54 protein-coding genes, 1 pseudogene and 1 riboswitch (1 of these 56 running past the window's edge) are annotated in these 57,671 nt (G+C 41.9%); of the genes and pseudogenes, 13 read left to right on the top strand and 42 right to left on the bottom strand.

What is annotated here, in order from left to right:
* Both Q7A53_RS11490 and Q7A53_RS11485 read left to right on the top strand, forming a co-directional pair.
* On the top strand, positions 1 to 1,631 hold the 3' portion of the coding sequence (locus Q7A53_RS11490; RefSeq protein WP_411789310.1) for a TOMM precursor leader peptide-binding protein. 316 nt of this gene lie to the left of the window's left edge; the window shows 1,631 of its 1,947 coding nt (coding positions 317-1,947); the start codon falls outside the window, past its left edge; it ends in the stop codon at positions 1,629 to 1,631.
* Between the two features lie 19 nt (positions 1,632 to 1,650).
* Entirely contained in the window at positions 1,651 to 3,216 is a 1,566-nt protein-coding gene (locus Q7A53_RS11485) for a SagB family peptide dehydrogenase (RefSeq protein ID WP_411789309.1), read from the top strand.
* Between the two features lie 139 nt (positions 3,217 to 3,355).
* Here the strand turns inward: Q7A53_RS11485 and Q7A53_RS11480 are convergent, their stop codons facing one another.
* From Q7A53_RS11480 to hpaE, 9 genes are all read right to left on the bottom strand, one after another.
* Positions 3,356 to 4,618, bottom strand: coding sequence for a PucR family transcriptional regulator (locus Q7A53_RS11480; protein ID WP_411789308.1), 1,263 nt, complete (start codon positions 4,616 to 4,618; stop codon positions 3,356 to 3,358).
* Between the two features lie 148 nt (positions 4,619 to 4,766).
* Entirely contained in the window at positions 4,767 to 6,314 is a 1,548-nt protein-coding gene (gene pruA, locus Q7A53_RS11475) for an L-glutamate gamma-semialdehyde dehydrogenase (protein ID WP_411789307.1), read from the bottom strand.
* 30 nt (positions 6,315 to 6,344) lie between these two features.
* The gene (locus Q7A53_RS11470; RefSeq protein WP_411789317.1) at positions 6,345 to 7,262 is read right to left on the bottom strand and encodes a proline dehydrogenase family protein; all 918 of its coding nucleotides are present in this window, start codon (positions 7,260 to 7,262) and stop codon (positions 6,345 to 6,347) included.
* A 314-nt stretch (positions 7,263 to 7,576) separates the two neighbouring features.
* The gene (locus Q7A53_RS11465) at positions 7,577 to 8,368 is read right to left on the bottom strand and encodes an SDR family oxidoreductase (RefSeq protein WP_411789306.1); all 792 of its coding nucleotides are present in this window, start codon (positions 8,366 to 8,368) and stop codon (positions 7,577 to 7,579) included.
* 200 nt (positions 8,369 to 8,568) lie between these two features.
* Complete coding sequence (gene hpaI / locus Q7A53_RS11460; protein WP_411789305.1) at positions 8,569 to 9,489, bottom strand: 2,4-dihydroxyhept-2-ene-1,7-dioic acid aldolase; 921 nt, start codon at positions 9,487 to 9,489, stop codon at positions 8,569 to 8,571.
* A gap of 12 nt (positions 9,490 to 9,501) precedes the next feature.
* On the bottom strand, positions 9,502 to 9,984 hold the full coding sequence (locus Q7A53_RS11455; RefSeq protein WP_411789304.1) for a flavin reductase family protein: 483 nt from the start codon (positions 9,982 to 9,984) through the stop codon (positions 9,502 to 9,504).
* A 45-nt stretch (positions 9,985 to 10,029) separates the two neighbouring features.
* Positions 10,030 to 11,010 (bottom strand): 3,4-dihydroxyphenylacetate 2,3-dioxygenase, encoded by a 981-nt coding sequence (gene hpaD, locus Q7A53_RS11450; RefSeq protein WP_411789303.1) that lies wholly within the window; start codon positions 11,008 to 11,010, stop codon positions 10,030 to 10,032.
* Positions 11,011 to 11,022: 12 nt separating this feature from the next.
* Complete coding sequence (gene hpaB / locus Q7A53_RS11445) at positions 11,023 to 12,498, bottom strand: 4-hydroxyphenylacetate 3-monooxygenase, oxygenase component (protein WP_411789302.1); 1,476 nt, start codon at positions 12,496 to 12,498, stop codon at positions 11,023 to 11,025.
* A gap of 12 nt (positions 12,499 to 12,510) precedes the next feature.
* On the bottom strand, positions 12,511 to 14,034 hold the full coding sequence (gene hpaE, locus Q7A53_RS11440; RefSeq protein WP_411789301.1) for a 5-carboxymethyl-2-hydroxymuconate semialdehyde dehydrogenase: 1,524 nt from the start codon (positions 14,032 to 14,034) through the stop codon (positions 12,511 to 12,513).
* 174 nt (positions 14,035 to 14,208) lie between these two features.
* Here hpaE and Q7A53_RS11435 point away from each other — a divergent pair, with 174 nt between their 5' ends.
* Positions 14,209 to 15,117 carry a LysR family transcriptional regulator gene (locus Q7A53_RS11435; protein ID WP_411789300.1) on the top strand — a complete coding sequence of 303 codons (909 nt, stop codon included), beginning with the start codon at positions 14,209 to 14,211 and terminating at the stop codon, positions 15,115 to 15,117.
* Positions 15,118 to 15,199: 82 nt separating this feature from the next.
* Here Q7A53_RS11435 and Q7A53_RS11430 read toward each other — a convergent pair whose 3' ends face one another.
* The 8 genes from Q7A53_RS11430 to Q7A53_RS11395 all read right to left on the bottom strand — a co-directional run bounded on the left by Q7A53_RS11430 (position 15,200) and on the right by Q7A53_RS11395 (position 21,842).
* Positions 15,200 to 15,580 (bottom strand): 5-carboxymethyl-2-hydroxymuconate Delta-isomerase, encoded by a 381-nt coding sequence (locus Q7A53_RS11430; RefSeq protein WP_411789299.1) that lies wholly within the window; start codon positions 15,578 to 15,580, stop codon positions 15,200 to 15,202.
* 12 nt (positions 15,581 to 15,592) lie between these two features.
* On the bottom strand, positions 15,593 to 16,342 hold the full coding sequence (locus Q7A53_RS11425; protein ID WP_411789298.1) for a fumarylacetoacetate hydrolase family protein: 750 nt from the start codon (positions 16,340 to 16,342) through the stop codon (positions 15,593 to 15,595).
* Positions 16,339 to 17,103: a fumarylacetoacetate hydrolase family protein gene (locus tag Q7A53_RS11420; protein ID WP_411789297.1), complete on the bottom strand. Its 765-nt coding sequence runs from the start codon at positions 17,101 to 17,103 to the stop codon at positions 16,339 to 16,341. Before Q7A53_RS11420 ends, Q7A53_RS11425 begins: the two co-directional genes overlap by 4 nt.
* Positions 17,104 to 17,324: 221 nt before the next feature.
* Positions 17,325 to 17,708, bottom strand: a complete 384-nt coding sequence (locus Q7A53_RS11415) for a GNAT family N-acetyltransferase (RefSeq protein ID WP_411789316.1) — start codon at positions 17,706 to 17,708, stop codon at positions 17,325 to 17,327.
* A gap of 123 nt (positions 17,709 to 17,831) precedes the next feature.
* Positions 17,832 to 18,173 carry a hypothetical protein gene (locus Q7A53_RS11410; RefSeq protein WP_411789315.1) on the bottom strand — a complete coding sequence of 114 codons (342 nt, stop codon included), beginning with the start codon at positions 18,171 to 18,173 and terminating at the stop codon, positions 17,832 to 17,834.
* Between the two features lie 46 nt (positions 18,174 to 18,219).
* On the bottom strand, positions 18,220 to 19,617 hold the full coding sequence (locus tag Q7A53_RS11405) for a DUF2254 domain-containing protein (protein ID WP_411789296.1): 1,398 nt from the start codon (positions 19,615 to 19,617) through the stop codon (positions 18,220 to 18,222).
* Between the two features lie 328 nt (positions 19,618 to 19,945).
* Entirely contained in the window at positions 19,946 to 20,770 is an 825-nt protein-coding gene (locus Q7A53_RS11400; protein WP_411789295.1) for an undecaprenyl-diphosphate phosphatase, read from the bottom strand.
* Positions 20,771 to 21,053: 283 nt separating this feature from the next.
* Positions 21,054 to 21,842, bottom strand: a complete 789-nt coding sequence (locus Q7A53_RS11395) for a TerC family protein (protein ID WP_411789294.1) — start codon at positions 21,840 to 21,842, stop codon at positions 21,054 to 21,056.
* Between the two features lie 470 nt (positions 21,843 to 22,312).
* Here Q7A53_RS11395 and Q7A53_RS11390 point away from each other — a divergent pair.
* Positions 22,313 to 23,026, top strand: a pseudogene (locus tag Q7A53_RS11390) (AraC family transcriptional regulator); the annotation flags it as partial.
* Between the two features lie 35 nt (positions 23,027 to 23,061).
* Here Q7A53_RS11390 and Q7A53_RS11385 read toward each other — a convergent pair.
* A complete protein-coding gene (locus Q7A53_RS11385) occupies positions 23,062 to 23,367 on the bottom strand; it encodes an SdpI family protein (RefSeq protein ID WP_411789293.1) in 306 nt (101 codons plus the stop codon).
* A gap of 263 nt (positions 23,368 to 23,630) precedes the next feature.
* Positions 23,631 to 23,828: riboswitch (cobalamin riboswitch) on the top strand.
* A gap of 256 nt (positions 23,829 to 24,084) precedes the next feature.
* On the opposite strand from Q7A53_RS11385, the gene mmgD reads away from it, so the two are divergent.
* The 3 genes from mmgD (at position 24,085) to prpB (ending at position 27,659) form a co-directional block, all read left to right on the top strand.
* Entirely contained in the window at positions 24,085 to 25,200 is a 1,116-nt protein-coding gene (gene mmgD / locus Q7A53_RS11380; protein WP_411789292.1) for a citrate synthase, read from the top strand.
* A 73-nt stretch (positions 25,201 to 25,273) separates the two neighbouring features.
* Positions 25,274 to 26,716, top strand: a complete 1,443-nt coding sequence (locus Q7A53_RS11375) for a bifunctional 2-methylcitrate dehydratase/aconitate hydratase (protein ID WP_411789291.1) — start codon at positions 25,274 to 25,276, stop codon at positions 26,714 to 26,716.
* A 22-nt stretch (positions 26,717 to 26,738) separates the two neighbouring features.
* Positions 26,739 to 27,659 carry a methylisocitrate lyase gene (gene prpB, locus Q7A53_RS11370; RefSeq protein ID WP_411789290.1) on the top strand — a complete coding sequence of 307 codons (921 nt, stop codon included), beginning with the start codon at positions 26,739 to 26,741 and terminating at the stop codon, positions 27,657 to 27,659.
* A gap of 215 nt (positions 27,660 to 27,874) precedes the next feature.
* On the opposite strand, the gene Q7A53_RS11365 is transcribed toward prpB, so the two are convergent.
* Positions 27,875 to 28,333: a nucleoside deaminase gene (locus Q7A53_RS11365; protein ID WP_411789289.1), complete on the bottom strand. Its 459-nt coding sequence runs from the start codon at positions 28,331 to 28,333 to the stop codon at positions 27,875 to 27,877.
* 386 nt (positions 28,334 to 28,719) lie between these two features.
* Between Q7A53_RS11365 and Q7A53_RS11360 the strand changes: the two genes are divergently transcribed.
* Positions 28,720 to 29,487, top strand: coding sequence for an SDR family NAD(P)-dependent oxidoreductase (locus Q7A53_RS11360; RefSeq protein ID WP_411789288.1), 768 nt, complete (start codon positions 28,720 to 28,722; stop codon positions 29,485 to 29,487).
* Positions 29,488 to 29,536: 49 nt separating this feature from the next.
* On the opposite strand, the gene Q7A53_RS11355 is transcribed toward Q7A53_RS11360, so the two are convergent.
* The 6 genes from Q7A53_RS11355 to Q7A53_RS11330 all read right to left on the bottom strand — a co-directional run bounded on the left by Q7A53_RS11355 (position 29,537) and on the right by Q7A53_RS11330 (position 34,488).
* Positions 29,537 to 30,220: a RibD family protein gene (locus Q7A53_RS11355; protein ID WP_411789287.1), complete on the bottom strand. Its 684-nt coding sequence runs from the start codon at positions 30,218 to 30,220 to the stop codon at positions 29,537 to 29,539.
* Between the two features lie 102 nt (positions 30,221 to 30,322).
* Positions 30,323 to 30,538, bottom strand: a complete 216-nt coding sequence (locus Q7A53_RS11350; protein ID WP_411789286.1) for a hypothetical protein — start codon at positions 30,536 to 30,538, stop codon at positions 30,323 to 30,325.
* A gap of 50 nt (positions 30,539 to 30,588) precedes the next feature.
* Entirely contained in the window at positions 30,589 to 30,828 is a 240-nt protein-coding gene (locus Q7A53_RS11345) for a hypothetical protein (protein WP_411789285.1), read from the bottom strand.
* A 238-nt stretch (positions 30,829 to 31,066) separates the two neighbouring features.
* Positions 31,067 to 32,170, bottom strand: coding sequence for an NADH:flavin oxidoreductase (locus Q7A53_RS11340; RefSeq protein ID WP_411789284.1), 1,104 nt, complete (start codon positions 32,168 to 32,170; stop codon positions 31,067 to 31,069).
* 152 nt (positions 32,171 to 32,322) lie between these two features.
* Entirely contained in the window at positions 32,323 to 34,023 is a 1,701-nt protein-coding gene (locus Q7A53_RS11335; protein ID WP_411789283.1) for a M3 family oligoendopeptidase, read from the bottom strand.
* 57 nt (positions 34,024 to 34,080) lie between these two features.
* Complete coding sequence (locus tag Q7A53_RS11330) at positions 34,081 to 34,488, bottom strand: hypothetical protein (RefSeq protein ID WP_411789282.1); 408 nt, start codon at positions 34,486 to 34,488, stop codon at positions 34,081 to 34,083.
* A gap of 136 nt (positions 34,489 to 34,624) precedes the next feature.
* Between Q7A53_RS11330 and Q7A53_RS11325 the strand changes: the two genes are divergently transcribed.
* Positions 34,625 to 35,503 carry an AraC family transcriptional regulator gene (locus Q7A53_RS11325; RefSeq protein WP_411789281.1) on the top strand — a complete coding sequence of 293 codons (879 nt, stop codon included), beginning with the start codon at positions 34,625 to 34,627 and terminating at the stop codon, positions 35,501 to 35,503.
* A gap of 191 nt (positions 35,504 to 35,694) precedes the next feature.
* Here Q7A53_RS11325 and Q7A53_RS11320 read toward each other — a convergent pair whose 3' ends face one another.
* From Q7A53_RS11320 to Q7A53_RS11310, 3 genes are all read right to left on the bottom strand, one after another.
* Entirely contained in the window at positions 35,695 to 36,732 is a 1,038-nt protein-coding gene (locus Q7A53_RS11320) for an LCP family protein (RefSeq protein ID WP_411789280.1), read from the bottom strand.
* A gap of 268 nt (positions 36,733 to 37,000) precedes the next feature.
* Positions 37,001 to 38,035, bottom strand: a complete 1,035-nt coding sequence (locus Q7A53_RS11315) for an NAD-dependent epimerase/dehydratase family protein (protein ID WP_411789279.1) — start codon at positions 38,033 to 38,035, stop codon at positions 37,001 to 37,003.
* Positions 38,036 to 38,179: 144 nt separating this feature from the next.
* Positions 38,180 to 38,632 carry a GtrA family protein gene (locus Q7A53_RS11310; RefSeq protein WP_411789278.1) on the bottom strand — a complete coding sequence of 151 codons (453 nt, stop codon included), beginning with the start codon at positions 38,630 to 38,632 and terminating at the stop codon, positions 38,180 to 38,182.
* Between the two features lie 245 nt (positions 38,633 to 38,877).
* On the opposite strand from Q7A53_RS11310, the gene dcuS reads away from it, so the two are divergent.
* The 4 genes from dcuS to Q7A53_RS11290 all read left to right on the top strand — a co-directional run bounded on the left by dcuS (position 38,878) and on the right by Q7A53_RS11290 (position 43,617).
* Complete coding sequence (gene dcuS, locus Q7A53_RS11305) at positions 38,878 to 40,479, top strand: DcuS/MalK family sensor histidine kinase (RefSeq protein WP_411789277.1); 1,602 nt, start codon at positions 38,878 to 38,880, stop codon at positions 40,477 to 40,479.
* The gene (locus tag Q7A53_RS11300; RefSeq protein WP_411789276.1) at positions 40,472 to 41,188 is read left to right on the top strand and encodes a response regulator; all 717 of its coding nucleotides are present in this window, start codon (positions 40,472 to 40,474) and stop codon (positions 41,186 to 41,188) included. Before dcuS ends, Q7A53_RS11300 begins: the two co-directional genes overlap by 8 nt.
* Positions 41,189 to 41,349: 161 nt before the next feature.
* Positions 41,350 to 42,675: a 2-hydroxycarboxylate transporter family protein gene (locus Q7A53_RS11295; RefSeq protein WP_411789275.1), complete on the top strand. Its 1,326-nt coding sequence runs from the start codon at positions 41,350 to 41,352 to the stop codon at positions 42,673 to 42,675.
* Between the two features lie 27 nt (positions 42,676 to 42,702).
* Positions 42,703 to 43,617, top strand: coding sequence for an AEC family transporter (locus Q7A53_RS11290; protein ID WP_411789274.1), 915 nt, complete (start codon positions 42,703 to 42,705; stop codon positions 43,615 to 43,617).
* Positions 43,618 to 43,793: 176 nt separating this feature from the next.
* On the opposite strand, the gene Q7A53_RS11285 is transcribed toward Q7A53_RS11290, so the two are convergent.
* The 14 genes from Q7A53_RS11285 to Q7A53_RS11220 form a co-directional block, all read right to left on the bottom strand.
* The gene (locus Q7A53_RS11285) at positions 43,794 to 44,186 is read right to left on the bottom strand and encodes a DUF4181 domain-containing protein (protein ID WP_411789273.1); all 393 of its coding nucleotides are present in this window, start codon (positions 44,184 to 44,186) and stop codon (positions 43,794 to 43,796) included.
* A gap of 112 nt (positions 44,187 to 44,298) precedes the next feature.
* The gene (locus tag Q7A53_RS11280; protein WP_411789272.1) at positions 44,299 to 44,454 is read right to left on the bottom strand and encodes a DUF1540 domain-containing protein; all 156 of its coding nucleotides are present in this window, start codon (positions 44,452 to 44,454) and stop codon (positions 44,299 to 44,301) included.
* A 97-nt stretch (positions 44,455 to 44,551) separates the two neighbouring features.
* Positions 44,552 to 45,478: a hypothetical protein gene (locus Q7A53_RS11275; protein ID WP_411789271.1), complete on the bottom strand. Its 927-nt coding sequence runs from the start codon at positions 45,476 to 45,478 to the stop codon at positions 44,552 to 44,554.
* Positions 45,479 to 45,604: 126 nt separating this feature from the next.
* Complete coding sequence (locus Q7A53_RS11270) at positions 45,605 to 47,287, bottom strand: glycoside hydrolase family 13 protein (RefSeq protein ID WP_411789270.1); 1,683 nt, start codon at positions 47,285 to 47,287, stop codon at positions 45,605 to 45,607.
* 46 nt (positions 47,288 to 47,333) lie between these two features.
* A complete protein-coding gene (locus Q7A53_RS11265) occupies positions 47,334 to 48,158 on the bottom strand; it encodes a carbohydrate ABC transporter permease (protein ID WP_411789269.1) in 825 nt (274 codons plus the stop codon).
* 1 nt (position 48,159) lies between these two features.
* Complete coding sequence (locus Q7A53_RS11260) at positions 48,160 to 49,020, bottom strand: carbohydrate ABC transporter permease (RefSeq protein WP_411789268.1); 861 nt, start codon at positions 49,018 to 49,020, stop codon at positions 48,160 to 48,162.
* An 88-nt stretch (positions 49,021 to 49,108) separates the two neighbouring features.
* Positions 49,109 to 50,389, bottom strand: coding sequence for an ABC transporter substrate-binding protein (locus Q7A53_RS11255; protein WP_411789267.1), 1,281 nt, complete (start codon positions 50,387 to 50,389; stop codon positions 49,109 to 49,111).
* Between the two features lie 271 nt (positions 50,390 to 50,660).
* Positions 50,661 to 51,653, bottom strand: coding sequence for a LacI family DNA-binding transcriptional regulator (locus Q7A53_RS11250; RefSeq protein WP_411789266.1), 993 nt, complete (start codon positions 51,651 to 51,653; stop codon positions 50,661 to 50,663).
* A 271-nt stretch (positions 51,654 to 51,924) separates the two neighbouring features.
* Positions 51,925 to 52,062 carry a DUF3953 domain-containing protein gene (locus Q7A53_RS11245; RefSeq protein WP_411789314.1) on the bottom strand — a complete coding sequence of 46 codons (138 nt, stop codon included), beginning with the start codon at positions 52,060 to 52,062 and terminating at the stop codon, positions 51,925 to 51,927.
* 348 nt (positions 52,063 to 52,410) lie between these two features.
* On the bottom strand, positions 52,411 to 53,295 hold the full coding sequence (locus tag Q7A53_RS11240; RefSeq protein ID WP_411789265.1) for a CE1 family esterase: 885 nt from the start codon (positions 53,293 to 53,295) through the stop codon (positions 52,411 to 52,413).
* Between the two features lie 112 nt (positions 53,296 to 53,407).
* The gene (locus Q7A53_RS11235; RefSeq protein WP_411789264.1) at positions 53,408 to 54,814 is read right to left on the bottom strand and encodes a dihydrolipoyl dehydrogenase family protein; all 1,407 of its coding nucleotides are present in this window, start codon (positions 54,812 to 54,814) and stop codon (positions 53,408 to 53,410) included.
* Positions 54,815 to 56,047 carry a dihydrolipoamide acetyltransferase family protein gene (locus Q7A53_RS11230; RefSeq protein ID WP_411789263.1) on the bottom strand — a complete coding sequence of 411 codons (1,233 nt, stop codon included), beginning with the start codon at positions 56,045 to 56,047 and terminating at the stop codon, positions 54,815 to 54,817. It lies immediately after the preceding gene.
* A 27-nt stretch (positions 56,048 to 56,074) separates the two neighbouring features.
* Positions 56,075 to 57,073, bottom strand: a complete 999-nt coding sequence (locus Q7A53_RS11225; protein WP_411789262.1) for an alpha-ketoacid dehydrogenase subunit beta — start codon at positions 57,071 to 57,073, stop codon at positions 56,075 to 56,077.
* Positions 57,070 to 57,671, bottom strand: a 602-nt coding sequence (locus Q7A53_RS11220) for a thiamine pyrophosphate-dependent enzyme (RefSeq protein ID WP_411789261.1), incomplete at its 5' end; no start/stop codon positions are given. The genes Q7A53_RS11225 and Q7A53_RS11220, both read right to left, overlap by 4 nt.

Raw genomic sequence — 57,671 nt, 5'->3', positions numbered from 1 at the left:
AAGATCGGCAGGATAAATGGAAAATTCAACAAATTTCCTCTCAGCAACAAGAGACCGTTCATGATGAATGGGTCTCTCCCATGGGTCTTCATCAATTAGCACAGATCATCATTACAGAAACCAAGCGTATTATGACTGAAAAGTCTTCACAGCTTGAAGAAGCTGTCCAGCTGATTAATATGAGAACTTTAGAGACTGCACGGCACTCCATATTACCCGATTCCCTGTGCTATATGTGCAGCAATAGGACGGAGGACTCCCCTGAGGAAGCGATCATCTCCCTTCAGCCCAGCCCGAAAATTAGTGAAGATAGTTATCGATGCAGGTCATTGAAGGAATTGAGCCAATTTCTCTCAGAAGAATATCTTGATCCTCGAACCGGACTTTTGAATAGTAAAATGATGGATGTGGAAACTCCGTTTGCTGATGTAATTGTCAACCTTCCGTTAATGAATGGGGATGAAGGATCAGCAGGACGGACAAATTCTTATGCTGTCAGTGAAATGACAGCGATTCTTGAAGGGTTAGAAAGGTCCTGCGGCATAGATCCAAAGGGAAAGAGAACGGTCGTTTATGATTCCTATAATCAGCTTGATTCTGCTCTCCACCCTCTGCAAGTCGGCGTTCATACCCAAACTCAATACGCAGCGGAAGATTTTCCTTTCACCCCCTTTGACCCCGATAAAAAAATGAACTGGGTATGGGGATATTCCCTGCAAAGTCAAACCAGTCTCTTGATTCCAGAACGACTGGCTTATTACAGCATGGGCTGCGGCGATGGGATTATGTTTGAAACCTCTAACGGATGTGCGATCGGAGGAAGTTTGGAAGAAGCGATTTTTTACGGAATTATGGAAGTGCTGGAACGAGACTCCTTTCTCATGACCTGGTATGGTAAGCTTCCTCTGCCTCGTATTGATCCTTATTCTGTCAAAGACGAAGAGCTTCATTTAATGATTGAGCGTATGCGAGAGGTCGCAGGCTATGATCTTTATTTATACAATGGAACGATGGAACACGGGATTCCCTGTATTTTCACGATTATAAAGAACCGCCATTCTCATCCAGATGAACTGAATCTCATGTGCGCGGCAGGAGCTCACCTGGATCCGGTCAAAGCTGTAAAAAGTGCTATTTCAGAAAGCATTGGGATGATAAAGCCTTTGAATAAAGAGTTTAAGCAAAACAAAGAAATCTATAAAAAGATGCTCCATGATTCTTCACTCGTAAGAAAAATGGATGACCACGGGATGCTTTACGGTCTTCCAGAGGCAGAAGAACGGCTGAAATTTCTGCTTGATCAAGAAGGTCCGATGCAGACCTTTGAAGATGCCTTTCATTGGAAGTCGAAGCATGTTGACTTGACGGATGACTTAAGAGATATCTTAACCGTCTTTCAGAACTTGTACATGGATGTGATTGTGGTGGACCAAACGTCTTCAGAAATCAGCAGGAATGGTCTTCGCTGTGTAAAAGTGCTGATTCCAGGTATGCTGCCAATGACATTCGGCCATCACCAAACCCGTCTTGCTGGGTTAAACAGGGTATTGACGGTACCAAAGGAACTTGGATATGTAAATAAGGTGTTCACCATGGATGAGCTTAACCCACACCCGCATCCATTTCCTTAACGAGGCAAGGAGGTACAGGATGGATCTTGACTTGTTCTTAAATGATTTACAGTTTCATAGTGATCGAGTAAATCCTCCAGACTGGGAAGTCAATTGGGAGGATGCTCCTCTGCCTTATAAACTTTATCGGCATTTGCCGGGTACCCTCCTTAGCAGGGAAATTCCATTTTCCTTAAAGGACTCGGCGCTTTACCAGGAACTGGATTTGAATACCATCAGTCACTTTCTATGGTATGTTTCAGGGTTAACGCAATACAGCCAAACGTCTCTTCCATCTGATATGGATGGGAAGACAGAAACGATACAGTCGTTCCGACGGTTTGCTCCTTCCGGCGGAGGCTTATATCCGAACGAGTTATACATTTATCTGAAACTTAAGGAGTTACCGGCGGGAATTTACCATTATGACGTAGCCCATCATCGTCTCCTGTTACTAAGGAAGGGCAACTTTGATTATTTTTTAAACAAAACTCTCGGGAACCGTTCGGATGTATCGAATAGCTTCGGAGCTGTCATCATCACCACTCAATTTTGGAAAAACTTTTTTAAATACCATAACTTTTCCTACCGACTTCAAGGGCTGGACGCAGGAGCACTTGCGGGCCAGCTGTTAGAAGTCTGCAAATGTTTCCAGTTCACTCCAGCTGTTCATTTTCAATTTATCGATCAAGCTGTTAATCACCTGCTTGGGCTTAAGGAGCAAGAGGAAAGCACCTACGTTGTCATTCCAATTTCCGAGCGTCAATCTATAATGAGAATTAGTGACTGTGGAGAGGAAATATCAGCTGATGAAATATGTAAGGACATTCCTTTAATTACCCTAGAGACCTATGAGCGGTCGAAAACCGTTTTGCAGTTCCCAGCCATCTCACAGCTCAATGAATCCTCGCTCATGGAGTCTACCGGGACATTTTGTACATTAAAGCCACAACAAGAGACCTATCACAGGAAACCAATGTTTGTCCTGCCTGATGTCAAAAGCCTGGACGTTGATTTATCCCGGGCAGCTCGAAATCGTTATTCCCCAGAAATGGATTTTATATCAAAAGAGGTCACCATTTACCAGCTTGCTTCCCTGCTTAGAGAGACTGTTAATTCTTACTTTTATACCAATGATTTGGACAGAGAAAATATGGAGAATCCGCGAATCAGCTTGTACGGTTGTTTAAATAATATAAAGGGCATTCCTGACGGAGCTTACTTGTATGACTTTTCTTCTCACTCATTAATCCAAATGAAAGAAGGTGACTTTCGGTGGTTACTGCAGACAGGGATGTCCCTCAGTAATGTTAATCTGCATCAAATCCCGATGTGCTTTCATATTGCTGGGGACAGAAGCCATTTCAAAGATTCACTCGGATATCGAGGACACCGTATTCAGCATATGGAAGCAGGCATGCTCCTGCAGCGATTATTATTAACAGCAAGCGCACTTGGAATGAACGGGCATCCCTTATTAGGATTTGACGTGAACAACTGTGATCACATTTATGATCTTGCCGCTGCAGATAAAACCACTCTCCTCCAGATTCCTGTCGGCTTCCATCGCCCCAAAAGCTGGTTAACCGCCAATATTCTAGGGTGAACAAAATACTCAGTTCCGGTTCAGTCGGGGAAACAGAAGTCTAAGAACCAATATTAAATCCGAACGAAGATGAAAAGGTACTAACCTCTTCATCTTCGTTCGGATTTTTTTCTCCATGAGTCAGATATTCCTGTCGTTTCTACAGTGCGTCCTTGTACCGCTGATAATAGGAATGCACGTTGTTGAGCAGAAGCAGCTCTGTGTATAGGTAACTCTTCATATTAAAATCGTTAAAATCAATATTGGTCAATTCTTGAATTTGTTTAATTCGATAGTTCAACGTGTTTGGATGAATAAATAATTCATTGGCGGTCTGTTTTCCTTTTCCATTATTCGCTAAATACACTTCGAGTGTGCGGAGAAGATCCGTCTGCTTTTCTGAATCATTCTGAATGAGTGAGAGCAAATCATCACTATAATAATCTTCTGAGCTGTTTTTTTCATAAAGGGCAGCTAAATAGCGATAAATTCCAAGCTTCGAAAACTCTCTAGGCATAGATTCGGGTCTGGGTGTGATAAAGTTTGCGGTTTCTATCACTTCTAGAGCTTCCAAAAAGCTCTTTCGCATGTTAAAGAGCTTCGTATACTCTTTTCCTACTCCAATTAAGAAATTATAAAAATAATCTTCTTCCGTGTTGCTTTTCAATTCATGGATAAGCGCTCGGGAAAGATCTCTTGAAGAATACTCTTCTTTAAGCTCACCATGCAGAACAAGAATCATTTGGAATTCGGTTTTTAAATAATGCAGATCCCTTTTCCCGCCAAACTGCAGAACAGTTTCCTCTAGGTAATCCAGCAGAAAATTGTAGTGGGGAGCGGTTACAGAGAACACGACCACCGAAAAGCGTTCCGGCAGGGTAAGTTTCGCCATGGAAGCGTCATGACGGAATTGGCTTTCACTGCCGTATTCATGATGAAGCAGTTTCCATAGCAGTTCTTCCCTTCGTCCTTCTTTGGCGTTCACTCTTTTGTACACATCATAGATGAGTTTGCCTAGATGAGGAGTAATCTCTTCAAGGAAGGAAAGTTCATCCTGCTGCATAGGATTCTCTGATTCCTGAATCCAAATGTACCCCATGGTATGACCGAGGTGTTTAGCTCCAATCACCATCCGCTGATGAAAGCCAAGGTCCTCCATTGAAGCCACACGAACGGGATCTGGGTTCTGATCCAGCCGCTGAACAATGCCTTCCTTTTTCAGCCGGTCAATAATGAAGATGGGACACTTCTTTGAGAGAATAGTCTTTTGCTGAGTTAAGTCAAATTCCTCCATAGATGAACTGTAGGAAATCAACTCGAAGTTTTTATTTTCAATAATGACGGGTTTGTGCAATTTTGAGCTGATCAGCTCGGTTGCTTTATGAATATCCTCAGCCTGGAGGATTAATTCTTTTACTTCCATTAAGATCCTTCCCTTTCCAAGGAGGCTGTTTTACTAAAGATTTCCCTGTATCTCCCTTTATTATAGCGATTTATACTGGAAAGAAAAAGGAAAAGCAAAAAGCCCTCCCAGCTAAGGGAGAGCTAGAATAGCCTATTCAATTGTTAATTTAGAATTTCTCAGAGATCGTCTTCGCCTGCATATGAAGGGCTAGATAGTCTGGACCGCCTGCTTTAGAGTCAGTTCCGGACATCTTGAAACCGCCAAATGGCTGATAGCCTACAATGGCTCCTGTACAATTACGGTTGAAATACAGGTTACCTACATGGAAATCTGTTTTAGCTTTTTCCAGGTTGTCACGATTATCAGAAATAACCGCTCCTGTTAAACCATATTCGGTGTTATTAGCAATTTCGATTGCTTCATCAAAGCTCTTCGCTTTAGTAAAGCAAACCACCGGTCCGAAAATTTCTTCCTGCTGCATTCTTGAATCTGGCGCTAGATCAGCAAAGATCGTCGGCTGGATAAAGTAACCTTTTGAATCGTCCCCGGTTCCGCCAGTCACGAGCCGTCCTTCTTTCTTACCTACATCCATGTAGCTCATGATTTTATCATAAGCTGCCTTATCGACCACTGGTCCCATGTAGACGTTATCTTCTGCTGCATTGCCAACCGTAATTTCTTTGGTGAGCTTAGTGACACGATCAAGCAATTCATCATATACATCCTCATGAACGACTGCACGAGAACCAGAAGAACATTTCTGACCTGAGAAACCAAAGGCAGAGACAAGGATCGCTTCTGCTGCAGTGTCAAGATTCGCTTCTTTATCAACGACCACAGTATCTTTACCACCCATTTCAGCGATAACCTGCTTCAAGTGGTTTTGACCGTGCTGCAGTTCAGCTGCACGTTTAATAATTCGAGTTCCTACATCGCGAGATCCCGTAAATGAAATGAGCGCAGTTTTAGGGTGATCGACTAAATAATCGCCTACTTCACCACCGCTGCCAGGCACAAAGTTAATGACTCCTTTAGGTAGACCCGATTCTTCCAGTACCTCAACGAATTTCGCTGCAATGACAGGACTGTTACTCGCTGGCTTCATTACGACTGTGCTTCCGGTCACAATTGGCGCGATCGTCGTTCCTGCCATAATCGCAAAAGCAAGATTCCAAGGTGGAATAACTACGGCCACACCCGTGGACGTATAAACATAACGGTTCTGTTCACCAGGGCGGCTTTCTACTGGCTTGCCATCTTTCAGTTCCAGCATCTGGCGACCGTAATACTCGAGAAAGTCAATGGCTTCAGCCGTATCCGCATCTGCTTCTTTCCAAGGCTTACCTACTTCATAAACAAGATAAGCAGAGAATTCATGCTTACGGCGTCTTATTTTATTCGCAGCGCGGAAAAGGATTTCTGCGCGTGCTGCTGGATCCCATTTTCTCCAGTCTTCAAATGCCTCAGATGCCGATTGAATGGCCTTTTCTGCAATATCCTTATTCGCTTTAGATACAGACCCTACAATTTGCTTCGTATTCGCAGGATTAGTAGAAACGATCTGCTCATCGGTACGAATTCTTTGACCGTCCACAAGCAAGTCATGATTTTTACCTAATTCCTCTTTTACTTGCTTAAGTGCTTCCTCGAAGGCTTTCTTGTTTTCCTCTACTGTGAAATCTGTGAATGGTTCATGTTTATAAGCGGTTACCATAGTGTCATTCTCCTTCCGAGTAGTAAAAAGTTATTTAGTAAACATACCTTTTAATGCAAAGGTAATATTCGCTGGTCTTTCAGCTAAGCGTCTCATAAAGTATCCATACCAATCTTCGCCGTATGGCATGTAGACGCGTACTTTATAGCCTTCTTTTAGTAGATTCAATTGAGTTTGATATCTCATGCCATAAAGCATTTGAAACTCAAATTGATCATTCGTAATTCCGTGTTCTTTCACTAACTGCTTTGTATAATCAATGATGGCATCATCATGACTGGCAATGGCTGTGTAATTTCCATTTAAGAGGTTCTTCTTAATCAGCCCCTTAAGATTTTCATCCACCATTCTCTTATCTGGAAAAGCTACGGTGCCTGGCTCTTTATAGGCACCCTTTACGAGTCTTAGATAAGGATTATATTCATTCAATTCCTCTACGTAATCTTCAGATCGGTAGAGATAGGACTGAATGACCGTCCCTAAAGCATCGTACCGAGTTTTTAATTCTTTATAAATATCTAAGGTTGCCTTCGTACGAGAGGAATCCTCCATATCAATCGTCACGGTAACTCCATATTTCTTAGCTTCTTCCAAGATTTTTTCCATATTCTCTATGACTAGTTCCCTATTAATATCCAATCCGAGAGAAGTAAGCTTGAGAGACATTTCAGAATTCAGCTCATGACTAGCAATAGCTTGAATCGTTTCTATCCCTTCCTGCGCCCTCGCCCTTGCTTCTGTTTCAGAATTCACGAATTCTCCAAGGTGGTCAACGGTTACCGCCAATCCCTCATGGTTGAGTTGCTTAATTAATGGAATTGCCATGGGAAAGGTTTCCCCGCCCACAATTCTGTCCGCCCCAAACTTAGAACCGAAACGCTTGGCTAAGCGATCAAACGTACTATTATTTGAAAGGTATAAGAAGAAATTTTTACTTATGGCTTCCAAGACCATCACACCCCTTCATCCTTTTCTATATTCTGCAACCATGAGATCGATTGGCAATTTTCAAATTATTTTACCTTGTAAGAAAATTATAACGATTAATGTCGACCCGTGACAACGTGCTTGCACCACAATAATTACCGGCTTCTTTTATGTTAAATATACAAAAGAAATAAAATTATATAAAAATAGTTTATTTTGAAATAATAGGAAAAAGCCCATCCCCCGGAGAACACTTAAGGGAATAGGCTTGATATGAATGTTCTTTAAAGTACGAAAGTGCTCATTAAAAAAATCCCACAAAAACAATATTTTACCTAAAGCGCTTTCACTAAACCTCCGTCAATGACCAAAGACTGGCCGGTTAAATAGGTATTTGCGCCTGAGGCAAGAAAGACAACAGCTTTTGCAAATTCCTCGGGCTCCCCGTACCTTCCCATCGGAATACTCTGTTCCGATTGTTTCTTTAATGCCTCGATAGAAATTCCAAGCTGACCGGCACGCTTTTCATCCAGTGAAGCTACACGGTCTGTGGCAATGCGTCCTGGTCCAACGGTATTGATTAAAATGTTATCTCCGGCAAGTTCTTGCGAAAGACTCTTAGCTAATCCTACAATCCCTGCACGAAAAGTATTCGATAATATCAGGTTATCCAATGACTGCTTAATAGAGGAAGACGCTATATTAACAATTCTTCCTGACTCCTGCTTACGCATGGAAGGAAGTACAGCACGGATCGTCCTTGTAAAGCTTAATAAATTCAATTCAAATGCCCTCTGCCAATCTTCATCGGATAAATCATCGAACACCCCAGCAGGTGGGCCACCGGCATTGTTAATTAAAACGTCAATATTTCCATGATTTTTTACAGCGCTTTCTATCAGCTGTTCAATTTGCTTAGGACGGGTCACGTCGCAAACCATACATTCCACGTTAGGATTCTCGCTTTCTTTCTTAATTTCTGTCTGGGCTTGCTTCAAGGCTTCCTCGTTGCGGCTGGAGATGAATACACGCGCCCCTTCTTTGGCATATTCCAGAGCGATCGCTTTTCCTAATCCTTTACTTGAGGCCATGACTACGACTGATTTCCCTTGTAATTGAAGGTCCATTTGTTAACATCCTTTCTATTAAGCTATTTCTTCTCTATTAGCTTATCATTCACACGGGAATTTTCATCAGCAAACGCTGTTCACCTCAGGGGGAATCATGCCGTCCATTTTTCACACCGTTGTTATTAGATTGGTTTTCTATCCTAAGCTCATATATCTACACATGAAAAAACGGCCCAGTCAGGACCGCTTTCACCTTCTTATACGTATTGTAACTGCACGCGGTATTTCGTCAGCGTATCTCGGATTTCTCTTTGCAGTTCCTCGGAAGGAAGGTCCATTGGGAGACGCAGATAAGGCTCAATCTTGCCCATCATGCCAAGCGCCGATTTAACGGGAGCCGGATTCGTGTCTTTAAAAAGAACATCATTCAGCTCCATCAGCTCATAGTGAAGATTCTGGGCCGTTTCCACGTCCCCCTCAAACCATGCATCATGCATTTGAGCGACTTTGCCTGGCAGCACATTGGCGGTCGCACTAACAGACCCTGCTCCACCAATCGCCAGCATCGGATAGCACAGCAATTCAATTCCTGAGAATAAAAGGAAATCACGACCGCACTTTAACAGTACTCGATTGACATGTTCAAAATCTTTATTGGATTCTTTCACTCCCACGATATTCGGACAGTCTTTGCTTAATTGAGCTAGTGTATCCACATGAAGATTCTGCGCAGTTCTCCCCGGAATATTGTAAACAATAATCGGAAGATCGACGGAATCAGCTACCGTCTTGAAATGTTTATAGAGAGCTTTTTGGTTCGGTTTATTATAATAAGGAACAATAATTAAAGCTGCATCTGCTCCAATTTCTTCTGCTCTCTTCGTCATCCTCATCGTTTCCTCATGATTGGTCGAACCGGTACCCGGCACAAAAGGAACTCGCCCATTAATCGTCTTGTGGGCGGATTCAATGACTTGCAACCTTTCTCCTTCTGTCAGGGAGCTTGGTTCTCCTGATGTCCCTGTCACCGAAATGGCATGCGTGCCATTTTCTAATTGAAACTCAATCAGTTTAGAAAATGCATCATAATCTATGTCAAAATTCGATTTGAAAGGGGTAATCACAGGAGTCATAGAACCTCTGAGTCTGGATTTGATTTCTTGATAATCTCGTACCATTCATCATCCTCCTTACGATAAGTGCATATTTTCACAGGCTGATACTTCCATATAGTTACCTTCATAAAAAGCAAGCGGTTCTCCGTCTTGAATAGATAGATTTATTACCTCTCCTATAAATAGCGTATGGTCCCCCGCTTCATGAGATTGATAGAGTTCACAGGCAAAACTGACTAAAGCGTCCTTTACCATGGGCAGACCCTCAAATCTTCCAAAAGTTACTTCTTTAGCACTCTGCAGCTGTCCAGCGAAGATCATCGATGTTTCTTTCTGCTCACTATTTAATATATTGATCGTAAATTTCTTCGCCTGCTTAATCATTTTATTCATTCTTGCGTTGTCAGCGACCGATATGAGGATGAGCTTCGGATCAAGAGAAACAGACATAAACGCATTCGCCGTCATCCCGCGAATTTCCCCCTCTGCTTCGGCAGCGATGACGGTCACGCCTGTTGCGAACTTCCCCATCGCCGTTCTAAACATCCGATCGTCCATTATGATTCCCCCTCTTTAGTTGTGTTCCATGCTAAGCTCTGGGCCTCAAGTCACAAACGTTGGTTTCTGTTTTTTAAGCTTTGGTTCTATACCTGAAATTTTCTTACTCGTATGAACATCAAGAACATCAGAAGCTTCTTCAAACCAGCAGTCAGGGGCTTGGTGACCCCAGAAGGTCTGACGCATTGGATCATCTAAATCCCATCGAACTGGCTTGAAGTCAGGGTCACTTGTTAAATAATCGCCATTATACAGTTCTATACGATGTCCGTCCGGATCTCTCAAATATAAAAATAATGCATTCGACAACCCATGACGGCCGGGACCTCGCTCAATTGCCGGCCCATAACCTAGCGAAGCAAGCGAATCACACCCATCTATGATATTCATCGGATCCTTCAGCCAAAATCCGATATGGTGAAGGCGCGGGCCATATCCATTCATAAAGGCCACATCATGCACGCTTGGTTTACGATGCAGCCAGGCTGCCCAAATGTGATCTTTCTCTCCTATCGTATACTCCGAACAAGCAAAGCCAAAGGTATCAAGGTAATAGTTGTACGCTTTCTCCACATCAGGAATCATGCAGTTAAAGTGATCGATTCGCTGTACTTTCGCTCCTTTATGATGATGGTATTTCTGAATCATCCGTTCTGCAGGCTCCATCTCTGCATAAAACTCTAACGGCAGACCGGAGACATCCTGAACCCTCAATGAACGCCCGACCGCTTCCTGTGATCCTGCTTCCATCCACTTTATTTCTGAACCCTGTTTTTCAAACATAGTTGCTAGTTCCTCTAAGTCTTGATCTGATCTAACTTTATAACTGATAACCTCGACGGCAGGTTCGTCGGCTTTTTTTAATAATAGGCTGTGATGATTGTGCTCTTCAAGTCCTCTGAAAAAAATATGACTGTCGTCAGAAGCCGTTTCCACAAAACCAAGTGCATCATAGAACGCTCTCGATTTCTCGAGATCTGTAACATGCAATATCGCACGGCCGGCGCGGATAATATCAAAGGTCATGCTTTCCACTCCTTATACGTTTGTATAGTCAGGCTTTGACGTTTTCACTTTTTTTAAGAAATCTTGAATGTATTCTTTATATGGTTCTTTGTTAAACTGATCAAAATAGGTCATCCCCATTTTCACTGGGTCGCCAAAGAAATAGTATTCATAGTGGGTCTGCCTGCTGCCGAACGCGCTCATTGTTAAGTCCCAGGCCAGGCGGAACAGCTTCACTCGTTCGTAGCCTTCCAGATTCTTAGATTGCAGCGCCCGGTTCACGAGGGGTCCAATTTCTTCGTGATGAAAGTCTGCTTCGGTTGGGATGCCCATCAGCCCGGAAGCCCCCAGAATACGAAGAATCTCTACAAGTCGAGGGTACACGCGCGGATACCAGTTCCTTGCCGCATTTAAAGCTTCAAAATCCGGTGTCATGGTCCCCCACTTGTCGAGCTTTGCATTGTGTTCCGCTTTAAATAAATGCGACTTCATCGTTTCAAGAACCAGCATTATTTCTGTCCCTTTATCTTGCACATGCTGAAATTTATCGATGCCGATGGATTCCATCAGACTTAAGACCACGCCCAGCACAAACTCTGTCTTCACAACATTTTTAGCAACAACTTGATGAGCCATATGCACAACCGCATTCGTTTCACTAAAAGTTCGGTTGCAGATGGAAGAATTCCCACAGACAAACACTTTTTCCCATGGAACGAAAACGTTGTCAAAATACACAATGGCGTCACCTTCTTCAAACCGGCTGGAAAGTGGGTGGTCCCACGTGTTCTTCCCGTAATCAAAGGACTCACGGCTAATGAACTTTAATCCTTTGGTATTATTCGGAACGACAAAGGCAAGGGAATAGGGATCATCCTTCTCTCCTGCCTGCTTCACTGTAGAAGGGAAGACCAGAATTTCGTCTGTGATGCCTCCTTGAGTAGCGAGCAGACGTGCGCCGTCCACGACGATCCCGTCCGATTTCTTCTCCACGAGATGAAGCGCCACATTGGCATCTTTCTGTTCATGCTGAGCCTTCTGCCGATTCACTTGAGGATGAATCAATGTATGAGTCAGACTGATATCATTTTCTCTTGCATAATCATAATAATTTTTCGCATTCTCAGAGAACATTGGATCATCTTCACCAAATAAATCGTTCGCTACGCCCATCGCCATCACTTCGGCATTTAAATAGTCTGGAGAGCGCCCCATTAATCCACCGGAATGCCTCGCCCATTCCTGCATCGCTTCCCGCCGTTTAATAAGGTCATCAATGGTTTCCGGCCGGTAAAAAGTCATGCCGACTTGATCTCCTGTCTGAGGAGAGGCATAAAGCATTTTATCTGGCTTTTCATATTGGAGATCATACAGTTCAGCCATCGATTGAACCACATTTTTAAAAGCGGGATGGGTAGTCGGATCCTCGACACGCTCGCCGTGAATAAAAATATTATTCTTAGCATGCTTGAGTTTTTCTTTATACTGCGCTCCTGTTTTAGCAGGCATCGTCATTCCTCCTTAATATTTACCAAATTGAGGGATAGGGTGATCTCCCAGGGCGACATGAATGATTTGAACTTCTGTATAAAATTCAAAAGCATAATGACCGCCTTCCCGGCCAATTCCGCTATGCTTAGAACCGCCAAAAGGAGTGCGTAAGTCCCGTACATTCTGCGAATTGATCCACATCATTCCTGCGTTCACTGCCTGTGCCACCCTGTGTCCGCGCTGCAAGTCTTTTGTCCAGACATACCCTGCAAGCCCGTAGCGCACATTATTCGCATATTCAATGACCTCTTTTTCATCCTTAAATGTCATCACTGCAATCACCGGTCCGAAAATTTCTTCCTGAACGACTCTCATAGAGGTTTCTGCATTCAATAAGAGCGTTGGCGCAATATAATTGCCACGGCTGTATTCCTCAGGGACTGTGCCACTAATAACCTGGCAGCCTTCCTCTTCCGCTAAAGTTAAATAATCCTTCACACTTTGGTAATGTTTCGGATGAATTAAAGGACCTACCTGCGTCTCTTCTTTCAGTGGATCGCCTACAGTAATATTCTTCACTCTGTCTTTTAAAGCGGCAATAAATTCCTCAGCTGCATCTTCGTGAATATACAGGCGGGAATTTGCTGTGCAGCGCTCTCCATTAAACGAAAATATTCCCCAAGTACAAGCATCAATGGCCCGCTCCATATCCGCATCCGGAAAAACAATCAACGGTGATTTACCACCAAGCTCCATCGAAAATTGTTTCAGCGAGTCAGCCCCATTTTTCATAATTTCAGATCCGGTTTTCGTTTCTCCTGTAAAGGAAATCAGCTCAACATCTTCGTGAGCGACAAGTGCCGCGCCAGCTGTTTCCCCATAGCCGTGGACGACATTAAACACCCCATTAGGAAGACCGGCTTTATCAATAATTTCAGCTAACCGGTTCGCCGTCAGCGGTGACCATTCTGCCGGCTTCAGGATGACCGTATTTCCTGTTGCTAAGGCGGGGGCAATCTTCCAAGTTTCCAGCATAAAAGGGGCATTCCACGGGGTAATCAGCCCAGCAATCCCTACCGGTTTATGAATGGTATAATTTAAAAATTCATCATCCACCTGATAGGCGTCGCCTACTAAGCGGCTGTTGACCATTTCGGCATAGAACCGGAAGTTCTGCGCTGCCCGGCTGACCATCTTTTTCGTCTGACTGATCGGAAGACCCGTATCATAAGATTCAAGCGGGGCAATCTCTTCAATATGCTCATCGATTAAGTCAGCGATTTTATAAATATAGCTGAGCCGCTCTTTCAATTTCATCCGGCCCCATTCGCCCTGGAAGGCTCTTCTAGCTGCTTGAACAGCCTTATGAATATCTTGATGATCACCAGCCGCCACTTCGTTAATCTTTTCATTAGTAAATGGATTATAATTTTCAAATGTCCCCTGGTTTTCCGCATCCACAAAGCGGCCATCAATGTAAAGCTGAACATCTTTCACTTCCTGTATCACTCTCTTTCCAGCTCCATTAATGTCCGATAAAGTTCGTTCACTCATGATCATCCTCCTTCATGATAGCGCTTTCTTTTTTTCGTAAAAAAATTTGCAAATCCTGGTTAAAGTTTGTATATTCAAATTATCACACAGCTTTTTGTATATTAAAAATATTTAAATAATTTGATTTGTATAGGTTTTCCGTATGTATGTTCTTAAAACTGAAATGGAGTGAGAATGGTGGATATTAAGCAACTGCGTTACTTTCGTGCGGTAGCTGAAGAAGGTCAGGTGACGAAAGCTGCTAAAAAGCTCCATATGGCCCAGCCGCCCCTCAGCCAGCAAATGAAAATGATCGAAGAAGAACTGCAGCTTAAATTATTTGATCGGGAAGGACGCACACTAAAGCTGACGAATGCCGGAGAAGTTTTATACAAAAAAGCAGGGAAAATATTAAATGAATTAGAAGAAACGTTAGTGGAAGTTAAAGAAACAAGCGAAGGTTTGACAGGTACGCTCTATTTAGGTTCTACGAAGTCCTGTTTCTCCGCCTTAACAGAACGGCTGACTAAGCTGCGTCAAGACTACCCTAAGCTTACCTACCAGCTTAGAGAGGGAGATACTTTCTTCTTAGCAGAATGCATTAAGAAACGCGAAATCGAGATGGCCATTGTCCGGCTTCCTCTGGACGTGAATGAATTTGAGATGATCCCGCTCCCCTCTGAACCTTACGTCCTTGTCACCCCTGACTCTTGGAATATCTTTTCTCCCAGCCAAAAAGAAATTGAAGTCGAAACATTACAAGGGCTGCCGTTAATGCTGCTGCACCGGATCAGCGGGACGGGCCAATTTGAGTTAATCGTAGAGGAATGCAAAAAGCATGGATTTGAACCTGATATTATTTGCGAATGTCCGGACCCGACTATGCTTCTTTCTCTCGCGGCTCATGGCGTTGGGGCAACCATTGTTCCTAAGTCAACGCTGGAGGCATTCTCCTTTGCTCATATAAGAAGCTATGAATTGAAGAATGCTGGAATTAAAGCCGAATCTGCGATCATTTGGCACAAGGACCGGTATTTGACGAAAGCAGCTAGACGACTGCTGGATTCCTTTATAACGTCAAGTGGACATCCGGCGCTGAGTTAACGTAAGCGGAAGCTTGCACTCCTAGTTTAGCAAATGCTCAAAGCGCCGAGTGATCTACCGCCCGACGCTTTTTCAAAGAAGGCTATTTAAATCGGCCATGAATATTATTCTGCTTAAATGTAGGATGCTGGAATTCTTCCAGTTCTAAAGATAGGGCCAAATAACTTTCCTGGTAAAGATCCTCGAAATGAGTTTTCATCACGTCAAAGATCGCTTCACAGGTCGCCTGTTTCACTTCTTCACTGCGTCCTTTGCCGATTTTAAACTGGGTATGAACAAACGCATCGTTTTCTTTCCCATCTGCAATCGTATAGCAGCTTACCTCGTGAGCGCGGACACGTATTCCCCCCACAGGATACGTATCGCTCCTGTTCTCCAGCACTTGCCTTATCTTTGTAAGCAAATCTTGAATATCCGACCGTGCGGCAAGGTTATCTGTATATTCCACAATCACATGCGGCATAGTGTGTCCTCCTCATTCAGTCGCTTCACCCGTAATCGTATTGATAAGTCGTCCAATTCCTTCAATTTCAGTGATCACTTCATCACCAGCTTTTGTATCAATCGTCCCTTTGGGCGTTCCTGTCAAGATTAGATCCCCAGGGTTAAGCGTCATAAAACTGCTGATATATTCGATAAGTACCGGAACACTAAAGATCAAGTCTTTCGTAGATCCTTCCTGGACAATTTCCCCATTCACGTAAGTACGTAAAGAAAGATTCATAGGATCCTTAATATCTGCCGCTTCCACGACCCACGGTCCGAGGGGTGTACTATGATCCCTGTTCTTTGCCTTTAGGTTCGGACGATAATAGTTTTCGAGATAATCACGGACAGCATAGTCATTGGCAATCGTATAACCGGAAATATAATCATAAGCATCTTCCCTGTTAACGTTTCTTGCCAGTCTCCCTATGATCACCGCCAGCTCACATTCATAGTGCATATTCTTCACTTCTGAAGGTCGCAAGGTTTTACCTCGATGCCCTATAAACGTATTCGGTCCTTTCAGAAAGATCAGCGGTTCCTCCGGGGCCTGAAACGATAATTCGCTCGCATGGTCAAAATAATTGAGCCCAAGGGCAAAGCATGTCTCCGGCTCGATTGGCGTCAGCCAAACGACTTCTTCCTCTGCTGCGATCTGCCCGTTCGCAAGCTGAATTCCGCGCGAAGTTTCTGTAACTGTATGAATGACCCCTTCGAATGCCACTCGCCCCGTCTTCATTGACTTCCCCTCCCTGACATAGATTCCCTGCGTACCACATTTTCTAAAGTTCCGACCTGCTCAATATGAATGCGAATATGATCGCCAGCCTTTACATGAGGAGGGTTTTCAGGAATTCCGACGAGCAATGTATCTCCTTGGTCTAAGGTCATAAATCCGCTCACTTCGGCAAGCAGCCGGGATACCGAACGAACGAGATTAGATGTATTATTCTCTTGTTTTTTCTCACCATTTACGAACACTTGAATGGTTAAATCATCCGGATTGGTGACCGCTCCTTTTTCCATAATCCAGGGACCCGCCGGACAAAAACCATCTCGCGACTTATCCTTGACCGCTGGCCGGAAAACACTAGAATGAGGAACACTTATATCATTGACCACCGTATATCCTAATACATAGTCAAGAGCGCGTTCTTCTTCCACCCATTTAGCCTCTCTGCCAATGACAACGCCGAGACACGCCCCTGTTTCTAATTCCTCTACGTCGTCTGGTAACGGGATAGCAGCTTGATGCCCAATGAATGTATTCCTTGGTTTAATATAGAGAATTGGCGCTTTGGGTGGAGATTGGTAAGGAGGATGATGAAGAGTATCTCCCATTTGATCAAGTGTGCCTTGATAATTAAGTAAAGTACCATAGACCATGCCCGAAAGCGGTGTATCCCACTCTACTTTTGAAGCTTTCTCAAGCGAATTTTCATCCACTTCCATTTCTTCGACTTGCATCCTTCCATTGATCTTTCCCAGAGCTTTAGGCATTTGGTTCACTCCTAATCACTTAATAATTTTCAGAACTGTCTTATAATTAAAAGTAACACTCCCCCTTCGTTATATAAAATATGGATAATGTTCGTTTTTCATATAAAAAAGATATAACAAAGTACGGTTGAATAGGAAGGAATGCAGCGAGGGTAACATGAATTAAGCCACAAACTCCAGGTGCTTAAGAGTTTGTGGCTTATATGAGCCTATCGCATCTTTTAAAGAGCTTTCCATTCATACAAAAGATCAGGAAGATTTTCTTCATTTTCGTTACCTCTACCAATCACTCGAAAGCCATTTCGTTCATAAAACTGCTGGGCATTCTTATTCACTTCAAATGTGTAAAGGGTTAATCTTCTTGAACGCTCTTTCGCTCTCTCAAGCAGCTTAGTTCCAATTCCTAACCCTTGATAAGAAACATGAATGTAGAGCTGGCTGATCTCTGATTGATTGTAAGCTATGATCCCAGCCACTTGTTCATCCATCATGGCCAGTTCAATTTGAAAATCTTGCGGCAGGATGTGATTAAGGAAGTGAACATGATTGTCGAAACTATGAATTTCTCTTTGTCCAATCGCTTGGAATTTACTCTCCCTCCACATCTCCACTGTCTGCTCAGCATACTGAGAAGCATACGGAATGAAGCGGAATTTATTATGTTCCAACGGCTTATCCTCCATTCTCTTGTGAAACGATAGATCGCATATCCATCGCGAAGAACCATTTCAATGGTCGAACTCTTCCCCTCGCTGCTTATGGCTGACAGCATAATCTAAGATTTCCTGATGTAATTCGTTCCAATCGTGATAATAGATTTTGAATTCACTTGGATCTATGAGCTTTCTTTCAACTGACTCGTACTCGGCTTCAAATGAATGCCAGTGGTCAATTTCCATACGATAATAAACTTGATAGCCTACCTTTGGATACGGACTATTTTGATTCCAATTTGGATCAACATGGTGGTCCACTTCAATTTTCCCCAGAAGAGAGCAGCTGCCTGAAATGTATCCTTCCTCATAGGCTTCCCGTTTCATGCATTCTTCAGGAGTCTCTTGAGATTCCAGATGCCCTCCTCATATTCACCCTCCCCTTAGAATCATCCTACCAAGATTAAATCGAAGAAGGGGCCTTGGAAGCACTCTTTGAACTGACTCGATTCAGCATATATTCAAGCAGAAAAAGATAATCCTTCTGATTCCCTGTGTTTTTAGCGAGCTCGGATAATTGCTCTAAAATATACAAACAGTCATTTTCATACAAGCTGTAGTTATCAAACCCTAAAATAGTCTGGCGGGCAAATTCCCATAGATCTTTGTGTACTTTCTTATCCATTGTTTTACTCAGCAGGGAAACCATGGTTAAAAGCTCTGTAATCACAGTCGAGTTCTGATTGGCATACTCCCGAATGGAGGCAAATCCCTTATGAAGATAATAACGAAAATCCTTTTGATTTAAAATGATCCGAAGCTTCTCTTCTTGGTCGTAAAGACAGGAGGAGAAATTAGTAGACTCCCCAATGCTTTTCAGCAAATCGGTAATCTGATGCATCGTATTCGTCACGGTAAGAGGATCATTATGACCTAGAGCTTTGATAGCTACTTCAGCTAGTTTTATTAATCCATACTCCAAGTCTTGAATTTCCGTTTGTTTGATCCCAATTTCTATCGCCTTAGTGTAGCGCTCAGGATTAATAGTTTGACCGTCTTCCCAATAAGTCAGCAGAGGGGTCCCCTCTACTACAAATTCGCCAATTCTCACCTCAAACCTCAGCAGGCTGTTATCCCTTCTCGTTTGTTTAATCAATCTTGAAAAGTCTGCCACCTGAAGATAGCCGGAATGACTGGTTCTTATCACCTTTCCATCAGACTCAGACGGGAGTGATTCGCTCTCTGCCTCTTTTTCAAGGAGGTAAGGCTTTAATTCATTTTCCAGAGCCTTCTGAACTGATTTTGACTTAGCATTCATATTGTAACTAATATTGTGAACCTGCATCCAGGTGGTTGTATGGTTGATAAAGTAGATGAAAGTCACAGCGGCTGTAATAGCTGTTAGAATAGATAAGACCGGTGTCGCAACGATATACTCCTCTTTTTCATGGGTCACATACAAGAAATTTAAGAGTACATAAATGAAGCTACCGTTAAATATACCCAGTACGTGCTGAGTCGCCCGATCACTCACGAAGTTTACTAGCATTTTGGAAGAAAACTGCCCGCTGAACGTTGTCAAGGCAACAAGCAGAGAGTTAATTGTAAATGCACTTAAAGTCAGCACACCGCCGACGAGGGCACTTAAAAGCACTTGCAGGGTCTCTCCACTGAAACCAATGGCGGTTGGCATATATAAGCTTACATCCACCGCATAATCAAGATAATAGGTAAAAGCGGATAATCCGATCGCTCCGACGATATACCAAAAAGGCATGAACCAAAGAGTTGATTTTAATTCACTCTTCCGCTGACGCCTCGACATCTTTAAATATTTCTTTATATAGTAAAAGAATCCCATGTGATCACCATTCTAACTTAATAAATTTAAATCTTCTATTTCTTACCCTGGAAAGAAATAGATGAACCTGATTTTAAATAGTTTTATGAAAAACAGGTAAAAGGTTTGAAGTAAGAGTCTGGAATTCTTAAGCTAAAAGACTGAGGACAGAAACACCGAAATATTCGCTGCGTTTATTAGACAAAAATCAGCCCGAAGAACAGGAGTGCAATCATTTTATCCACACCCAAATCATCTTATAATTCCCTGAAAGTAAAAAAGCCCGCACGTATGCCGGCCTGCGAAATGTCCATTTAAATAGTTGAATCACGCAAAGAAATCAACTCTTCTAAAAATACAGGAGATAAATTACAGCAGCTAATAGAACACGGTAAATGGCAAAAGGGACCAGTTTGATTCGGTTGATTAATTTCAAGAAAAATCGAATAGACAAGAGTGCAAATAGAAACGCACTTATAAAGCCTATGAGAATAAATGGAAACGCCTCAACCGTGAAGTATTGAAAATTTTTTATCAAAGAGAGGCTGCTGGCCCCTAACATAATCGGTACAGCCATAATAAATGTAAAATCCGAGGAAGCTCGATGACTCATTCCAAGCAAAACGCCTCCTGAAATCGTTGACCCAGATCTGGAAAACCCCGGCCATAGCCCAATACATTGGAATAACCCCATTCCAAACGCTTGCTTATAGGAGATCTGATCTACACTCAAAGTAGTTATGATCTTGTTTTTTTGAATAGAATCCGCGTACACCATTAACAATGCTCCAGCTGCAAGGCCGAAGATGACCGTCTTAACGGAAAACAGATAAGTATCAATATAATCCTCAAAGACAAAACCTAACACTCCAGCTGGGATAATTCCCACGATCACTTGTGACAGTCTTAATTTGTTTCGCTGCTGTCTATGATCTGTTTTCAAGTGAAGCATTTGGGTGAATTTGTCTTTAAATATCACGACTACAGCCAGTATAGATCCTAATTGAATGACTATTTTAAAAGTATTGGCCACAGGTAGACTATAGAGCTCTTTAGAATGCAGCCATAATTCATCTACGATGATCATGTGGCCGGTTGAAGAGACAGGAGCAAATTCCGTCAGCCCTTCTACCAACCCCAAAATCATGGATACGATGACTTCCCATAATCCCATAGTTTATTTCTCCCTATATTTAGTATCAGTGTATAAACCGACCCTTATTTTTGAGCTTAATGGTATGGATCCCCCATGAATGGTGCGAAAATTCGCCATGAACCAGGACTCGTCTTATTATAGTCTATTAATGAAGTGGAAAAGTTATGATCCTAGGGATATGCCAGGGAGCTGCGGCTACATCCAGGAAGGATATAGCCGTCTCCTCATTGATTGCCAGCTAGAATAACCCGAACCAAGGTGAATCATTGGTTCGGGTTATTCATGAGTTACTCTGATTGTATTAAGATTTAGAGTTGCTGTAATACTTTTTATTATTCCGATTTTTCTTGTCCGCCTTCTTTCCTGACAAAAACCAGCCGCCTATTGCCATACACAATAATACGCCCCAGAAAGTTAATTTCCATCCCAGACTATGAGCGAAGTTCTCATTTAATACGCTCACTTCTTCATGTGACAGCGTAATAACCGCTAGCTTCACTCCAACCCAGGCGACAATTAAATAGGCTGTGGTTTCTAAGCTGGGCCGAGTGTCGAGAAGCTTCACAAACCAGGAAGCAGCAAATTTAATTAAAATTAATCCAGCAATACCAGCAAGCATCACAACGGCAAATTTTCCTCCGTCCATTCCGCCGAATTTAGGAAGGGGAGAATTCGGAAGATCGAGTGCCAGGGCTACGGCAGCTAAAATAGAATCAATCGCAAACACCAAATCCGCTGCTCCTATTTTAACTACGGTTGCCCAGAACCCCTTACCTTTAGGATTCTTACCTTCTGTTGACTCACTACTGTCCGAATCTACTATTATATTTTTCACACCTAAGTAAATCAGATACACGGCACCAACGGCCTGAACCTGCCATACATTTGCAATAAATGAAATGGCAAATAGTGCGCCAAATCTAAATATAAATGCACCTAAAATACCATAATTTATTGCCCGTTTCTTTTGGCTATCAGGTAAATGTTTAGCTATTACCGCTAGTACAAGTGAATTGTCAGCAGATAATAACCCTTCTAAACAGATGAGAATGATTAACGTCCAGCCGTATTCCAACCATATGGATTCCACTGCCAATTCCCCTTAATCAATAATATTGAATGCAGCATTCACTTTCATTTTTTATAAAAAATATAGACCTTTCCCTCAGTTGCTAGAGATCCAGCTATCCTCCATACAAATCCTTTATTAAAACTAACGGGAATATATCAATCCCATCAGGAGGAGGCAAATGATCTGGACTCTATATTAGAGCACAGATCCAGAATAGTTACACAGCAATCTAAAGAGCATCTTTTTAAAATGAAGACACCATTTAGAGAGAAGAATGATCACCTCTATTAGAATAAAAGTTTCCAAACATGATCCAATTGAGATATCCTTTATTTATAAAGACCTCGTTTCATTAGGTTTGCTGTAACAGGCGCACGTCCCAGTTCCCTAGCCTGTGGTTAAGTATTAAGGTTCTCTACTCACGTCGAAAAACCTTTTTCTGAATCGTTAAAGTCCATTATTTATAAAAATTTTTTCTTTACCATAAGAAAGGGGAAGGAATAGATATGGATTTATCTCAAAAAATGAAGGTTAATAAAAACTGGGATATGGCTGATGAACATGTCCTTAGTATATTAAATGGCCAAGTTATGTATGAGGAGTTTAAGGAGAAGAAAATGATGGGACAATCTGATTATGCTCCTTTTAATGAAGCCATGTGTATAAACGACACGACTCCAAAAATATTTACTAAGGAATTCATAGAAACAAGAGCAAGGGGACACCTGGAGACGACAGAAGATTATATTAATAAGGTCATCACCCCCTTAAATACTCTCTTTAACAACCATTATCCATGTATGATCTTATGGTTTGGCAAAGACATGTTTTGTCAAATGAACCTTCTCACCCTGCTCGCTTACCTTGAACAGTCTAATTACAAGGGAAGAGTTTTCTTACATAGTTTCAGAGAAGATGAATTTAAGGTACGTCAAACTGAACTTGAGCTCGGTCATTATTCTCGTGTGTATGAAGATGTTCTGTTAAATCACAGCCCTGCATCTGTCAAAGTACTTCCCGTGATGTATCAGGCCATAGATCTATATTTAATGATGCTGAACGATGAGAATCCAGTAACCAAGTATATCAAAAAGAATAGAAACTTATCGACAGCTGAATTGCTTACAAATTTATTTGCGCTTTTCCCGACTATCGGATATGGGGACTTACAATATAAGAAACTAATTCGAAAGAATAAATAATCGAGTTCCTTCTTTGGTTAAGATCAGGAAGTCTACTAAAATCGTTTGTTTTTATGAGAAAGACGATCAAATTTCTTTAAACGAATGTGTGTCGAAAAAAGTAATATCGCACAAAATATTGGCAATATAACAAAGGTCTCCACGATAAATACCATTTCCGTATTGCCTTTAATGAGGAAATAACCACTTACAGCGCCTAGCAAGGTCATAAGTACTCCGCAGTTAAGAAACATTTTCCGGCTGTGGTTTTGAGCAAACTCCCAGTTATCTTGATTTTTTGTAGACAATGGAGTTCTGTAGCCATACCAGTTATTCATTTCTTTAGGGGGTCTTACGTGCATGAAAAATCCTGCCGTCAGAAATAGCCATCCACATACAAAAAGCACAGGAATATCACTTCCTACTCAATCGGTTTGTTAGAAATATCAAACACACAACAATTGTATAATATTTACATCTGTTTCTTCAAATAAGGAACTAGAACAGCTAAGGTACAATCTTTTTTCTTCATCACCCCGTTTATATTGATAGGTATCCCCCAACACCCTTTAAGGAAATTATTGTTTATTTTCGGAATTTTTGTTACATTGATAAAGTCAAAACTAAATACGCTTTAGACTGAGGTGCAATTAAGTTGGTTCAATGCTTATTTGCTTAAAAGGGAAATCGGTATAAATCCGATGCTGTCCCGCAACTGTATTTGTGAACAAACTGGAATAACCACTGTTCTCCGTTGAGAATGGGAAGGATCCAGGGAGTAATGATCATAAGCCAGGAGACCTGCCTAAGTCAGCCAACATCAATACCTACGAGGATAGGAGGTGTTAAGTGCGAGTGAAAAGCATGGACAGACGTTTACAATCTATACCTGATTAATCCATGCTCGAACAATATTGCTGTGCTCTTAACTTAACAACTTTCTTAGGAAGTTGTTTTTTTATTGTCTGCATTTCCATCACTATTTTCCTTGAAGAAAATTCACCAAATGCCACGGGTACATCAAGGAATAATTAAAACTTTTTTGAAAGCGTTTACTTTAGAGTGAGAGGGGATTTTCTATGTTAGAAAAAACGACCTATACACCGGGATTAGACGGAATCATTGCCACAGAAACAAAGCTGTCTTATTTAGACGTGGACGCGGAAGAAATCGTCCTCCGCGGCTATGAGCTCATTGAGCTGGCAAAGAATAAAAAATACCTGGATTTAGTCCAGCTTTTACTCCACGGCACGCTTCCAAATGACGAACAACGCTCTTCTCTTGAGCTGGAAATCAAGAAAGATTATGACCTGCCAGCAGAATTATTTTCCTTATTTAACAAGCTGCCTAAAGAAACTCACCCGATGGATGCTTTACGAACAGGGATATCCGCACTCTCAGGATACGAAAAAAATCTAGACGAACGCCGCGAAATTGAAATTAACAAAACCGCCCTCAAATTACTGGCACAGATTCCAAACATCGTGGCGAATAGCTATCATATCCTTCGTGATGAAGCTGTCGTCGAACCAAAACAAGAACTGCCTTATAGTACAAATTTCTTGTACATGATCACAGGCAAAGAGCCAACACAAGCTGAAGCGGACTATTTTGATCAATCTTTAATGGTCTATAGTGAACATGAAATGCCGAACTCCACCTTTACAGCCCGCGTCATTGCTTCGACTAACGCAGACATCTATGGCGCACTCACTGGAGCCGTCTCTTCATTGAAAGGCAACCTCCACGGTGGAGCGAATGAAGCTGTCATGCACATGCTTTTGGAAGGAGAAACAATCGATGGATTCAGGCACCTTCTTTATGAAAAACTTAACAATAAAGAAAAAGTCATGGGCTTTGGCCATCGCGTGTACATGAAGAAGATGGATCCTAGAGCGGCTCTAATGAAAGAAGCGTTACGTGAACTATCTGCAGATAGAAAATGCGAGAAACTATTTGAAATGTGCGAAGCAGGAGAACAGCTGATGAAAGAAGAAAAGAGTCTATACCCTAATTTGGATTACTATGCAGCACCCGTCTACTATCTGCTAGGGATTCCAATAGATTTATATACGCCTATATTCTTTGCCGCCCGTACACTTGGGTTATGCGCTCATGTATCTGAACAATACGCCAACAACAAATTGTTCAGACCAAGAGTTCTCTATACGGGACCACGCGGTCTGCACCCTTAATAGCGAGCTGCCGGAGAGGTTCCTGCCTTCTCTTTTAAAAAACATTACCTATTGAAAAAGGTGGAGATAACGTATGACAGAAGTGAAAGTTAATACATCACAAACGACTGATCAAGTAATGGAGCGAATCGCAGAATACGCAGTTTATGGAAAGATTACAAGCAGCGAAGCTTTAGAAACCGCTCAATACGTTTTGATGGATACGTTAGGATGCGGGTTTCTTGCCTTGCGGTATCCGGAATGTACAAAGCACTTAGGACCTATTGTACCTGGAACCATCGTACCGAATGGCTCCCGTGTGCCCGGTACACCTTATGAATTGGATCCCGTCCACGCAGCATTTAATATTGGATGCATGATCCGCTGGCTTGATTACAATGATACGTGGCTTGCCGCAGAGTGGGGACATCCTTCGGACAACTTAGGTGGAATCCTCGCCATATCCGATTACATTAGCCGGAAACGAATTACGGAAGGAAAAGAACCGCTGAAGATGGATACCGTTCTTGAAAATATGGTGAAGGCACACGAAATCCAAGGGGTGTTAGCTCTAGAAAACAGCCTCAATCGAGAAGGTCTTGACCACGTTCTTTACGTGAAAGTAGCCACAACAGCGGTAGTAACAGCCATGTTAGGAGGAAGTAAAGAAGACGTGTCGAATGCGGTCTCGCAAGCCTGGATCGATAACTCCAGTCTTCGCACCTACAGACATGTACCAAACACAGGCTCAAGGAAATCTTGGGCGGCCGGTGATGCAACAAGTCGAGGTGTCAGGCTGGCATTGATGACAATGAGCGGAGAAATGGGGTATAGGACCGCGTTGTCTGCACCTAACTGGGGGTTCCAAGATGTCCTTTTCAAAGGAAGGGAACTTACCTTGGCACGTCCACTCGATTCTTATGTGATGGAAAACATCTTATTTAAGATTTCCTTCCCCGCTGAATTTCATGCCCAAACGGCAGCAGAAGCGGCGATTGAACTTCATGATCAAGTGAAAGGAAGAATTGCTGAAATTGATCGCGTTACCATTACGACTCATGAATCTGCCATCCGAATCATAGATAAAAAAGGTCCGCTGCAAAACCCCGCAGACCGTGATCATTGTTTGCAATACATTACAGCTATTGGTCTTTTGTATGGATCGTTGAATGCCGACCATTATGAAGACGATATAGCCCGCAACCCTGAAATCGACCGTTTACGAAACGTCATGAAAGTGATTGAACATGAACCGTATTCCAAAGATTACTTAGATCCCGAGAAGCGTTCCATAGCTAATGCCGTCCAAGTGTTCTTTAACGATGGCACGTCTACAGAAGAGGTCGCCATCGAATACCCACTCGGCCATCGCCGTCGTCGCGACGAAGGAATACCGCTGCTATTAAATAAATTTCAAAGTAATCTAAAGACGCGATTTCCATTTCGTCAGGTCAACCGAATTCTTAATATCTGTGAGGATTACAACGAGCTTACAGATACACCTGTTAACAATTTCATAGAGCTATTTAGAATATAAGAGATGGAAGGGGCAATGTGATATGTCATGGATCGTTGAACCAAGATCCACTCAGCAAGAAAGAGCGGCAACTTTCAAACGTCTGATCGGTCAACCAGAACTATTAAAAATTCCCGGCGCCCACGACGGTATGTCTGCAAAAATTGCAAGAGACACCGGTTTCCACGCCATTTACTTATCCGGGGCAGCCTTCACTGCCAGTAAGGCTCTACCTGATCTTGGACTTATTTATTCGAACGAAATGGCTGCAAAAGCACAGGAGCTTATTCGTGCTTCAGACCTCCCCCTTCTCGTAGATATCGATACAGGGTATGGTGGAGTCATTAACGTAGCCAGGGCGGCAAGAGAAATGGTCGAATCAGGCGTTGCCGGGGTACAAATCGAAGACCAGGCCATGCCAAAGAAATGCGGGCATTTAAACGGGAAAAAGTTAATTGAAGCTGAAGAAATGATGCAAAAAATCCGCACGATCAAAGAAGTCGCCCCGACCCTTGTCATTGTTGCACGGACCGATGCTAAGTCCGTTGAAGGAATGGAAAAAGCCATTGAGCGTGCCAATCAATATGTGGAAGCGGGTGCCGATGCGATCTTCCCGGAAGCTTTCATTACTGAGGAAGATTTTCGGCATGCTTCTTCTTCCATTCAAGCTCCCCTGCTCGCGAACATGACCGAGTTTGGGAAAACCCCCTATTTTACCGGTGAAGACTTCCACTCGTTCGGGATGGATATGGTCATTTATCCAGTCACCTCTCTTCGAGTAGCTGCAAAGGCATATGAAAGGATTTTTTCTGAGATCATGAAGAATGATACTCAAGAAGATAAGCTTGAAGATATGCAATCGCGTGAAGAACTATACGAAACGATCAAGTATTACGATTACGAAGCATTGGACAAAAAGGTGGCGAGAACCGTTCTTCCTGAAATAGGGAAAGAAAATAAGTAAACAAAGAAAAAGATAGTACCTTTCCGTTTGTTTGTGCCTTTTCTAACCTCTCCACTTCGACACACTAGAAAAAACGAATAAAACCCCGTTCCTTTAATCGTTTGTTAAAGGGACGGGGTTAGTGTGTGTGAAGATTATTTCCGCAGGGAGATTGAACTAGGGTCTACTCCAACGATATAAACATCCTGCTGACAACATATTAAATATGAGCGGTTTTATCCAAACGTGTAGCCATCAAATACCTTCAACCCATCTTCATTTAAAACTTGTTCTACTACTGAAGGCTTCAGCGGGCTATTGGCGAAGACCTCTTTACAGGAAATCATAATGTTATCACCTGCTATGCTTGCTAATTGGTCGTGCGTTACGCTGTATACCATTTTACCTAGATTAGACCAAACCATTGCCCCTGAACACATCACACAAGGCTCGCAGCTGGTGTATAAGGTATACGCCCCCAAATCAAATAACTGATTTTCTGAACAAAAATCTCTAATCAGTCCTATTTCTGCATGATAGGTAGGGTCTGAGTGGGTATGTACTTTGTTCTCAGCTATTTTAACAATCTCATTATTTTTAACCAGAATCGCACCAAAAGGTTCGTTTCCTTCTGCTCTGGATTTTGACGCTTGTTCGATAGCTATCTTCATGAAATATTCATCGTTGTACGTCATAGAAGCACTCCATTTCCTATTGAATTCTCCATCATTATAAAGGATAAATATCTTTCCTGCCATTTCATGCAGCGTATAAGGATTGCCCCACTCTCTTTTATACCTCCTATGGGGAAGCATTCCTTATGACAGTGGAAGCCCGTTAAGCGAAGACTCTGGGGTATTCATGATACATAGTACCGTCAATCATAGAGTTCTAATCAAACTACTCCCCTTCTGTACAGATTTCAATATCTTTTGTCGTGCTGATACTGCTCGCTAGAACTTGCCCATTTTCCTAAGAAGAAGTTTGTTCCTTTATATATGGGGAAAATAACCATCATGCAGTAAAAGACTAATAAACTATTCAGGCAATGAAGCGATCAACTTGTAAAGGAGTGGAAGCAATGGATTTGTTCTCAAATATCGGAAAAGTAGCAGTAATTACAGGAGGCGGCAGCGGCATAGGAAAACTAATGGCGGAGACCCTCGCTGAGAGCGGTGCGAAAGTAGTCTTGCTAGGACGTACACTCGAAAAAGTAAGAGACGCTGCAGAAGAAATTCATTATAAAACCAATACAGACGCTACAGCTTATAGCTGTGATGTTACGAATAATGAACAGATTCAAGACGTGCTAGCTCAGATCAATGATGAGTATGGATCGATCGATATTTTAGTCAATAATGCAGGAACTACAGTGCGTGGAAATATTGAGGATCTGGATGAATCCGGATGGGATAAAGTGATGGACACCAATGTGAAATCCGTATTCTTTATGAGTCAGGCGGCTTTGCCTTATATGAAGAAACAGGGATACGGCAGAATCATTAATACCGCGTCTGTTGCGGGAGATGTGAGCTTGTTTTTCAGTTCTGTTTATGGAACGAGTAAAGCAGGGGTCATCCATCTGACCAAACAGCTTGCCGGGGAGCTTGCTTCATATAATATAACCGTAAATGCGATCAGCCCGTGGTTTTTCGAAACAGAATTTAATAAGAAGAGCCTTGAGGATAAAGACTTCAAAGAAATGGTTGAGAATAGGACTCCAATGAAGCGGGTCGGTTCGCTGGATGAATTAAAAACCTCCATTTTATATCTCGCTGCCAGCGGTTCTAGTTATGTAACAGGTCAGAATATATTTATTGATGGCGGAATGACGTCGTTTGGATTATAAGATAAGTATAGAGAGTTCATCCTCCTCAGGTTGAACTCTCTATTTTTTATCATTCAACTGTATTTAGTACAGTATAATTCAGCCAGACAGATCCATGTCCTACTGTTTTAACTGTTTTCAATTCCAATTTCGTTACTCCCTCTATGTCTATTAAATCGTCACAATCAAAAATTGAGGGCGTGTTTTTACCGCCAATAGCCAGGGGAGCGAGAACGAGACTTACTTCGTCGATCAGTCCCTGACGTAAAAAAGCACCGTTGATCGAACCACCGCCGCTTAGACCAAGTCTTCGGAACCCGAGTGAATAAAGCTTAGCAAGAGCCAGAGGTAAATCTATGTATTCTCCTATCCCTGCCTGAACATAGGTGATTTCTTTGTCATTGAGCTGCTGAAGATAATGAGCTGAAACATTTTCCTTAGTGACTACAATCAGCCCCTCTGTCTGCTGCCAATCTATCCTCCCCTTCCCATCAAAAACAATGTAGGCTTTTGATTTCTGAGGCTCATATAAAGGTGGGTCAAGCGGAATCCAATGGTTTCCATACACCATCAGAGTTTCACTTCCCGATAACAGACCATCACACTCCAAATCATCGTACAGCTGCTGGGTAATTTCATGCGCGTCACCATCCAATCCATCCGCTGTCCATTCAGCAACATTGCGATTCGTTGAAGTTGTAATTCTTCCATCAATCGAAGAAAACACATTTAACACTATTCTTGGTCTCGTCAAATCTCCAGCCCCTTTCTATGAATCATTGTATAGGAAGCTGGAAAGGAATGTCAGTCTTATTTTCTGAAAAATAGCTGGGATTTAAAGCAATCATCGCGACTTCTACATTCCTATGCCGCCTCCACCGCCCATGGGAGGACCACCTCTAAATGACTTTTCTCTTTCAATCGCTCTTTCCACTTCTTTTTCTTTCTCGGTTGGTTCTGCCTTTTTATAAGAATGGAGATGAATCCGCTTCTTCTGCTTTCTCTTATCCATATAAAACATAAAGGCAACAAAAACGACAAGGAATATCCCCCATAATATATTTGCAAGCACTGTATCTACTCCTTTCTGCTAGGTCATCACTGGAAAAATGAACAAGAGTCTCACTGATCCCCGCCATCTCCGAAACTTCCACCGCCCATGAAGTGGTTACTTTCAGAATGGGCATACGTAATTCCTTTATCCAATCTCTCTCCTCGTTTACTTTTCTTCGTTTTGTTTAACTCATCACCGTAAAAACGGTTGGAATTAGATCCAAAAGCATCCCGTAAAAAACCCATCATCAGCGGCAGGATGATTAGCCCACCGATGACTGCGAGCACGAAGATACCGTTCGATACCATAATGAATCCCCTCCCTTTTAAGTTCTTACTATATGTACGACTTCCTAAAGCGCTTTGTTTCATTTAAGAGAAAATTCAGTATTTTAGTAGATGACAGATTTATGTTCCTTTCCAGTATTGACACCATCATAAAATTCAACTATTACGGTGTGTGAGGGATTCGTATACCGGCCAAAAGAAAAAAAGCAGGACCCCCGGTTAAGAGGTACCCTGCTTCATGAAAATATAGGTTAGATTACTAGTATAATTTTTGCAGCGCTTCCTTATTGAAAGGCAGCAAATCATTGGCTCTGCCATCGCGCACTTTCTTAACCCATTCAGGATCCATTAACAACGAACGCCCAATGGCTACTAGATCAAATTCTTCGTTGTCCAGCTTTTCAATTAGACCATCAAGGCTCGTGGTATTGGCACCTGCAAAGCTAGTGAATTCTCCATCAAGTCCAACAGAACCTACGGAAATTACTGGTTTGCCAGTTAATTTCTTCGTCCAGCCGGCCAAATTCAAATCAGAACCTTCAAATTCCGCATCCCAGAATCGGCGAGTGGAACAGTGGAAAATGTCGACGCCTGCCTTCACAAGCGGCTTCAGGAACTGTTCTAATTCATCAGGTGTTTTCGCAAGTTTCGCTTTAAAATCATTCATTTTCCATTGAGAAAAACGGAAGATAATTGGAAAATCAGGGCCCACTTCACGACGGCATGCCTCAATCACTTCAACGGCGAATTGAGTCCGTCCGGCAATGTCTCCACCGTAGCGATCCGTCCGTTTGTTGGTGTTTTCCCAAAAGAACTGGTCAATGAAATAACCATGAGCTCCATGAAGCTCAATTCCATCAAAACCAATGCGTTTGGCGTCAGCTGCTGCTTGAGCATAGGCATCTACCATCTGAACAACTTCTTCTTCTGTCATAGGTTCAGTAATTTTTTCTCCGTCTAAACTTAATCCAGAAGGTCCAACAGGCAGGGCATCTGCATTGGGCAGATCTCCCTTTTTACGGGTCATTCCCACATGCCAGAGCTGCGGTACAATTTTACCGCCAGCTTGATGCACTTCCTGTACGACATTCGCCCAGCCATTTAAAGAAGCTTCCCCATGAAATAGAGGAATACTGGCTCCTGAGACAGAGGCAGGGTGATTGATTCCGGTTCCTTCCGTTACAATTAATCCGACGCCATTTTCCGCACGGCGGCGGTAATAGGCAGCTACATCTTCTCCTGGAATTCCCTCGGGAGAGAATCCACGGGTCATAGGGGCCATCACGGTACGATTGGCAAGATTTAATTTATCACTCTTAAAAGAACGAAATAATGGTTCTAATGATTTATTGGTTTCACTCACTGTTAGTTCCTCCTCTTTCCTTGATGCATTAAATATTATTGCAAAATCCATCAAGAAAGGAAAGCTATCTGTTTGCCAGGTGCCGATCAGCAAGCTGGTAAACGTTTAATGAGTATGCTTAACCTTAATCGTCCTAAGGGGCGAATAGCTAGTTATACCTTCATTTGTTCCACAGCCGAAATTTCCTCCTCTAGAAATTCCATTAACTCTTTGATCATTTCTCCCGAGAAGTCGAATCGAATGCCGGCCGCTTCGTAAACTTCATAAAGAGACTGGGTGTTCCCAAGAGCAAGGGCGTGCTTATATCGTGCTAATGTTCCAGCCGGGTCTTCTTTATAGTTCTTATACATTTGTAACGCTCCCAGCTGAGCAATGACATACTCTACGTAATAAAACGGAACTTCAAAAATATGAAGAATGAACAGCCACTCTTTATTGCGCGCATCCTCATAGCCGCTCCAATCAATGACTCCATCAGAAAGCTCCCGTGATAACTCACCAAACTTAGCCATTCGTTCTTCCTGTGTATGATCTGGATTTTCGTACATCCAGTGCTGGAATTGGTCCACTCGGATTGCTGACGGGAAGAACGTTACAATATCGCGCAGCAAATCAAGCTTTGCCTGTTTCTGCTCTTCCTTAGAATAAAAGTGGTCCCATTGATCGATCGAGAAAAGCTCCATCGTCATACTCGCAAGCTCGGAGGATTCCATCGGTGTGTTCCGGTCGTAAGATAATGGCAAATGCCGTTTGAGATCGTTATGGATACAATGCCCCATTTCGTGAAACAGCGTCATCATGTCGTCATGCGTGTGAGAGGCATTCATGAAAATGAACGAAAGCTCGGAAACAGGGAGAGGGGTGCAGAATCCTCCAGGTGATTTATTCCTGCGGGTTTCCAAATCCAGCATCCCTTTTTCATTCATCGTATCAATCAATTCTGAGAATCTTGGTTCCAATTGACCAAGAGCTTTGGAAGTCCGCTCCACAAGTTCGTCTCGTTGAGCAAAAGGCTTTAACGGCGTGCGGTCTTTTGGAACGGCACTCCGGTCATAAGGACGGAGTACTTCAACCCCTAACTCTTTTTTCTTCTGTTTTTTAATTTTTTCGGCAAGAGGCACGACGTATTCACGAATAGAGGCAGCAAGCTGTTTGCAGTCCTCCGGTGTATAGTCGAACCTTTCGTACTTTTTAAACATATAGTCACGGTAATTGCTCAGTCCGCTATTAGCAGCTTTTTGCTTACGCAATTTCATGAGCTTATCCATAATTTCCTGAAGATCGTGTTCTACTTTACTTAGGGTTTGAAAAATTTTATCAAAAGCAGATTTGCGAATTTCACGATCGGGATCCTCTAATAACGGAAACAGCTCAGGTATTGTTTTCTCTTCTCCATTCCAATCAACAGATAACCCGCCTGTCAGCTCAAAATACCGGGTGGCCAGACGATCTTCCTCCACCTCAAGCGTAACGTTTTCCTCACGAAACAGCTCCATCGCATTTTCCTTACTGCGTAAAAAACGTCCGTACTGCTTTGGATCTAATTCGTCTTTAAAGGGAGAGCTCATAAGCTTTTCATCTAGTTTGGCTGTATAGGTTTTAATAAGGGGTTCAATTTTTTCCTGGTCGTGCTCAAATGCTTCTTTCGCTTGTTGATCCTGATTGTGCGCCTGAAAGTCTATGTAATGTCCGTCCAGCGCTTCACGTAGTTCATCATCAAAAGTAGAGAGGTTTTTCAGCCATGTCTCCACTTCTCTACTCGATTGGAACGTTTGCTGAAGAAATCCTTCCAGTTCTGCTTGGATTGCTTCTGTATCGTTCAAATTGTGTTGTTCTATGTAGATCTTACTCATTTATATTCCTCCTTTGTCCTCACCTTTATCTATTCGATACTAAGAAGTGAAATCCTTTTAATCACTGTGTGCCCACCAGATCACCAGAGTAAGATACAGCGGGAAGATCAGCACTCCCGCAATGATCATTAAACCCGCCGCTGGAGGAAGCTGTTCACCAGGGTTTGTAATTGGGAATAGAGAAACAAATAAAAAGGTAAACATAAAAAAGTAAGGCAGCCACAGAAGAGTGCACCAATAATTCGCTTTTCTGCTCGTTAGTTTATGCTTCAAAATAAGATGAAAAGCGATGGTACAAAGCACTACTATGCCGGCATCTACAATAAGAATAGAAATATTCATTCTGTCTAATCCTATTCCCGTGATCCGGCTCAGCCGGTAAACATTACCGATTAATTGAATGCCAATAAAAAAGACGAAAGCAAATAACATGCTGAGTGCGTTTAGTTTAAGAAATAATTTCATTTTCTCACCTTTTCCATAAAAAATGCCTTCCCAGCTATTAGAAAGAAGAATTCAACACCCCTGCAAAACGGGGCACAAAATGACGGGCTGCCGTAGTAAACTCCTGTTATTCTATTGAGGAAAGGAGGTTATAATAGTGGATCTGCTTAAGGACATGAATACAGCAATGAAGTATATCGAAGAGAATCTCACGAACGACATCGATTTCAAGGAGGCCGCAAGTTTAGCTTATTGTTCCGAGTATCACTTTACTAGAATGTTTTCTTTTCTTGCAGGAATTACTTTATCAGAATATATCAGACGCAGACGCCTTAGTCTTGCTGCATTTGAGCTTCAAAATAGCAACATAAAAGTAATCGATGCTGCGATGAAATATGGATACCATTCACCAGACTCCTTTACTAGGGCTTTTCATAATTTACACGGTATCACTCCATCAGAAGCTAGGACTAATGGACAGCAGTTAAAAGCCTATCCTGCTATGACCTTCCAATTATCCATTAAAGGAGGAAATGCAATGAACTATCGAATTGAACAAAAAGATGCCTTTAACATCGTTGGTATAATGAAACGAGTTCCTATTGTTTTTGAAGGAGAAAACCCGGAAATAGCTGCCATGTGGCAATCCTTGTCTAAGGATCAAATAGAGCAATTACAAAAACTCTCGAATGTGGAACCAAAGGGAATCATTCAAGCCTCTACAAACTTTTCAGAAGGACGTATGGAAGAAAAAGGAGAGCTGGACCAGTATATAGGAGCAGCAACGACTGGAGAAGATGAAGGAAGCTTTTCAAAACTTGAAGTTCCCGCCTTAACTTGGGCAATCTTTGAAGCAACTGGCCCATTTCCAAACACCCTCCAGGATACTTGGGGAAGAATTTATTCTGAGTGGTTTCCTTCTTCTAACTATCAAGTAACAGAAGGACCTGAAATCTTGTCGATTAAAAGTAAAGATTTAGCTTCTCCCTCGGTCAAATGCGAAATTTGGGTTCCCATTTCGCAACATAAAAGATAGCTTGGCAGTGTAGTCCCACTCACCTTTATTTCTCTATTCTTAATACAAAGACGGGATAATTCACTAAGAATAGTCATCCATTTCCGTAGCATGTGGAAGATTGATTCTTCAGGTGAATAGAGCCTGCCTCAAGAAATAAAGAAAACCCTAACTAGTCGATTAGTTAGGGTTTTTCGTTGTATTCTTAACTCTTACTGACTTGCGTAGTCATTATCAGATTCGCCAGCACTTGTTCCATTCAAGAAATTCTGTAAGTCTTCCTTTGTTTGTTCCTCATTATGGGCTAGCACCAATCCAACTGGATAAGGTTTTCTTTCATCCCATACCTTGTCTCTCTCTGGTACTCTCGTTGTCTGAATATCATCGACAGGGTTTAATAAGAAGTCTTTAGCCAGTCCCATCACTCTCCCGCTGCTCATATTGGTGTCAATATAAGGCTGGATATTTCCGATTAGACGGGGTGTCTTCATGATTCCACTAAAGGAGGTTAGTTTATCCTCTAATAATTTGATTACTTTCTGCTGCCTTTCCACCCGGCCAAAATCACCTTTATTATCATGCCTGAAGCGGGCATAGCCAAGCAGATCTTCCCCTTTAAGCTTTTGAGTTCCTTCCTGAAGATCGAGATCAATGGTCCCAGAGCCATCTTTATACTTCATGTCTTCTTCTACATCCACGGTTACTCCATGTGGAGCAAGAGTATCCGCAATTTGAACAAATCCATTAAAATCTACGATGGCGTAGTATTCTAAATCTACACCGAAATTTTCAGCTATGGTTTGTCTGAGAAGTTCAGGTCCGCCAAAAGCAAAAGCTGAATTGATTTTGTTATAGCCATGCCCGGGGATATTGACATAGGTATCTCTCATCACTGAGGCCATCTTAGCTGTTCCTTTTTCAGGATCATACTGAGCAATAATAATCGTATCAGAACGAGCCGTTTCAGAGCCTCGCTGATCTGTTCCTAGAAGAAGAACGTTTGTTTTGCCATCTACGCTCTTCACGCCTTTAAAATCATCTTTATATTGGCTGGTCGTTTCTGCTGAAGCCTGATCTTCATTTCCAGCACCTGATACTTTATTTTGTGCTTCATTCTTTCCTGCAATATATTGATAGCCTGAATAGCCGATTAGAAGTAATCCTATTAACAAAATGAAAGCAAGAAATACTTTTACTTTCTTTATCTTTCTTCTCTTTTGAACCCTGCGAACTTTGCGAGATTCTGTCATTCAAATCATCCTTTCTTTCAAAAGAGAGCTCTGTACATTAAGTTACTCTTATTTTATTCGATAGTAAAGAAGAATCTTGTCAAAAAAACTACTTATCCTATCGTTATCTGTTCGTTTGCGGACTTTCCCTAAGAGAAAGATCACCCTTCTTCATTATAGACGAATTTTATTTGGTAAGAGTTTTAGATAAACAAAAAAAAAGCGCAGTCCTTCATTAAAAGGGGCTGCGCTTTTTACGATTAGATAATTTAAGTATAGAGTTTTCTCTCTATACATCTGGTTCTTCCACAGAGGCATCGTTGATCTTTTGTAAGAGAGAGCTTTCTTTCTGGAAACTGAGCCCGGCTTTAAGCTCCTTATTTTCACGGGCTTCATACCAGGCACTGGTATCTTTAATAGTTTTCTCTATGGCACGAAACTTCAGGCCTTTTTCAATAGCTTTCGTACAATCAATGCCAAAATTACCCTCTGTAGGAACCCAGAGAGGGACTTCCATCCAGGGCTGAACCTGTTCTTTAAGCAGAAAAGATTCGGTGACCCACCGTGGTTCAGCTTCAAGATTAAGCACTGCCTGACAGGATTGAATGAAGTTATGCATGGTAAGTTTTTGTTCTGGACCGGCTGCGTGATACACTCCTGTCTCATGGTTCTCAATCATATGAAGAATCCAAGCTGATAGATCACGTACATCAATGAACTGGACCTTTTTTTCTTTTGGTTCTGGTACTATAAATTCCCCGCCTGCCTTCACTCGGACTGGCCAGTAAGTAAACCTGTCAGTCGGATCATCCGGCCCCACAATTAATCCGGGTCGGATCAGAAGGGAGCGGCTCTCACTCATGATGTCCGTGACAGCCCGTTCACTATGGAATTTCAAAGGCCCGTAGTATTCATTACTGCCTCTTCCCTCCATTCCATTCGTTACCTTTTGCAGCTCTCCCTCTGTTAAAGTCATCACTTCTGCCGATTCTGTAAGGTGATCCTGCTCTGTGAGGTGCTTGTAAACGGACATGGTAGATATATAGCAATACAAATGAACCTGGTCTTTAAGTAATTCAGCAGATTGAGCCACCACTTGCGGAGTAAACCCGCACGTATCGATAACAGCGTCCCACTTTCTGCCTTTTAGCTGACTCAGATCTTCTATGTTTTCGCGATCTCCCTTTATTTGTTCCACGCTTTTAAATAGACTTGGGTTTGTCCTGCCTCTATTAAATAAGGTAACTTGATGATCTCTAGCTATAGCATGTTCTACAATAGATTTTCCAACGAATTGTGTACCTCCAATGATTAGCAGCTGCATAAGTATCCCCCTGTTTTCAAGCGTTACTTTACTCATTCAACCTTTTTCGCTAAAACCCTTTAAAATATGCCTTGGAAATCATCAACAGACCTCATTTTCAGGAGGCGACCTTACCATTAGCGCCTCCCGGAATCCGTCTGTGTTCTACTCTGCAGCTGCCTCCTTTTTCTTAGCAAAAACAAAATACTTATTAAAAAAGAAGCTCGCTAATGCTGATAAATACATGGAGGCTAGCTTTGGAATGTTTGTCTCTAACCACTGCGGAAAGCCGTGGATATGATCAAATAACCATAAGCCAGCAACAAAGATGATATTCGCAATAAGCAGGCTGATGAGCGATTGAATAATAAATGCGATAAACTGTCTCGTATTTTTCTTGGCTTGAAAGGTAAACTTTGAGTTCCATAAGTAGCTATTCATGACGGCCGTGCCATAAGCCAGGGTATTAAATAAAGTCAGCAGCAGCTTATTTTCTGTTGGAAAGAAATACAGTAAACCATTAAGCACACCAATATCCAGAGCGGCACAAAAAAGTCCTACAATACAGTACTTTATATATTGAATGATGCTCTCTTTATGACGATGATAAAAGTTCATAATTCCCTCACTTTATTCATTTGCTCTAACATTTAATTAATTAACTTGAAACTTCCCTTTAAATCATAACATTTTCACATGCAGCAAGTCTGAAATGAGGAGTCCAATGAACACATCCATGAAAAATTATGTCCAAACAGGAGTGAAGAAGCAAGATTCCTGGATCATCGATAAACATGAAAGTGAACGTCTGGTATGATGGTCTAAATAGATTCTTTATTCTTTTACGTTAAGAGGTGATCCTTGTGCCGCAGCCCCGTTTTAAATTAAGCACGATTATTATAGGATTTGTCTGTCTGGTCGTTTTACTCTCGCTAGTGATTACTGACCTATTAATTACAAACAATACAAGTCACAACATCGAGAAGGAACTACGAGATAAAGCAAGGATTGTTTCACGTACGGCTGCAGAATCACAAATTGTTAAAGAAGGATTGCAGGATCAATCAAAGGAAAGTAATATCCAGGATTACGCAATGGCGATTCAAAAAGCGGCAGATGTAATGTTTGTGGTAGTGATGGACATGAATGGCATTCGAAAATCCCACCCGGAGCCCGATCGCATCGGCAATCACTTTGTGGGCGGAGATGAGAAACGTGTCCTCCAAGGGGATGAATATATTTCCCGTTCCAAAGGTACACTCGGCGAATCATTACGGGCTTTCACACCCATCTATAATAAGAATCATAAGCAAATTGGCGCTGTGGCAGTAGGGATTTCTCTTCAGGCCGTTCAATCCGCCATTCATCAGAATCAGCGTCAGATCTTCATTGGTTCGATTATTGGAATTCTCGTTGGGATTATCGGGGCTTTCCTATTAGCCAGATACATTAAAAACAGTTTGTTCGGGCTTGAACCTTATGCGATTGCCCGGATTCATGAAGAACGAAACCAAATGCTCCATTCTGTTCATGAAGGGATTATAGCGATTGACAAAGATGCCACGATCGTCCTAGTGAATAAATCTGCTCGTCAAATTTTTCAAAAAGCAGGGTTAATGGACAAGGAGCCAATTGGATTAAAGATCAATCAATTCCTGCCAGGCACCCAGCTCGATCGTGTATTGGATGAGCAAGAAGCTGATCTCGATGAAGAACAGATCATTAACGGAGTCTCAATTATTACGAACCGTGTTCCTCTGGTAGTCAACGACACCGTAGTGGGAGCCATTGCGACATTTCGAGATAAAACCGAAGTGAATCAGCTGGCGGAACAATTGACGGGTGTACAAATGTATGCCGATACGCTGCGTTCACAATCCCATGAGCACATGAATCAGCTTCATGTGCTGCTCGGAATGATTAAGTTGAAGGAATATGACCAGGTCACCGGTTATATTAGTACACTCGTCGACCATCAGGCCTATGAAGTTGGGAATGTGACACGAAATATAAAAGACCCTGCATTTGCAGGTTTTATCATTGGGAAGATCAGTTTCGCAAGGGAGGCTGCTGTCACCATGACCATCGATTGCGAAACAGAAATACCATCTCCAGATGACCCAGCTCTAACCCACGACCTTATTACCATTGTCGGCAATTTAATTGATAACGCGATCGACAGTGTGAAGGAAAAAGGGAAGAAAAACATCACGATTTCTCTTTCTTACATCGATGAGCTGCTTACCATTGTTGTAGCTGACAACGGGCCAGGTATTTCTGATGAAATGCAAGAAAAAATATTTCTCAAAGGGTTCTCCTCTAAAACAGGTAAACACCGTGGTTTTGGCCTCTATCTAACAACGAACAGTGTTGATAAATGGAATGGTTCAATTGAAATCGAATCCGCTCCTGATCACGGAACCCGGTTTACAGTAATTATTCCATATGAAGCAGGTGGTGAATAACTTGATTAAGGTGTTAATTGTGGAAGATGATCCAATGGTCGCCTCCCTGAACAAACAGTATGTCGAGCAAATGGAAGGATTTACAATTACCGGCATGGCAGCCAATACAGAAGCAGCCCTCAGCTATATAACAACAACAGAAATTGATCTTATGCTGCTGGATGTTTACATGCCCGGTTTAAATGGCATTGACTTTCTTAAGCGTATCCGGGAACAGGACCAGGATCTTGATGTAATCTTAATCACGGCTGCTTCGGACCTCTCTCAGATTCAACAGTCATTAAGGCTGGGCGCTGTTGATTATTTAATTAAACCTTTTGAATTTGACCGATTTCAAAAAGCGCTGACTCAATACAAGAGCAATTACCAGAAGCTAACGAAGAAGCAAACCATCAGTCAGGAAGAACTAGACCAATTACTGCAGAAGAAAAGCAGCCGCACAGAGGCACAGCTTCCTCAGACCTTACCTAAAGGCTTAACAAAAAACACCCTTCTCACCATTCAGCAAGCCATATTGGATAAGAGTCCTTCCTCCTTCTCCACAGAAGAAATTGCAGAAGCGGCAGCGATTTCACGGGTCTCCGTAAGAAAGTATTTGAAATTCTTGACTGATCTCGGTTACTTGGAAGAAACCTTAATTTACGGTGTCGGCCGACCGATTTATCAGTATAGACTGAAAGATGAGCATACAATCGAACCCTATATATAGTCGAAAGCAGCCAATTACGGCTGCTTTCTTTAATTACAATACTATTAATAATTTATTAATGTGTGAATTTCCTCTTAAAATTTATACACTAAACACAGTTATTTGAAAGCGCTTACGGATGAACGTTAGCATTGATCAATTATTTTAGGAGGAATGGTACAATGGACCAAACAGCAGAGAAACTGAGAGAAGATCAACAACCGAACAACGTCTCGGAAGTAACAAAGGAAAGAAAGCCTTTTACAATTTTCGAGATTCCGGTCTTATGGTTCGGGATTTTTACAGTGATTACTTTAGTCAGCTTGTACACAGGAAACTTACCCGGCGGCATGATCGGCAGTCTGCTGGTCATGATGGTTCTGGGAGAACTGTTCGGATGGATTGGGGATCATACCCCTATTGTGAAAACCTTCCTTGGAGGTGGCGCCATTGTGGCCATTTTCGGTGCTGCCTTTATGGTTTATGCAGGTCTGCTTCCTGAATCATCAGTTACGACTATGACTGGTTTTATGAAGGATGGCGGATTCTTGAACTTCTATATTGCTGCATTAATTACCGGCAGTATCCTTGGGATGAACAAGAAGATTCTAGTCAAAGTAGGATTGCGTTACTTTATTCCGATTTTTGGTGCCATTATCGGTGCTGTGCTGATTGCCGGACTGTTGGGGTCACTTGCAGGGTTTTCGTTAAGAGAGGCCGTCCTTGTTATCACGATGCCTATTATGGGCGGCGGCATGGGAGCTGGAGCTGTTCCAATGAGTCAGATCTACTCTGAAATGATGGGAAATGATCCAAGCTATTATATTTCTATCCTTGTTCCAGCGCTTGCTTTGGGTAACGTCTTCGCCATTGTGCTCGCCAGTATGCTTAATTTGTTGGGAAGAAAAGTTCCCTCTTTAACTGGGAATGGCCAATTGATACCCGGATTTAAATACAAAGAAGAAAAGCAAACCTATGATATTCAAAAAATGGGAATGGGACTGTTAGCCGCGATTACCTTCTTTGCAGTCGGCGGTCTGTTAGGTGATTATATCCCTCTTCACCCTTATGCCCTCATGATTATTATTGTAGCAATTGCTAAGATTGCCGATATCATTCCAACAAGTGTGATTGAAGGAGCCAGCCAGTGGTACAAGTTCGTGGCGAACAACTGGACACTTGCCTTGCTATTCGGAATCGGAATCGCCTATACTGATTTAAACACCGTGCTTGAAGCATTGACTCTACCGTATATTTTAACGGTGTTCGGAGTAGTCGCAGGTGCCATCCTAGGTGCCGGACTGCTAGGTAAGATCGTTGGGTTCTATCCAATTGAAGCCGCGATTACCGCTGGCTTATGTATGGCCAATATGGGAGGAACGGGAGATGTCGCTGTTCTCTCCGCTTCCAGAAGAATGGAATTAATGCCTTTTGCGCAAATTTCGTCCCGGTTAGGCGGTGCGCTGATTTTATTATTAGCAGGCTTAATTATTCCTCTTTTGTCTTGATAACTTTTAGAAAATGTGGTGGCCGTTTTGGAAGTAATTTTGATCGTATTACCCGCTTTTATCATCTTTGGAATTGGGTACATTGGGCAGAAAAGGATAGGGTTTGACCGGAAGTCGATCTCAACCGCTGCCCTGTATTTAATGTATCCATTCCTTGCTTTTCGGACCTTTTACCAGAATAAGGTCACCCTTGATTATCTTTATATCGTATTATTTTGCGTATCGCTGATGATTATTCTGATTGTGCTCGTAAGCATTATCGCAAAAATTCAAATGCAGACGAAACCCAAATCCTCTGCTATGGTCTTGTCCAGTGTCTTTATGAACAGCGGAAATTATGGTGTGCCGATTATTTTATTCGCTTATGGCAAGGCCGGTGTCGACTATGCGATCATCATGATGGTCGTTCAGTCTTTGTTAATGAACACCGTCGGGCTTTACTATGCGGCTAGAGGCAGCAGCACTTCCAGTTTAAATATGAAGGAAGCAGCTGGGAAAATCGGCAGGATGCCGATCAATCATGCAGTTGTTCTAGGATTACTTGTCCAGGTCACGCATATAAAAATACCCGAATTTATTATGCAGGCGGTTAATTTAGTTGCAGATGCTACCATTCCAACTATTATGCTTGTACTTGGAATGCAATTGGCTTCGCTAACAAAAGGAACAGTTAAATGGCGGGAATTGTCCACTATTTTCACCATAAAATTAATGATCTCTCCTGTCATCGCCTTTGGATTAACGGTGGTTCTTGGACTTAATCCGCTGCTTACCAGTATTCTGGTTATTCTATCTGCTATGCCGACGGCGGCCAACACCACTATGTATTCTCTCCAGTATAATACGGAGCCTCAGCTGGTATCCTACAGTACGCTCGTAACTACTTTGGCCAGTATTGTGACGGTTCCTTTTATGCTCTGGCTGTTCGGCGCCGTTTCCTAGCAAAGTAAAGCAGAAGTCTTTTAGCCAATTAAAAATCCGAATGATGAGGAAAGGAATGCTTACGACATTCCTCCATCATCGTTCGGATTTTTTGTGCAATTCCCTTGTTGGTTCCTCTTTAAATTTTTGGGACATCTCCTTATGACCCAGTCTGCTGTAACCATCCTTGCTCCATACTAAGGGGAGAGGGAGTTTGCCGTAACTTTGTCGATCACAACGATCAGAATAAATAGAAATATAAAAGCCACCGCAAGCCATTCATGATAATAAGTTTTAGCTTGTTTATCCTCCCGTCTCTGTTCAAACCCTTTAATCATCTCCCAAATCATGAAAAGGATATAAAGGGGTAAGGCATGGAACATGTTAAACTCCTGATCATAAACGTTTAGCCCTATAAGCAAACCAAATGCCAGGAAAACCATAGCATAATCAATGAATTCAAATAATTTATTTCTGCCGCTCAGGACAAAGCCTCTAGGTTTAATCCCAAGTTTTATTCTGAAATAAAACTGACCTACAGCTATGTAAAGAACAATCATGATTAGGGCAGTCATCACGATAGGATCCATAAAACCCCCCTAAATGAAATCTTTTGACTTAGCCCATACTAAACTAAATATGGAAAAACGCAATCCTTCATCAAGGATTGCGTATATTTCACAGATAAGAGACTTCTGGCCATTAGCTTTTTGATTCAAACGTTTTGCAATCCGTTTCTTCCACAGATTGCGTTTTCAATTGATTGTGTGAAACTACGTAGATTTTCTCCGCATTACACCGGTTTCCTTCTCCCCAGTAGGTGCAGTTGTTTACTTCACAGAGTACATCTTTAGCCATACTTAACACCTCCGATCCCTCTTATCATTTGCAACATGAAGTAAAAATAATGATCGTGGGTACAAAATAATGAGAACGATAGGAGGAACATCAGAAGTCATTCTATTCTTTTCCCGTCTTTGTCTAACACATGAACTTCTTGGGGACCAGGGAAAGATTTTTTTACATCCTTATCTGCAAAGAATTCTGTAACCAGCTTCTCTATTTGCTCTGCTTTTTCTTTTACCTTTGGCTGAGAAGCAGCCAAAGATAAGTTAACGATGATAGGCGCGTTTTCTGTTAAAGTAACCGACTGAACAGGGAAATTACTCTTACTTTTAAGTCCTTGTGTGACGGAGGGAATTACTTTCATTTCCCAGTCGCGCTTTGTCCCTTGATTAAAGTTGATAGGAAAGTCATCAATCTTCCCATCTTTTTGAACCAGAAGATCTATAAACGTTTTATGATACTGATTAATTTCCGATACATCCCGGATCTCCTTTTGATTCTTGGAGAACATTAAAGTCATCTTCTCAATGTGACCATACGCCGCTGAAAATGTCATACCATAGGAAATGGATAGCTCATCCTTCTTTTCCATCTCTTTTATAGCTTTCATGACAGCTGCTTGCTGCTGTTTGGATATGGCTGTATGATTTGTCTCGTTATATAAAGGGCGAACTACTGCTTCGTAGTGGGGGAGCTTAGAAGTAAGAACCTTTTCCATACTTTGTTTCAAATCCTCTTTCATGCCCTCAAAAAACGCCTGGGAATAAGGACGAATTACGAGAACCATCTGATGAGTTTCGGGTGATACAGTTGTTTCATACCCGTCTGGATAACTCTTCTTTTCAAATACATCTTTTACAGCCGTCTGAATATCATCTTTAACCTCCAGAGTATGATAGCGGGTAATGAGCGGATTTGAACTTTCCTTATATGTAATGCCATTCATGGATGAGTCATGAGCCCAATCCTTTCTAAACAGGATGACTGTCAAGATCGCGATAATTATAATCAAACCTATTTTCCATTGTTTTTTCATATAGACCTCCTCATTCTTCACTATATTTCCAATTATTTCAAAGTAGAATTGTGAAAACAATCGATTTTGAAATAAAAAAAGGTGCTTTCCTTTTCGGATCAGCACCTCAACATTTTTCTTCAGTTTTTAAATTATAGTCGGAGAGTTCGTAAGTCTGTAAACTCTTGCTTCGAAAGCCTTTAAGTTTAATGTCCACTCTTCATGTGAACGAAATTCATAATTGCTTAGAATGATCTCTGTATTCCTCTTTTTATATTCTTCAGGTAATTTAAAATACGCATCTTCAGCAAACAGATTCGTGATAATAAGAAAAACTTCTCCATTTAAACTTCTAGAATAAGCAAAAACTTGATCATGTTCCGGTAACACAAGCTGAAAGTCACCATAAATCAATGTTTGGTATTCTTTACGCAGCTGGATAAGCTTTTTATAGTAATGAATGATAGAACCTTTATTCTGTAAAGATCTTTCCACATTTATTTCCTGATAATTTGGATTTACCTTCAACCAAGGTTCTCCATCAGTAAACCCCGCGTTGCTCTCCGCAGACCACTGCATGGGTGTCCTGGAGTTATCACGACCGGTTTTCCAAATAACTTTCATAATCTCGTCATGCGATTTCCCTCGGTCTCTCTGATAATGATAATAATTTTTAATAGCTACATCATTATAATCTTCGACCGACTGAAATTGAACATTGGTCATCCCGATTTCCTGCCCCTGGTAAATAAACGGCGTTCCTTGCATTAAGAAATAAAACGTTGCCAGACATTGGCTGGACTCTTTATGATATTCATCATCGTTCCCCAAAATTGATACAGTGCGGGGAAGGTCATGATTTTCCAGGAATAAGGCATTCCACCCTACCCCATTCAGGGACGTTTGCCACTTAGAAAAAATGTTTTTCAATGAATGAATATCTAAACCTTTGTTGAGATTATTCTCCCACAATCCCACATGTTCAAATTGAAACAGCATATTGAACTTTCCTTCTTCTTCACCTACCCATTTGGGTGCTTCTTCGACTGTGACACCATTGGCTTCCCCCACCGTCATAATGTCATAGTTAGAAAAAGTATTCTGTTCAAGCTCCTCTAAAAACGCATCAATGCCTTCTCTGTTGCGGTGACCAGCAAGTGAAGAGACATACTTTTCGTTATGCGGGTTGGGGAGATCAGGAAAACCAGCTACTTTCTTGATGTGAGAAATGGCATCAATTCGAAACCCATCGATCCCTTTATCCAGCCACCAATTAATCATTTCATACAATTCATTTCGTACGTTTGGATTTTCCCAATTTAAATCGGGCTGTTTCCGTGAAAATACATGCATATAATACTCATTGGTTAAAGAATCATGTTCCCATATAGAGCCTTCAAAAATAGAGGCCCAATTATTCGGTTCTTTTCCATCTTTCCCTGGATGCCATATATAGTAGTCTCTATAAGGATTATCTTTGGAGGACTTCGATTCAATAAACCAGGGATGCTCATCAGAAGTGTGATTGATCACTAAATCCATAATCAATCTCATTCCTCGGTGGTGCACTTCCTTCAAGAGCTGATTGAAATCTTCCATGACTCCAAACTCATCCATAATACTTTTGTAATCACTTATATCATAGCCATTATCATCATTCGGGGAGCGATACACGGGACAAATCCAAATCACATCAATCCCTAGATCGTTTAAGTAATCGAGTTTTGAAATCACCCCTTGGATATCCCCTATTCCATCCCCATTAGAATCCATAAAACTCCGTGGATAGATTTGATATACGACTGCTTCTTTCCACCATTGCTTTTTCATAGTTCCATCCCCCAGCATTCAAATGTGATGTCTTTTCTTTGCAAATTTACTTAACCGCACCTTCTGAAACTCCTTTAATAATTTGCTTCTGAGCAAAAAAGTAAAAGATCACGACCGGAATAACTGCTATCGTCAAACCCGCTAGAGCTAAGTGCCACTGCTTCGTATATTGGCCGAAGAAATAGAACATTTTCAAAGGAATTGTCGCATTGGCTTCTCCTAGAACTAAGGATGGCAATAAGTAATCATTCCAAATCCATATTACGTTTAAGATTCCTACCGTAACTGATATCGGTTTCAGTAAAGGGAAAATAATGTACCAGAATAACTGGAAACGATTTGCACCATCAATAATCGCCGCTTCATCCAATGATTTTGGAATTGCAGATAATGCTCCATGATAGAGAAAAATAGACAAACTGCAGCCAAACCCAAGGTACATAAAGATTAACCCTGCCGCATTCAGCATATTGGCTTGTCCAAAGATAGAAACTAAAGGAATCATGACAGACTGAAAGGGTATTAACATAGCCGCGACAAAAACAAAAAAGATGACACCGCTCATTTTACTTTTATTTCTGGCCAATGCATAAGCTGCCATCGAGGAAAACAGGATGATCACAGCTATACTTACTCCCGTTATGAGCAGAGAGTTAAATAACGACTTCAAAAATTCAAGCTCTTTAAACGCATTAACAAAGTTACTAAATTCAACCGATTGCGGAAAGCCGAGCACATCACTGAAAATCTCGCGCTTAGATTTAAAAGCATTAACAATCATTAAATAAAAAGGTGCGAGCCAAATTAATCCGAGGATCAGTCCGATGACTTCAATAGAAAATATCTTTTTCTTCTCCTCATTTTTTCTCATATTATAAATCCACCTCTCGCTTTTTATTGTAATAAACTTGAGTTAACGCAATAACCGCCACCATTAAGAAGAAGATCACAGCTTTTGCCTGGGCATAAGCCATTTGATTATCTGAAAAAGCCGTCCGAACGATTTCCATTGCGACCATTTGAGTCGAGTTATAAGGTCCGCCATTCGTTAAAGACAGGTTTTGATCATAAATTTTAAAAGCCATCGACAGGGTTAGGAACATGCTCACTGTGAAAGCCGGGGCAACTAGCGGAAAGGTAACCGTTTTAAAACGCTGAAAACTGCTGGCCCCATCGATTTTCGCAGCTTCTATCAATTCTTTCGGAATATTTTCTAAATAGGCAATGTAAATAATCATAATGTATCCAGCCATCTGCCAGACAGTTAGGATCACAAGACCCCAGAATCCGGTAGTTGTCGTAGAAAGCCAGCCCTGTAATGCTTCGATTCCTAAGATATCTCCAATATTGTTAAACACATTTACGAAAACGAATTGCCAGATGAATCCTAATATTAGACCGCCAATTAAGTTCGGCATAAAAAAAACGGTACGCAGCATATGGTTCGATTTAATATTTCTTGTCACTAACAAAGCAAGTAAGAGTCCAAGTATATTCAAAAGAATAACCGTTACAAAAGCAAACTTTACCGTGAACCAAATCGAATGCATAAATTCATCTTCGTGAAAAAGCTGGATATAGTTTTTTAATCCGGTAAATTGAGTCGCTGTTAGTCCATTCCAGTCGGTAAAGGAAAAAATAAAACCATAAATGAAAGGGATGACGACTACGATCCCTAACCCTAAAATTACAGGAGTAAGAAACAACCAAAACCAGGGACTGCGATTATTCATGTAAATCCTCCTATAACAAAATATTTAAAGAAAGAAGGCTAACACGCCAGGGTCCTGCTCTGAAATGTTAGCCTTTTAATAGACAATCCTACTGTCTCATGTCTTCCCACTTGCTCTTCGAATCCTTTTCTAATTCACTCCAAGTCATTTCACCACTCAAGTACTTCTGAACATTGCCGCCAAGGTAATCTCCCCATGTGCCTGGATATCCAAGAAATACCCAGCCAGTCTTTTTATTATCAGAAGCATACTGATAAATTTCTCGAGAGAGTGGATCCGAAATCTTATCAGTATCAAATCCCTTATAAGCTGGAATAAATTTAAAGTCTTCCAACACGGCTTTCTTACCCGCATCAGAGGTGTAGATCCAGTCGATGAAATCTTTTGAAGCCTGAATGACCTCTTTGCTGCTGTCTTTATTTACCGCCCAATAATTAGGAATTCCTACAGGTAATTTCCCTTCAGACCCTTCTACTGGGATCGGCATAATTCCCATGCCTTCTTTCGCAAATTCTGGATCCATTTGCTGGACAGATGGATAGATCCAGTTTCCTTGTTGAATGATGGCTACCTTCTGAAGTGAAAAGTATTGTTCAACTTGTTGAGAGTAATCAAGGCTCAAGGTTGGTTTAACCGAGTATTTATTTTGTAAATCAATCATTCTCTGAAACTCTTTTCCTTTAGTAAAACTAACTTTATCTGCATTAAATGCAGTAAGAACTTTCTGATCAAATTCTGAAGCCAAATAAACATTTGATAAATGATTACCTGGCACCCACTTTTCTTTCGCTGGAAAAGCAAAGACTGCATCAATACCGAGTTTATCTTTCTGACTATTCAAGGTCTCTACCGCTTTCTTCAAATCTTCATAAGAAAGAATGTCATCAGGGTTAATCCCTGCTTTTTTAAAGATGTCTTTGTTGTAAATAAATCCATACCCTTCTTGGTTAAAAGGAAGTCCGTGCACTTCTCCATTTTTTGTAACAGGATCTAATGTGCCGTCCAGAGCTAATTCCGCTGCTTTCGTATCCGATAGATCCGCAAGATACTTTTCATAATTTGCAGCTTCTGTTGGGCCAGCAATACTGAAAATTTCCGGTTCATCACCTGAAGCAAATTTAGTTTTAAGGGATCCTGAGTAATCTGATCCTCCCCCTACACTTGTAATTTTAATGTTGACATCCGGATGTTCTTTTTCATATTCCTTAGCTAACTTCTCAAATTGATCGTTAAATTCCACTTTTCCTTGAAAAATCTCAATAGAAATTTGATCGTCGGAATTACTACTGGATCCCCCTGAAGAAAATGAACATCCAGCTAGTAGTGCACTGGAAACTAAGAGCGATGAGACAAGTTTTTTGGCTTTCATGCAATCCACTCCTTTTTATGATATCGGTTTCATTAATCTTTAAAAAAATATAAAACCCCATGACAAACTCTTTCAACAATTTACTAATTTTGCTTAACCTTAGAGACTCAATTGGATATATGATATCGGTTTCATATATCAGTAAAAATTTTTGCTTCTTATTAGGTATGTTTTTCGCCTGCAAAATCCTCTTCTTAAGAATTAATTTGTATTATACGTGAATATGATATCGGTTTCAACAAGAAATCCAAATTTTTTTCCTTGCTCTTAATTACGTAGAATCCCTTACAACTAATTCCACCGGCAATTCAATATTCTCAACACTCCCATTTTTATCTTTCAACAATGTAATCAATCCCTCTACCGATTTCTCACCCATTTGATTAATAGGCTGACGGATGGTAGTTAATTTAGGATCGAGCATTTCTGCGATTGGCTGATCATCGAACCCAATAATTGCAATATCCTCAGGGATTCTCCAGCCATGATCCTTGGCTTCAATAATCACCCCGGCGGCTATCTCATCGCTCCCCGTAAAGATTGCTGTAGGTTTATCATCCATCTCCATGATCTGGCTCATCACCCTTTTACCATCATCGATTGTATGCTTGTTAATAAAGATCCAATTGGGATTAACAGAAATACCTGCCTCACTGAGTGCGGTTTGATAGCCCTGATTCCGATCCTTATCTTTGCCATCTTCTGCAAATAACCCGCCAGTACAATACCCAATCTTTTTGTGACCTTTATCGAGTAAATGTTTGATCCCTATATACGTACCTTTAGTTTGATCTAATCTGACAGTAGGTACATTAGAATGACTTAAATATTCATTACACAGCAGAATAGGACCATATTGAGTATAAGGCTCGATATTATCCCAATCATTCTCGATGGATGTCATAATAATGCCATCTACTTGACGGGTCTTTAATAGATTTAGAAAATATAACTCTTTATCTATGTTCTCATCACTTTGAAACATTAACACCTGGTAATTATTTTTGTACGCGACTTGCTCCATTGAATTGACTAAATAAGAGAAAAAAGGATTTACGATTCTAGGGACAATAACACCGATCGTACTAGTTATATGGCCCCTTAACCTTCTTGCTGAAGGATTAGGAAAATAGCCCAGTTCTTTCATGGCATCTTGAACAAGTGCTCTCTTTTCTTTTGAGATATAGGGATGGTTGTTAATTACTCTAGAAACAGTAGCTTTGGAAAGGCCAGTTAGCTTGGCTACATCCGAAATCGTTGCCATTTTACCCCACTCCAATCAAGTGTATGAAATCAGTTTCATGTTTTATTCTATCCTAATTGAAGGGCAGATTGCAATGACCCCGACATTTTAACAGAATCATACCCTTGTTCCTCCCTTCCGTTTAAGAGGAATAGGTCTGGTTACTCTCCCATTATTTACAAGTACCTACTGTTTCTAATTCATGTTCAATAGTTTCACAAAAATAGAACGACTCTTTATAATAAGGATGCTCTATTTTATTAGATGATCTTATAGAATGAATTCCCATTAACTAAAAAATGAGCCCTCGAATGGTTAAAAATAATGTAAACACGGAAATGATAATACATAGCCAGCCTGTTCCCTTTTTTTCCTTCCTCAACTCTTCCACTCCCACTAACAATATTAATATTCCTAGGAAAAAATCCATCAATGGTTTTAATGTATAATTTTTAGTAAGCAGTCCATATCCTCCGATCAAAACCACGGCACCAGCGCATATAGCTCTCGAAATAGTTAACAATGTAAACCTTCCTTTACTTCAACAATTTCGCCCTTTACTAGATAAATAAATCTTATCATAGCGTTCCACTTTTGAATGTAGTTATCTTTCATTATCCATTCGTTCACTTTTACAGGACTGTTTTAATTATGACTAGATAAAAATATCAATCCTCGCTTTAATAATGCCTAAATTGTTAAATAACCCCCATAATCATAAAAAAAAGACCTCCTGATTATCAGGCGGTCTACAAATTGTTCATGCGATTCGAGCTACTCATTCAGTTCTTGAAAAATTTTTCAAATGGTCCCATATTGCCTGCGTCGCATTAAAGCGCTCCATGACCTTACCTGTGAGTAAAGTGGATTGTGACTCAGGTCCTCCTGGCCACGTATGTCCACTGCCATGGAGAGTGTACAAGATTACTTTCTCGTCACCGTCAGTCTGAACATAGCTTGTTTTCGTAACCAAATGTTTCCCGGATTGTGATGGATCAAGGAGATCTTCTTGCTGTTTGAGTAACCGGGGGTTCCATGAAGATGCGAATAATGCTCCCGTTTCTTCTGCTGAAATCAGCTGATCAATCATATAGGCATCTGAATACCGGCCGTCATAAGGGACAAACTGGTCTCCTGTTCCCATAATAAATACAAGAGGCATAGGTTTCTGCCAATTGATGTTTTCAGCAAGTTCTATCACCAAAGGTCCCGCCACTCCTCCAACACCGGCAAATGTATCCTGACATTCGATGCCCAATTTTAGACTAAAGGCAGAGCCATTGGAGAATCCTTCTGCATAAATCCTTTGATTATCAATGGGATAGGTCCGTTTAAACCATTCAATCATTTCCAGAACGAATTCCACATCGTTAATTTGATGCTGGAACGCACTGTTTTTTCTTCTGCCTTCATTCCACTGCTTGCTCATCCGGTCATCCGGGTCACTCTGCCAGGCTTCAGGGAAAACCGTAATGAACTGCTGCTGTTCAGACACCTCATGAAATTGGGTTAGTTTCATGTGATGCTGGGCATGGCTGCCCGCGCCATGGAAACAAAAGACTAAAGGGGCAGCCTCAGGCATGATGCTGGGCAACTGGTAATAAAACGTCCGTTCTTTTCCGCCGACCCACATGACTTCCTGATACAGTTGGTGCACATTCACGGTTATCCCTCCTATTACTTTTTATTATAGCCTAATTTAGCGAAAAACAAGGAAATTAAGCTCTGTAAATAGGAGCTATTTTTTTCACGTATCTTGATTAAACTATCCACTGTTAGACTTTGTGAATCGCTAAACCTTCAATGTCCTCGATCGCTTCCATCCACGCTTCATTAAAGCTTGGATGAGGATAATATATCGACGTCAAATCTTCCTCTCGTGCCACCAATTCAAGGGCTAAGACTCCCTGAGATATTAGATCGATGGCTCCTTCTCCAACTGCATGAAAACCAAGCAGTTTCTTTGTTCCCTGTTCACTAACCGTTTTTACAAACCCGCTTTTCTCTCCTGTTATTTCAGCAAAACCGTTTCCAGACAGTTGAAATTGACCTGTGCTAATTTGGTAGTCATGAGCTTTTGCTGCTTCTTCTGTGAGACCAGCAAAAGCTACCGGTTGGAGAAAATGAATGACATGAGGAACGATAGACGATTCTATGGCACTATTTTTCCCGCCACAGTTTTCGGCCGCTACTTTTCCCTGACGGATCGCCGTCGAAGCCAGGGGTACGGCACTCACCAAATCCCCTACAGCATAGATGCCTGTAACTGAAGTTTCCATGCGCTTATTTGTAGCAATTAACCCATTTTCCTGCTGTTGAATACCTGCAGCAGAAATGTGCAGATCCTCTACACAAGGAGCAGATTCCCCGGTCACGTACAAATGGGAGCCCGCTATTTCTCTCTTTTCTCCTCGTATATGCAAAGCTAACGCGACACCTTCAGAGGTAACCGTTACTTTTTCCACTTCTGCTCCTTTCACATATTTCATTTTCGCTTTTTTCATTTGTCTGCCAAGTTCCCGATTAATAGCTGAGTCGAAGGGGAATTCTTTTCCATCTAATACGATAGTGACTCGGGAACCAAAGGAGGCAAAAGCTGCCGCTGCTTCAAGCGCCCTGTAATCTGATCCATATACGAGCAAATGATTCGGAACTTCCTCCAGCTGATAGATGGATGCGGCACCGAGAACACGGCTGTGGTCTGGTTCCATTCCCTGTGGATACGAATAGGAGCTCCCCGTGGCAATGATAATCTGATTACTTTCGTACAAATCAAACGCTTCACCGCGTTCCACTCCGATTCGCTCCGAGGAAATAAAGGAAGCTGTCCCCTGCACCACTTCGACGCCATGTTTCTTCAGCAAGGATTCCACACCGTTTGTTAATCGGCTGACCACGCTGTCTTTTTTTGTCTGCAGCGCTCGAATATCAAAGGTATAATCTCCGTTCAGTTTGACCCCTAATTCATCTAAATGTCTTAATTTTCTAAGCTGGGCGGCAGCGTGAGCAAACAATTTTGAAGGAATGCAGCCTTCGTTTAAGCACACGCCTCCCACTTTACTTCTCTCAACCAGCAGCACATCAAGACCGAGCTGGGCAGCCCGAATTGCCGCATTGTAACCACCCGGACCCCCACCAATAACAATCACTTGCTTATGGGTTACAAATTCACCTACGACCATTTATATCAGCTCCACGAGCATCAAGTGCGGATGCTCGATGTAATGAATAAACCGATTCGTAAAAGCGACGGCCGGGGATCCATCAGCCACGCGGTGATCAAAGGTTAATGTCAAATTCATCATCTGTCTGATCACAATTTCATCCTCGATCACAACCGGCATTTTCTTCGTTTTGTGAAACGCCATTAAGCCTGCCTCCGGGTAGTTGAGAATCGGCGTCGCACCGGTACTCCCCATCGGTCCTACGTTACTGATGGTGAAGGTGCCTCCTCTTATTTCATGGCTGGAAAGCTTATTTTCCACGGCTCTCTTTGTTAATTCTTTCATTTCACGATGGATTTCTGTCATCGACTTTTGTTCAACATGTTTGATTACGGGCACGATTAATCCTTCTTCCGTTCCTGTTGCCAGCCCGATATGATAGAAAGGTTCCAACTGGATTTCTTCTTTTTCTTCATCCAGTTTTGAATTAAAGATTGGAAATTCCTTCAGGCAGAGCTGCAAAGCTTTAATAAAGAAAGCAGTGACGGAGATGGTACGGCCATCCTGCCTGGCTGTCCCTTGTTTCAACTGGCTTTTCAAATTTAACAAGTCGGTCATATCGACTTCATCAAAATGAGTCACGTGAGGAGCCGTGTAAAGGGACTGCGTCATTTTCCGTGCGATCTGTTTGCGCCGTCCTTTAAAGGGAATGGTTTTCACTGCCGGCTGTTCCTTGCCTTTGGATAAAGGCTGCTGTTCAGGAACAGCCTCCTCTAGACCCAGCACCGATTCCTTTTGACGGTCCAGGAATGAATAGATATCTTCATCAAGGACACGTCCAGCTGGACCTGAGCCGGTAATCTTCTCAATATCGACTTCCTGTTCTCTGGCAATGCGCCGTGTATGCGGGGAAGCCATGGCACGGTTAACAGGCAGAGCTTCCGCCGTCACCTGCTGAACAGGTTTGTTTACTTTCCATGAAGGCATGGTTGGTTTCTCCTCAGCGGGGGACTCTTTCTGTTCAGTCATCAGTGTTAGAATGGTGGTCCCCACTTCAACTACTTCGCCAAGCTCGAAATGGATTTCGTCCACTATTCCATCAGAAGGAGCTGTTAATTCTGCCGTCATTTTATCCGTTTGAATTTCCACAAGCGGCGCGTCATGTTTCACACGCTCTCCTTTTTTTACAAAATAGTGTAGAATTTCTGCTTCATGCATCCCTTCCCCGATATCATGTAATTTTACATCCATAGTCAAAGTCCTCCTTTAGGCGAGCTGCTAATATGAAAGTGCTGTATTGATGGCATGAATAATTTTCTCGCTGCTTGGGAGGTATTCCTGCTCAAGCGAGTAGACCGGTACAGGAGTATCAAATCCGGTCACTTTTTGAATCGGCGCTTTTAAATAAAAGAAAGAAGTATCGTTAATCACTGATAGGATGTCGCCATTTACGCCTCCAGAAGAGGGGGCTTCATGAACGATTACGGCCCGCCCGGTTTTATTCACGGATGTCTCGATTGTTTCTTTATCTAAAGGATATAGCGTGCGTAAATCAATGATTTCACATGTGGCTTTATGCTCGCGTTCAAAGTGTTCCACGGCTTTAACCGTGTCCGGAACCATGGCACCCCACGTAAAGATCGAGACGTCTTCCCCTTTCTTCACATAATCCGCCTTCCCGATTTCGATGGCGTACTTCCCTTCAGGAACCTCTCTCCTTGAAGATCGGTAGCTCCTCATCGGCTCAAGAAACAGCACAGGATCCGGATCCTCAATACTTGCGATCAGCAATCCTTTCGCATCATAAGCATTGGATGGAACGACTACTTTCAGTCCAGGGATATGGGTAAATAAAGCTTCAACGCTGTCCGAGTGAATCTCCGGTGCCTTCACCCCGGCCCCATAAGGCGCTCGGATTACCATCGGAACGGTATAGCGGCCCATCGAACGCTGGCGCATTCGAGTGGCATGAGTAATCAACTGGTTAAATGCCGGGTAAATGAATCCGAGAAACTGCATTTCTAAAACCGGACGAAAACCATTCACCGCTAAGCCGATTGACGTACCCATAATTGCCGATTCGGCAAGCGGGGTATCAATCACTCGGTCTTCTCCAAAAGTTTCTAAGAGTCCCTCTGTGGCCCGGAATACGCCGCCATTCGTTCCCACATCTTCCCCGAGTACTAACACGGACTCGTCTTCTTCAAGCATCGTTTTCATCGCATCCGTAATCGCCTGCACCATTGTTAATTTTCTTACTTGAATTGCGGTTGTCATTTTGCCTGCCCCCTCTTCAGTACCAAATGCTGCTCTCGCTGCTGTTCAATAGGCCAAGTGGGTTTCTCAAATACATGGGAAAATAACTGCTCAATATCGGCTTCTGGATACTCTTCCATTTCCTTCACGGCTTGATTTATCTCCTCAGTGATTTTCTGTTCCATCTGATCCAGCCAAGCTTTATCCCAATTATCTTCACTTCTCATGTAGTTCTCCAGGCGCAGGAGAGGATCGGTAGTCTTCCTTCGCAGATCACTTTCTGCCTGATCACGGTACTTCGATGGGTCATCCGCAGTCGTGTGAGCCCCGTATCTCCAGGTTACTGCCTCAATTAAGGTTGGTCCTTTGCCATTTCGGGCCCGATCCACTGCTTCTTTCGTTTCCATGTACACTGCTAAAATGTCATTTCCATCGATTCGAATGCCGGGCATATCGTAACTGAGCGCCTTCTGAGCAATCGTTTTAGAATTCATCTGCTTTTCAATAGGAAGACTGATCGCGTAGCCATTATTCTGATTAAAAAAGACAACCGGAGTTTTGAAAACGCTTGCAAAATTAAGCGCCTCATGAAAATCTCCCTCGGAAGTGGCTCCGTCTC

The organism is Halobacillus rhizosphaerae (assembly GCF_046719735.1).
Lineage (GTDB): Bacteria > Bacillota > Bacilli > Bacillales > Halobacillaceae > Halobacillus_B > Halobacillus_B rhizosphaerae.
The sequence above is the reverse complement of the archived record's forward strand: the minus strand, read 5'-3'. Positions and strand labels throughout refer to the sequence as shown.

Bases quoted from the DNA above. Each gene is read 5' to 3' on its own strand.
- Q7A53_RS11385 (WP_411789293.1), bottom strand. From the start codon at position 23,367: ATGCACGTAAGACCCCCTAAAGAAATGAATAACTGGTATGGCTACAGA.
- Q7A53_RS11425 (WP_411789298.1), bottom strand. From the start codon at position 16,342: ATGAAGACGGGGCGAGTGGCATTCGAAGGGGTCATTCATACAGTTACA.
- mmgD (WP_411789292.1), top strand. From the start codon at position 24,085: ATGTTAGAAAAAACGACCTATACACCGGGATTAGACGGAATCATTGCC.
- Q7A53_RS11485 (WP_411789309.1), top strand. From the start codon at position 1,651: ATGGATCTTGACTTGTTCTTAAATGATTTACAGTTTCATAGTGATCGA.
- hpaE (WP_411789301.1), bottom strand. From the start codon at position 14,034: ATGAGTGAACGAACTTTATCGGACATTAATGGAGCTGGAAAGAGAGTG.
- prpB (WP_411789290.1), top strand. From the start codon at position 26,739: ATGTCATGGATCGTTGAACCAAGATCCACTCAGCAAGAAAGAGCGGCA.
- Q7A53_RS11365 (WP_411789289.1), bottom strand. From the start codon at position 28,333: ATGACGTACAACGATGAATATTTCATGAAGATAGCTATCGAACAAGCG.
- Q7A53_RS11230 (WP_411789263.1), bottom strand. From the start codon at position 56,047: ATGGATGTAAAATTACATGATATCGGGGAAGGGATGCATGAAGCAGAA.
- Q7A53_RS11245 (WP_411789314.1), bottom strand. From the start codon at position 52,062: ATGGATTTTTTCCTAGGAATATTAATATTGTTAGTGGGAGTGGAAGAG.
- Q7A53_RS11280 (WP_411789272.1), bottom strand. From the start codon at position 44,454: ATGGCTAAAGATGTACTCTGTGAAGTAAACAACTGCACCTACTGGGGA.
- Q7A53_RS11420 (WP_411789297.1), bottom strand. From the start codon at position 17,103: ATGCCTAAAGCTCTGGGAAAGATCAATGGAAGGATGCAAGTCGAAGAA.
- Q7A53_RS11235 (WP_411789264.1), bottom strand. From the start codon at position 54,814: ATGGTCGTAGGTGAATTTGTAACCCATAAGCAAGTGATTGTTATTGGT.
- Q7A53_RS11265 (WP_411789269.1), bottom strand. From the start codon at position 48,158: ATGAGAAAAAATGAGGAGAAGAAAAAGATATTTTCTATTGAAGTCATC.
- Q7A53_RS11275 (WP_411789271.1), bottom strand. From the start codon at position 45,478: ATGAAAAAACAATGGAAAATAGGTTTGATTATAATTATCGCGATCTTG.
- Q7A53_RS11255 (WP_411789267.1), bottom strand. From the start codon at position 50,389: ATGAAAGCCAAAAAACTTGTCTCATCGCTCTTAGTTTCCAGTGCACTA.
- Q7A53_RS11345 (WP_411789285.1), bottom strand. From the start codon at position 30,828: ATGGTATCGAACGGTATCTTCGTGCTCGCAGTCATCGGTGGGCTAATC.
- hpaB (WP_411789302.1), bottom strand. From the start codon at position 12,498: ATGCCTGCTAAAACAGGAGCGCAGTATAAAGAAAAACTCAAGCATGCT.
- Q7A53_RS11360 (WP_411789288.1), top strand. From the start codon at position 28,720: ATGGATTTGTTCTCAAATATCGGAAAAGTAGCAGTAATTACAGGAGGC.
- Q7A53_RS11455 (WP_411789304.1), bottom strand. From the start codon at position 9,984: ATGGACGATCGGATGTTTAGAACGGCGATGGGGAAGTTCGCAACAGGC.
- Q7A53_RS11480 (WP_411789308.1), bottom strand. From the start codon at position 4,618: ATGGAAGTAAAAGAATTAATCCTCCAGGCTGAGGATATTCATAAAGCA.
- Q7A53_RS11405 (WP_411789296.1), bottom strand. From the start codon at position 19,617: ATGGGATTCTTTTACTATATAAAGAAATATTTAAAGATGTCGAGGCGT.
- Q7A53_RS11435 (WP_411789300.1), top strand. From the start codon at position 14,209: ATGGTGGATATTAAGCAACTGCGTTACTTTCGTGCGGTAGCTGAAGAA.
- Q7A53_RS11310 (WP_411789278.1), bottom strand. From the start codon at position 38,632: ATGAACTTTTATCATCGTCATAAAGAGAGCATCATTCAATATATAAAG.
- hpaI (WP_411789305.1), bottom strand. From the start codon at position 9,489: ATGGTACGAGATTATCAAGAAATCAAATCCAGACTCAGAGGTTCTATG.
- hpaD (WP_411789303.1), bottom strand. From the start codon at position 11,010: ATGACCTTTGATATTATCCGCGCCGGCCGTGCGATATTGCATGTTACA.
- Q7A53_RS11250 (WP_411789266.1), bottom strand. From the start codon at position 51,653: ATGGCAACGATTTCGGATGTAGCCAAGCTAACTGGCCTTTCCAAAGCT.
- Q7A53_RS11430 (WP_411789299.1), bottom strand. From the start codon at position 15,580: ATGCCGCATGTGATTGTGGAATATACAGATAACCTTGCCGCACGGTCG.
- pruA (WP_411789307.1), bottom strand. From the start codon at position 6,314: ATGGTAACCGCTTATAAACATGAACCATTCACAGATTTCACAGTAGAG.
- Q7A53_RS11270 (WP_411789270.1), bottom strand. From the start codon at position 47,287: ATGAAAAAGCAATGGTGGAAAGAAGCAGTCGTATATCAAATCTATCCA.
- Q7A53_RS11465 (WP_411789306.1), bottom strand. From the start codon at position 8,368: ATGGACCTTCAATTACAAGGGAAATCAGTCGTAGTCATGGCCTCAAGT.
- Q7A53_RS11415 (WP_411789316.1), bottom strand. From the start codon at position 17,708: ATGTGGAGGGAGAGTAAATTCCAAGCGATTGGACAAAGAGAAATTCAT.
- Q7A53_RS11315 (WP_411789279.1), bottom strand. From the start codon at position 38,035: ATGCAGCTGCTAATCATTGGAGGTACACAATTCGTTGGAAAATCTATT.
- Q7A53_RS11260 (WP_411789268.1), bottom strand. From the start codon at position 49,020: ATGAATAATCGCAGTCCCTGGTTTTGGTTGTTTCTTACTCCTGTAATT.
- Q7A53_RS11375 (WP_411789291.1), top strand. From the start codon at position 25,274: ATGACAGAAGTGAAAGTTAATACATCACAAACGACTGATCAAGTAATG.
- Q7A53_RS11320 (WP_411789280.1), bottom strand. From the start codon at position 36,732: ATGACAGAATCTCGCAAAGTTCGCAGGGTTCAAAAGAGAAGAAAGATA.
- Q7A53_RS11330 (WP_411789282.1), bottom strand. From the start codon at position 34,488: ATGAAATTATTTCTTAAACTAAACGCACTCAGCATGTTATTTGCTTTC.
- Q7A53_RS11225 (WP_411789262.1), bottom strand. From the start codon at position 57,073: ATGACAACCGCAATTCAAGTAAGAAAATTAACAATGGTGCAGGCGATT.
- Q7A53_RS11295 (WP_411789275.1), top strand. From the start codon at position 41,350: ATGGACCAAACAGCAGAGAAACTGAGAGAAGATCAACAACCGAACAAC.
- Q7A53_RS11335 (WP_411789283.1), bottom strand. From the start codon at position 34,023: ATGAGTAAGATCTACATAGAACAACACAATTTGAACGATACAGAAGCA.
- Q7A53_RS11285 (WP_411789273.1), bottom strand. From the start codon at position 44,186: ATGGATCCTATCGTGATGACTGCCCTAATCATGATTGTTCTTTACATA.
- Q7A53_RS11400 (WP_411789295.1), bottom strand. From the start codon at position 20,770: ATGGGATTATGGGAAGTCATCGTATCCATGATTTTGGGGTTGGTAGAA.